The organism is Anabaena sp. FACHB-83 (assembly GCF_014697485.1).
Lineage (GTDB): Bacteria > Cyanobacteriota > Cyanobacteriia > Cyanobacteriales > Nostocaceae > Nostoc_B.
Genome location: NZ_JACJRY010000010.1, coordinates 173,014 through 230,684, shown reverse-complemented (window position 1 = coordinate 230,684; position 57,671 = coordinate 173,014). Strand labels below are relative to the sequence as shown.

61 protein-coding genes (1 of these 61 running past the window's edge) are annotated in these 57,671 nt (G+C 40.5%); 28 read left to right on the top strand and 33 right to left on the bottom strand.

What is annotated here, in order from left to right; translation table 11 throughout:
• The 7 genes in view from H6G79_RS14990 to H6G79_RS14960 are tightly spaced (at most 55 nt apart) and all read left to right on the top strand, a layout consistent with a single transcriptional unit that may run on beyond the window.
• Positions 1–191, top strand: the final stretch of a protein-coding gene (locus H6G79_RS14990) for a BMP family protein (RefSeq protein WP_190589526.1). Its footprint begins 865 nt before the window's first position; the window shows 191 of its 1,056 coding nt (coding positions 866–1,056); its start codon lies off the left edge, out of view; the stop codon is at positions 189–191.
• Between the two features lie 4 nt (positions 192–195).
• Positions 196–1,659 (top strand): ABC transporter ATP-binding protein, encoded by a 1,464-nt coding sequence (locus H6G79_RS14985; protein WP_190589527.1) that lies wholly within the window; start codon positions 196–198, stop codon positions 1,657–1,659.
• Between the two features lie 6 nt (positions 1,660–1,665).
• Complete coding sequence (locus H6G79_RS14980) at positions 1,666–2,241, top strand: zeta toxin family protein (protein ID WP_190589528.1); 576 nt, start codon at positions 1,666–1,668, stop codon at positions 2,239–2,241.
• Positions 2,234–2,425, top strand: coding sequence for a hypothetical protein (locus H6G79_RS14975; RefSeq protein ID WP_190589529.1), 192 nt, complete (start codon positions 2,234–2,236; stop codon positions 2,423–2,425). The genes H6G79_RS14980 and H6G79_RS14975 overlap by 8 nt, the downstream gene beginning before the upstream one ends.
• Positions 2,426–2,480: 55 nt before the next feature.
• Positions 2,481–2,702 carry a hypothetical protein gene (locus tag H6G79_RS14970; RefSeq protein WP_190589530.1) on the top strand — a complete coding sequence of 74 codons (222 nt, stop codon included), beginning with the start codon at positions 2,481–2,483 and terminating at the stop codon, positions 2,700–2,702.
• Positions 2,699–2,983: a type II toxin-antitoxin system mRNA interferase toxin, RelE/StbE family gene (locus tag H6G79_RS14965; RefSeq protein WP_190589531.1), complete on the top strand. Its 285-nt coding sequence runs from the start codon at positions 2,699–2,701 to the stop codon at positions 2,981–2,983. Before H6G79_RS14970 ends, H6G79_RS14965 begins: the two co-directional genes overlap by 4 nt.
• An 11-nt stretch (positions 2,984–2,994) precedes the next feature.
• The gene (locus H6G79_RS14960) at positions 2,995–3,666 is read left to right on the top strand and encodes a DUF1877 family protein (protein ID WP_190589532.1); all 672 of its coding nucleotides are present in this window, start codon (positions 2,995–2,997) and stop codon (positions 3,664–3,666) included.
• A 9-nt stretch (positions 3,667–3,675) separates the two neighbouring features.
• Here H6G79_RS14960 and H6G79_RS14955 read toward each other — a convergent pair whose 3' ends face one another.
• Positions 3,676–4,251: a Uma2 family endonuclease gene (locus H6G79_RS14955; protein WP_190589701.1), complete on the bottom strand. Its 576-nt coding sequence runs from the start codon at positions 4,249–4,251 to the stop codon at positions 3,676–3,678.
• Between the two features lie 6 nt (positions 4,252–4,257).
• Between H6G79_RS14955 and H6G79_RS14950 the strand changes: the two genes are divergently transcribed.
• The 3 genes from H6G79_RS14950 to H6G79_RS14940 all read left to right on the top strand — a co-directional run bounded on the left by H6G79_RS14950 (position 4,258) and on the right by H6G79_RS14940 (position 6,998).
• Positions 4,258–5,298, top strand: coding sequence for an ABC transporter permease (locus tag H6G79_RS14950; protein ID WP_190589533.1), 1,041 nt, complete (start codon positions 4,258–4,260; stop codon positions 5,296–5,298).
• Between the two features lie 40 nt (positions 5,299–5,338).
• Positions 5,339–6,271 (top strand): ABC transporter permease, encoded by a 933-nt coding sequence (locus H6G79_RS14945; RefSeq protein ID WP_190589534.1) that lies wholly within the window; start codon positions 5,339–5,341, stop codon positions 6,269–6,271.
• A gap of 331 nt (positions 6,272–6,602) precedes the next feature.
• The gene (locus H6G79_RS14940; protein WP_190589535.1) at positions 6,603–6,998 is read left to right on the top strand and encodes a PleD family two-component system response regulator; all 396 of its coding nucleotides are present in this window, start codon (positions 6,603–6,605) and stop codon (positions 6,996–6,998) included.
• Here H6G79_RS14940 and H6G79_RS14935 read toward each other — a convergent pair.
• The 4 genes from H6G79_RS14935 to H6G79_RS14920 all read right to left on the bottom strand — a co-directional run bounded on the left by H6G79_RS14935 (position 6,967) and on the right by H6G79_RS14920 (position 11,491).
• Positions 6,967–7,371, bottom strand: coding sequence for a DUF2294 domain-containing protein (locus tag H6G79_RS14935; protein ID WP_190589536.1), 405 nt, complete (start codon positions 7,369–7,371; stop codon positions 6,967–6,969). The genes H6G79_RS14940 and H6G79_RS14935 overlap by 32 nt on opposite strands.
• Before the next feature lie 770 nt (positions 7,372–8,141).
• Positions 8,142–8,777, bottom strand: coding sequence for a uracil phosphoribosyltransferase (gene upp / locus H6G79_RS14930; RefSeq protein WP_190589537.1), 636 nt, complete (start codon positions 8,775–8,777; stop codon positions 8,142–8,144).
• Between the two features lie 80 nt (positions 8,778–8,857).
• Positions 8,858–10,060 carry a URC4/urg3 family protein gene (locus tag H6G79_RS14925; RefSeq protein ID WP_190589538.1) on the bottom strand — a complete coding sequence of 401 codons (1,203 nt, stop codon included), beginning with the start codon at positions 10,058–10,060 and terminating at the stop codon, positions 8,858–8,860.
• Positions 10,061–10,231: 171 nt separating this feature from the next.
• Positions 10,232–11,491: a GTP cyclohydrolase II gene (locus H6G79_RS14920; protein ID WP_190589539.1), complete on the bottom strand. Its 1,260-nt coding sequence runs from the start codon at positions 11,489–11,491 to the stop codon at positions 10,232–10,234.
• A 435-nt stretch (positions 11,492–11,926) separates the two neighbouring features.
• Between H6G79_RS14920 and H6G79_RS14915 the strand changes: the two genes are divergently transcribed.
• From H6G79_RS14915 to H6G79_RS14895, 5 genes are all read left to right on the top strand, one after another.
• Positions 11,927–12,397, top strand: a complete 471-nt coding sequence (locus H6G79_RS14915) for a tetratricopeptide repeat protein (protein ID WP_190589540.1) — start codon at positions 11,927–11,929, stop codon at positions 12,395–12,397.
• 30 nt (positions 12,398–12,427) lie between these two features.
• Positions 12,428–13,492: an ABC transporter substrate-binding protein gene (locus H6G79_RS14910; RefSeq protein ID WP_190589541.1), complete on the top strand. Its 1,065-nt coding sequence runs from the start codon at positions 12,428–12,430 to the stop codon at positions 13,490–13,492.
• A gap of 60 nt (positions 13,493–13,552) precedes the next feature.
• The gene (locus H6G79_RS14905; RefSeq protein ID WP_242048365.1) at positions 13,553–14,398 is read left to right on the top strand and encodes an ABC transporter ATP-binding protein; all 846 of its coding nucleotides are present in this window, start codon (positions 13,553–13,555) and stop codon (positions 14,396–14,398) included.
• Between the two features lie 26 nt (positions 14,399–14,424).
• Positions 14,425–15,240: an ABC transporter permease gene (locus tag H6G79_RS14900; RefSeq protein ID WP_190589542.1), complete on the top strand. Its 816-nt coding sequence runs from the start codon at positions 14,425–14,427 to the stop codon at positions 15,238–15,240.
• A 227-nt stretch (positions 15,241–15,467) separates the two neighbouring features.
• Positions 15,468–15,815, top strand: coding sequence for a hypothetical protein (locus H6G79_RS14895; protein WP_190589543.1), 348 nt, complete (start codon positions 15,468–15,470; stop codon positions 15,813–15,815).
• A gap of 16 nt (positions 15,816–15,831) precedes the next feature.
• Here the strand turns inward: H6G79_RS14895 and H6G79_RS14890 are convergent, their stop codons facing one another.
• Together H6G79_RS14890 and H6G79_RS14885 are read right to left on the bottom strand one after the other, a co-directional pair.
• Entirely contained in the window at positions 15,832–16,098 is a 267-nt protein-coding gene (locus tag H6G79_RS14890; protein WP_190589544.1) for a type II toxin-antitoxin system RelE/ParE family toxin, read from the bottom strand.
• A complete protein-coding gene (locus H6G79_RS14885) occupies positions 16,095–16,334 on the bottom strand; it encodes a hypothetical protein (protein ID WP_190589545.1) in 240 nt (79 codons plus the stop codon). The genes H6G79_RS14890 and H6G79_RS14885 overlap by 4 nt, the downstream gene beginning before the upstream one ends.
• Before the next feature lie 170 nt (positions 16,335–16,504).
• On the opposite strand from H6G79_RS14885, the gene H6G79_RS14880 reads away from it, so the two are divergent.
• The 6 genes from H6G79_RS14880 (at position 16,505) to H6G79_RS14855 (ending at position 23,293) form a co-directional block, all read left to right on the top strand.
• Positions 16,505–17,848 (top strand): FAD-binding oxidoreductase, encoded by a 1,344-nt coding sequence (locus H6G79_RS14880; protein WP_190589546.1) that lies wholly within the window; start codon positions 16,505–16,507, stop codon positions 17,846–17,848.
• Positions 17,849–18,104: 256 nt separating this feature from the next.
• Positions 18,105–19,385 carry an FAD-binding oxidoreductase gene (locus tag H6G79_RS14875; RefSeq protein ID WP_190589547.1) on the top strand — a complete coding sequence of 427 codons (1,281 nt, stop codon included), beginning with the start codon at positions 18,105–18,107 and terminating at the stop codon, positions 19,383–19,385.
• A 172-nt stretch (positions 19,386–19,557) separates the two neighbouring features.
• Positions 19,558–20,913, top strand: a complete 1,356-nt coding sequence (locus H6G79_RS14870; RefSeq protein ID WP_190589548.1) for a (Fe-S)-binding protein — start codon at positions 19,558–19,560, stop codon at positions 20,911–20,913.
• A gap of 579 nt (positions 20,914–21,492) precedes the next feature.
• Positions 21,493–21,966: a hypothetical protein gene (locus H6G79_RS14865; protein ID WP_190589550.1), complete on the top strand. Its 474-nt coding sequence runs from the start codon at positions 21,493–21,495 to the stop codon at positions 21,964–21,966.
• A gap of 73 nt (positions 21,967–22,039) precedes the next feature.
• Positions 22,040–22,474, top strand: coding sequence for a DUF29 family protein (locus H6G79_RS14860; protein ID WP_190589551.1), 435 nt, complete (start codon positions 22,040–22,042; stop codon positions 22,472–22,474).
• Entirely contained in the window at positions 22,475–23,293 is an 819-nt protein-coding gene (locus tag H6G79_RS14855; RefSeq protein WP_190589552.1) for a TlyA family RNA methyltransferase, read from the top strand. It begins immediately after the preceding gene.
• Here H6G79_RS14855 and H6G79_RS14850 read toward each other — a convergent pair.
• Both H6G79_RS14850 and H6G79_RS14845 read right to left on the bottom strand, forming a co-directional pair.
• Positions 23,290–23,568 (bottom strand): Calvin cycle protein CP12, encoded by a 279-nt coding sequence (locus tag H6G79_RS14850; RefSeq protein ID WP_190589553.1) that lies wholly within the window; start codon positions 23,566–23,568, stop codon positions 23,290–23,292. The genes H6G79_RS14855 and H6G79_RS14850 overlap by 4 nt on opposite strands.
• Before the next feature lie 333 nt (positions 23,569–23,901).
• Positions 23,902–25,254, bottom strand: a complete 1,353-nt coding sequence (locus H6G79_RS14845) for a GTP-binding protein (RefSeq protein WP_190589554.1) — start codon at positions 25,252–25,254, stop codon at positions 23,902–23,904.
• Between the two features lie 420 nt (positions 25,255–25,674).
• On the opposite strand from H6G79_RS14845, the gene H6G79_RS14840 reads away from it, so the two are divergent.
• Positions 25,675–27,432 carry a sensor histidine kinase gene (locus tag H6G79_RS14840; protein WP_190589555.1) on the top strand — a complete coding sequence of 586 codons (1,758 nt, stop codon included), beginning with the start codon at positions 25,675–25,677 and terminating at the stop codon, positions 27,430–27,432.
• A gap of 130 nt (positions 27,433–27,562) precedes the next feature.
• Here H6G79_RS14840 and H6G79_RS14835 read toward each other — a convergent pair whose 3' ends face one another.
• Positions 27,563–28,012, bottom strand: a complete 450-nt coding sequence (locus tag H6G79_RS14835) for a molybdopterin-binding protein (protein ID WP_190589556.1) — start codon at positions 28,010–28,012, stop codon at positions 27,563–27,565.
• 100 nt (positions 28,013–28,112) lie between these two features.
• Between H6G79_RS14835 and modA the strand changes: the two genes are divergently transcribed.
• Positions 28,113–28,907 (top strand): molybdate ABC transporter substrate-binding protein, encoded by a 795-nt coding sequence (gene modA, locus H6G79_RS14830; RefSeq protein WP_190589557.1) that lies wholly within the window; start codon positions 28,113–28,115, stop codon positions 28,905–28,907.
• A 223-nt stretch (positions 28,908–29,130) separates the two neighbouring features.
• Here the strand turns inward: modA and H6G79_RS14825 are convergent, their stop codons facing one another.
• Complete coding sequence (locus H6G79_RS14825; RefSeq protein ID WP_190589558.1) at positions 29,131–29,403, bottom strand: peptidase; 273 nt, start codon at positions 29,401–29,403, stop codon at positions 29,131–29,133.
• Between the two features lie 230 nt (positions 29,404–29,633).
• Here H6G79_RS14825 and H6G79_RS14820 point away from each other — a divergent pair, with 230 nt between their 5' ends.
• Positions 29,634–30,842, top strand: a complete 1,209-nt coding sequence (locus tag H6G79_RS14820) for a NupC/NupG family nucleoside CNT transporter (protein ID WP_190589559.1) — start codon at positions 29,634–29,636, stop codon at positions 30,840–30,842.
• A 68-nt stretch (positions 30,843–30,910) separates the two neighbouring features.
• On the opposite strand, the gene H6G79_RS14815 is transcribed toward H6G79_RS14820, so the two are convergent.
• A complete protein-coding gene (locus tag H6G79_RS14815) occupies positions 30,911–31,339 on the bottom strand; it encodes a hypothetical protein (protein WP_190589560.1) in 429 nt (142 codons plus the stop codon).
• A gap of 160 nt (positions 31,340–31,499) precedes the next feature.
• Between H6G79_RS14815 and H6G79_RS14810 the strand changes: the two genes are divergently transcribed.
• Positions 31,500–31,796, top strand: a complete 297-nt coding sequence (locus H6G79_RS14810; protein ID WP_396019801.1) for a helix-turn-helix domain-containing protein — start codon at positions 31,500–31,502, stop codon at positions 31,794–31,796.
• The gene (locus H6G79_RS14805) at positions 31,789–31,980 is read left to right on the top strand and encodes a hypothetical protein (protein WP_190589561.1); all 192 of its coding nucleotides are present in this window, start codon (positions 31,789–31,791) and stop codon (positions 31,978–31,980) included. The genes H6G79_RS14810 and H6G79_RS14805 overlap by 8 nt, the downstream gene beginning before the upstream one ends.
• 80 nt (positions 31,981–32,060) lie before the next feature.
• Here the strand turns inward: H6G79_RS14805 and H6G79_RS14800 are convergent, their stop codons facing one another.
• The gene (locus H6G79_RS14800; RefSeq protein ID WP_190589562.1) at positions 32,061–33,434 is read right to left on the bottom strand and encodes a DUF2252 domain-containing protein; all 1,374 of its coding nucleotides are present in this window, start codon (positions 33,432–33,434) and stop codon (positions 32,061–32,063) included.
• Positions 33,435–33,670: 236 nt separating this feature from the next.
• Between H6G79_RS14800 and H6G79_RS14795 the strand changes: the two genes are divergently transcribed.
• Positions 33,671–34,114, top strand: coding sequence for a hypothetical protein (locus H6G79_RS14795; RefSeq protein ID WP_190589563.1), 444 nt, complete (start codon positions 33,671–33,673; stop codon positions 34,112–34,114).
• 484 nt (positions 34,115–34,598) lie between these two features.
• On the opposite strand, the gene H6G79_RS14790 is transcribed toward H6G79_RS14795, so the two are convergent.
• The gene (locus tag H6G79_RS14790) at positions 34,599–37,787 is read right to left on the bottom strand and encodes a TIGR03032 family protein (RefSeq protein ID WP_190589564.1); all 3,189 of its coding nucleotides are present in this window, start codon (positions 37,785–37,787) and stop codon (positions 34,599–34,601) included.
• Positions 37,788–38,313: 526 nt separating this feature from the next.
• On the opposite strand from H6G79_RS14790, the gene H6G79_RS14785 reads away from it, so the two are divergent.
• Positions 38,314–40,257 carry an FG-GAP-like repeat-containing protein gene (locus H6G79_RS14785; protein WP_190589565.1) on the top strand — a complete coding sequence of 648 codons (1,944 nt, stop codon included), beginning with the start codon at positions 38,314–38,316 and terminating at the stop codon, positions 40,255–40,257.
• 92 nt (positions 40,258–40,349) lie between these two features.
• On the opposite strand, the gene H6G79_RS14780 is transcribed toward H6G79_RS14785, so the two are convergent.
• The 19 genes from H6G79_RS14780 to H6G79_RS14695 all read right to left on the bottom strand — a co-directional run bounded on the left by H6G79_RS14780 (position 40,350) and on the right by H6G79_RS14695 (position 57,498).
• Entirely contained in the window at positions 40,350–40,625 is a 276-nt protein-coding gene (locus H6G79_RS14780; RefSeq protein ID WP_190589566.1) for a hypothetical protein, read from the bottom strand.
• Positions 40,626–40,902: 277 nt separating this feature from the next.
• On the bottom strand, positions 40,903–41,046 hold the full coding sequence (locus H6G79_RS36770) for a hypothetical protein (RefSeq protein ID WP_242048363.1): 144 nt from the start codon (positions 41,044–41,046) through the stop codon (positions 40,903–40,905).
• A 14-nt stretch (positions 41,047–41,060) separates the two neighbouring features.
• Entirely contained in the window at positions 41,061–41,513 is a 453-nt protein-coding gene (locus H6G79_RS14775; protein ID WP_313933916.1) for an aminotransferase class I/II-fold pyridoxal phosphate-dependent enzyme, read from the bottom strand.
• Positions 41,514–41,550: 37 nt separating this feature from the next.
• Entirely contained in the window at positions 41,551–42,435 is an 885-nt protein-coding gene (locus H6G79_RS14770; RefSeq protein ID WP_190589567.1) for an ABC transporter permease, read from the bottom strand.
• A 9-nt stretch (positions 42,436–42,444) separates the two neighbouring features.
• On the bottom strand, positions 42,445–43,239 hold the full coding sequence (locus tag H6G79_RS14765; RefSeq protein WP_190589568.1) for an ABC transporter ATP-binding protein: 795 nt from the start codon (positions 43,237–43,239) through the stop codon (positions 42,445–42,447).
• A gap of 96 nt (positions 43,240–43,335) precedes the next feature.
• Complete coding sequence (locus tag H6G79_RS14760; protein WP_190589569.1) at positions 43,336–44,361, bottom strand: ABC transporter substrate-binding protein; 1,026 nt, start codon at positions 44,359–44,361, stop codon at positions 43,336–43,338.
• Positions 44,362–44,465: 104 nt separating this feature from the next.
• On the bottom strand, positions 44,466–45,404 hold the full coding sequence (locus H6G79_RS14755) for an ABC transporter substrate-binding protein (RefSeq protein WP_190589570.1): 939 nt from the start codon (positions 45,402–45,404) through the stop codon (positions 44,466–44,468).
• A gap of 369 nt (positions 45,405–45,773) precedes the next feature.
• Positions 45,774–46,121: an inorganic pyrophosphatase gene (locus H6G79_RS14750; RefSeq protein ID WP_190589571.1), complete on the bottom strand. Its 348-nt coding sequence runs from the start codon at positions 46,119–46,121 to the stop codon at positions 45,774–45,776.
• A gap of 20 nt (positions 46,122–46,141) precedes the next feature.
• Positions 46,142–46,786 carry an HAD family phosphatase gene (locus tag H6G79_RS14745; protein ID WP_190589572.1) on the bottom strand — a complete coding sequence of 215 codons (645 nt, stop codon included), beginning with the start codon at positions 46,784–46,786 and terminating at the stop codon, positions 46,142–46,144.
• A 273-nt stretch (positions 46,787–47,059) separates the two neighbouring features.
• On the bottom strand, positions 47,060–48,028 hold the full coding sequence (locus tag H6G79_RS14740; protein ID WP_190589573.1) for a TauD/TfdA family dioxygenase: 969 nt from the start codon (positions 48,026–48,028) through the stop codon (positions 47,060–47,062).
• A 64-nt stretch (positions 48,029–48,092) separates the two neighbouring features.
• On the bottom strand, positions 48,093–48,959 hold the full coding sequence (locus H6G79_RS14735) for a CmcJ/NvfI family oxidoreductase (protein ID WP_190589574.1): 867 nt from the start codon (positions 48,957–48,959) through the stop codon (positions 48,093–48,095).
• A 39-nt stretch (positions 48,960–48,998) separates the two neighbouring features.
• Entirely contained in the window at positions 48,999–50,441 is a 1,443-nt protein-coding gene (locus H6G79_RS14730; protein ID WP_190589575.1) for an NAD(P)-binding domain-containing protein, read from the bottom strand.
• A 380-nt stretch (positions 50,442–50,821) separates the two neighbouring features.
• The gene (locus H6G79_RS14725) at positions 50,822–51,043 is read right to left on the bottom strand and encodes a hypothetical protein (RefSeq protein ID WP_190589576.1); all 222 of its coding nucleotides are present in this window, start codon (positions 51,041–51,043) and stop codon (positions 50,822–50,824) included.
• Positions 51,044–51,198: 155 nt separating this feature from the next.
• Complete coding sequence (locus H6G79_RS14720) at positions 51,199–52,431, bottom strand: acyl-CoA dehydrogenase family protein (RefSeq protein WP_190589577.1); 1,233 nt, start codon at positions 52,429–52,431, stop codon at positions 51,199–51,201.
• A gap of 107 nt (positions 52,432–52,538) precedes the next feature.
• Complete coding sequence (locus H6G79_RS14715) at positions 52,539–53,654, bottom strand: ABC transporter substrate-binding protein (RefSeq protein ID WP_242048361.1); 1,116 nt, start codon at positions 53,652–53,654, stop codon at positions 52,539–52,541.
• A gap of 138 nt (positions 53,655–53,792) precedes the next feature.
• Positions 53,793–54,566 carry a class II aldolase/adducin family protein gene (locus H6G79_RS14710; protein WP_277877250.1) on the bottom strand — a complete coding sequence of 258 codons (774 nt, stop codon included), beginning with the start codon at positions 54,564–54,566 and terminating at the stop codon, positions 53,793–53,795.
• A gap of 32 nt (positions 54,567–54,598) precedes the next feature.
• Positions 54,599–55,243 (bottom strand): hypothetical protein, encoded by a 645-nt coding sequence (locus tag H6G79_RS14705; protein WP_190589579.1) that lies wholly within the window; start codon positions 55,241–55,243, stop codon positions 54,599–54,601.
• Positions 55,244–55,256: 13 nt separating this feature from the next.
• Positions 55,257–56,342, bottom strand: coding sequence for an LLM class flavin-dependent oxidoreductase (locus H6G79_RS14700; RefSeq protein WP_190589580.1), 1,086 nt, complete (start codon positions 56,340–56,342; stop codon positions 55,257–55,259).
• A 76-nt stretch (positions 56,343–56,418) separates the two neighbouring features.
• A complete protein-coding gene (locus H6G79_RS14695; RefSeq protein WP_313933915.1) occupies positions 56,419–57,498 on the bottom strand; it encodes an aliphatic sulfonate ABC transporter substrate-binding protein in 1,080 nt (359 codons plus the stop codon).
• Positions 57,499–57,671 lie beyond the last annotated feature (173 nt).

Below are 57,671 nucleotides of genomic sequence, written 5' to 3'. Positions count from 1 at the left end.
GACAGATATATTCTATCGGGTTAGAAAGACCTGATATTTTGAACTTAGGCAACTTTACCGCTAGTATTCCTGAGCAAGTTAAAAATAATGTCCTGAAAGTCAGACAAGAAATTATTGATAAAAAAATCACCTTTGAGAATTGCCAAGCAGATGGTAAAAATACTCGTTGTGTGAAAAAAGTATCAGCATAAATAAATGACATATTTACGCTTAGAAAATATCACTAAACGTTTTGGCTCATTTGTTGCTAACGATAACATTAGCTTGAGTGTAAATTCTGGTCAGATTCATGCAATTTTAGGTGAAAATGGTGCAGGTAAGACCACTTTAATGAAGATGATCAGTGGTTTATCTCAGCCTGATACTGGGCAGATATATATACAAGATAAACCAGTAAAAATTACCTCGCCTAATACTGCTACAAAACTTGGTATTGGCATGATTTACCAACATTTCATGCTTGTACCTCAGTTGACTGTTACCGAAAATATTATCTTGGGATTGAAAAATAGCTGGCGTTTAAATTTGCAACAAAAATATCAGGAAATTGCGGCTTTATCTCAAGCTTATGGGTTAGAAATTGACCCCTGTGCCAAGGTAGAAGATTTACCAGTGGGAATACAACAGCGTGTCGAAATTCTCAAAGTTCTTTACCGCCAAGCCAAACTTTTAATTCTCGATGAACCAACCGCAGTCTTAACACCACCAGAAGTTGATTCATTGATTGGAATTTTACGGCAATTAGCTGCTGCTGGTAACACAATTATTTTTATCAGTCACAAATTAGAGGAAGTAATTAAACTCTGTGATACCGTCACAGTATTACGCCGAGGAAAGGTAGTCGCCACAACCACTACTGAGGCTGTCACACCGCAAAATTTAGCAGAATTAATGGTAGGTTATGAGGTTGATTTACAAATTAATAAATCACCTGCTTTACCTGGAAAAGTAGTATTGACGGTGGAGAATTTACAAGTTGCAGATGATAGAAATATTCATGCTGTGGGTGATGTGTCATTTGAACTACGTGCCGGAGAAATATTAGGAATTGCGGGTGTTGATGGCAATGGACAAAGAGAATTAGCAGATGCAATTACAGGGTTACGTAAAATTAAGCAAGGAAAGATTGATTTAAAACCATCTTCTACAATGGCTTATATCCCTGAAGATAGACAAAAGATAGGTTTGATATTGCAATTTAGCATTGCCCAAAACTTAATTTTAAAAGCTTTTAAAAAATTCCCATTTTGTCGTAATTATCTCTTACAACCAGCAGCCATCAAAAATCATGCCCAAGCTGCAATGCAAACATTCGATATCCGCGCGACAGGAGAAGATATTCAAGTTAGTCAACTATCGGGAGGAAACCAACAAAAAGTAGTATTGGCGCGAGAACTGGCGGGGGAACCTGATTTAATTGTCGCTATGCAACCCACCAGGGGGTTAGATGTGGGGGCGATGACGGCGGTACATTTGCAGTTGTTAGCAGAACGCGATCGCGGTGCGGCGATATTGTATATTTCTACTGAGTTAGAAGAAATCATGGCGATGAGCGATCGCATTGCCGTAATCTACAGAGGTAAGTTCGTTGCTATTTTAGACGCACAGACAGCAACAGTGGAAGAAATTGGTCTATTAATGGCTGGGGGAAAACTATAAAATAAAATGCCAAATCTTTACATAATTGGTGGTGCAAATGGTTCAGGAAAAACAACTGTTGCAATGAGTTTATTGCCGAATTTTTTAGACTGCTTTGAGTACGTAAATGCAGATTCTATTGCTGCTGGGCTATCTCCATTAAATCCTGATTCAATGGCTATAGAAGCAGGAAAATTAATGATTACCAGACTACAAACTCTGTCTAATTCTGGCAGTGATTTTGCCTTTGAAACCACCTTAAGTGCGAGAACTTTTGTACCTTTTATAAATGAATGTAAGAACAAAGGCTATACAGTTAACTTAATATACTTTTGGTTACGAAGTGTAGATTTAGCTATAGAAAGGGTAGCACAAAGAGTTACCAGTGGCGGACATTCAATTCCAGAAGAGGTGATACGTAGAAGGTATGAAAGGGGTAAGAAAAATCTCATTTCTTTATATTTACCGTTATGCGATCGCTGGATTATCTATGATAACTCTAGTAATGAGACTAAGCTAGTAGCTGAGTATCGTTATGGTGAAGAAGTTATGATTTATGAAAATGCAATTTTAACTCAAATCAGAGGGGATAAAAATGGTTAAACCAGAATTAGAACTTTTATCTAGCAAAATTGATGCCGGCGTAAAAGCTGCAATTGCGTCCGCTATTGAACGACATCGTAAGCTTGGGCAATCAATTAGTATTATGCGAGATGGAAAAGTTATAACTTTAACTGCTGATCAAATCCCAGCAGTTCAGCATCAACAAAATAATTTAAATCAATAGGTAAATGTTATATAATAAGTAGGAGTAAGCTTTTTTAACTATATAAGAACTTTCAATGATTAACCCTATATCTTTTCAGACAGTCATTGAATATGTAGAATCTCTTTCAACGGAAGAGCAAGATTTACTACTAGAATTGATTGCTAAAAGACGCATTGAACAACGGCGTAAAGAAATTGCGTCGAATGCTATACAAACCCTAGAAGCAATTAGAACAGGCGTAGCCAAGCATGGTAATCTTGATGATCTGCGGGCTGATTTGCTGAGTGAAGAATGAGAGTTCTTGTTTGGGATAGTAGCTTCAAGCGTGCTTTTAAACGAGTGATTCGTAAAAATCCGCGCTTAGAAGAGAAAATATTTGAGGTTTTGGAATTACTTGTAGTTGATCCATTTACACATAGTTTAAAATCACATAAATTAAAAGGTGATTTAGAGGGATTGTGGGCTTGTTGGGTGGAGTATGATTGCCGTATTATTTACACATTTCAGCCTAATCCTGATAATGACGAAGACATGATTGTGCTAATCGATATTGGCACTCATGATGAAGTTTATTGAGTCAGAAACTAATGGGAACTACATTACAAATCAAACAAATATCTCCCTATATATTGGAGAAAATAAAAAATTATTCTGAGTTGGCAGGTATATTTTTAGACGCACAATACTTGGACGATTCACCATTTTGGAAAGAATTTACAATAGACCCAAATGATATTGATGATATGGAGTGGTTTAATGAGGCAACTAATTATGTACAAGAAGGATTAGATAAATTAGTCACGCACAAACCAGAAAAATTTGAAAAGATGAAGGATGATATTCCTTTAATTATTAATGAAGGCAAAAGTAAGTATTTAGATTTAGATAAAACTTGGCAAGCAATCAATTTCTTACTTACTGGATATGACTTTTATGATGAAGAATTTAATTTATCTAAATTAGTTGTAAGTAAAAATCCAGCCGATAATCTTCCTTTAATTAGGGCTGTCAGCCCCAGTCAAGGAATTGAATATGATGATGGTGACTATCCATTGTATTATTTTAGCGTTGATGAAGTTCAACAGATAGCCAAGGCTTTATCAGATTTTTCTATGGATGAAATCAAACAGAGATTAAAATTTAGAGGATTACCGGAAGATAGCTACAATCATTTATTTGATTACACATATCATCCCTTGGTGAAATATTACCAAGATGCTGCGGATAAAGGAAACGCAATGTTTCTTGATTTTGGTTAGTGGTTAAATCTATTTCTCGATGTCAAAACTCACACCTTCATAAATTGAATCAATTCCACAGCTAAAATCAACACTTTCGATAATGATATCTTCACCAATAGTATAGGGAGAATAGAGCCACATTCTACCCTCTCCGCGACGATAAAATTCTACGCTGATTTTTTCAGATTCCACTAAGATATATTCTTGTAAACTTGGCATATTACGATAAAAAGCAAACTTTTCGCCTCTATCTTTTGCTTCTGTACCAGGAGAAAGAACTTCTACAATTATCTTTGGATATTGGATAAATTTGCGAGCATTTGAATCTCGTGGATCACAACTGACTACGACATCAGGATAGTAGTATGGACTGTTAAGATTTACCTGTACCTTGACATCGGCAACGTTGATGCGACAACCTCTAGCACGTAAATGAGGATACAATGCTCGGTAGATGTTCAAGGCAATATCATTGTGAGGAATTGTACCGCCAGTCATGGCAAAAACTTTGCCATTAACGTATTCATAGCGGTATTCTTGTAGAGGTTCCCAATCGAGATATTGCTCGATACTCATTTTTTGAGGTTGAGGGTTGGCAATCATCACATCATGACCAAAATAAATCGCATTCAATCCCTGCTACCAATCTTATCACCGCTAATAGCAATTACCTCTGCCCTGATGGTTGGTGCTATTCTCATCATCTTTGCAGGCGCAAACCCTATCACCGCATACACAGCCTTATTTCAAGAGTCACTTGCCAATTACTTTGGTTTTGGTAACACCCTCACCAAAATGACACCGCTATTATTCACCAGTTTAGGAGTGTTAGTTGCATTAAAGGCTGGTCAATTTAATATCGGTGGCGAAGGACAAATTTATCTGGGTGCCTTGGGAAGTGCTTTAATTGGTCTATATGTGCAAGGATTACCCGCAATTATTCACATTCCCTTGGCTTTGTGCGCCGGATTTGTTTTTGGTGCGGTTTGGGGATGGATACCTGGTTATTTGAAAGCTGTGCGGGGAGTGAATGAAGTTATTACAACCTTGCTGCTGAATTATATTGCGGTGAATTTGGTTAGCTATTTGGTACAAAATCCTTTAAAAGCACCAGCCGCACCTAGTCCTTATTCACCTTTAATTGCTAAGTCTGCCCAGTTACCGATTATTTTACCGGGGAGTCTTGCCCATGCGGGAATTATCTTGGCGTTAATAGCAGCAATTATATTATGGGTTTTGTTAGGGCGATCGCCTCTAGGATACCAAATCACCGCCGTCGGATTAAACCCGATTGCTGCCCGTTATGCTGGTATGTCGGTGGAACGTACCATTATGTTAGTCATGGCGTTAGCTGGTGGTTTGGCTGGTTTAGCAGGTGCAACTGAGGTGATGGGGTTGAAATATCGCTTATTTGAACAAGTTTCGCCTGGTTATGGTTTTGATGCCATTGCGATCGCGTTTCTAAGTCGCGGTAATATTGGCGGTGTAGTGTTAACTTCCTTATTTTTCGCCGCCTTGCGTAGTGGTGCGAATGTAATGCAACGTAGCGCCGGGGTTCCAGTTACCGTAGTTTATGCTATTCAAGGTTTGACTGTGTTATTTGTTGCTATTAGTCTCGCGGTAGAAACCCAAAGGAAAGCTGAGGCTTAACGCTAAGAAAACTCTGCGATACTCCGCGTTAAAAAATCCAATGAATAACCTTAACTTCTTCTCTGATTACCTAGTCGCCAGTTTACACCTCGCTGTCCCCTTGAGTTTTGCATCTTTGGGCGGATTATATTCTGAACGTTCGGGAGTGTTGAATATTGCCTTAGAAGGAATGTTACTCACAGGTGCTTTTACTAGTGCGGTGGCGACTTTTTACACTGGCAATGTCTGGCTTGGTGTGCTTGCGGCTGTCATGGCTGGGGGTGTGGTGGGTTTACTCCACGCTTTTTTATGTGTAACTTTAAAAGTTGATCAGTTAGTGTCGGGGTTAGCAATTAATTTAGTGGCTGGTGGGTTAACTGCGTTTTTCGCGCGGTTGGTGTTTCACGGTGCTAACACCCAAAGATTACCAGGAATTACACCTCTCCTCATTCCAGGGTTGGCAAATATCCCAGTCTTGGGAATGCTATTGTTTCAGCAAGATATTCTTGTCTATTTACTGCTATTTTTAATTGCTGTTAGTGTATATGTTTTATTTCATACCAGCTTTGGCTTAACTTTGCGAGCGGTGGGGGAATATCCCCAGGCGGCGGTGACATCTGGGATATCAGTTGCAATGGTGCGTTACTGTGCGGTGGTGCTGGGTGGCTGTTTGGCGAGTTTAGGCGGTGCGTATCTCGCCTTAGTGCAGATTCGATTTTTCAGTGAAGGGATGAGTGCAGGTAGAGGTTTTATTGCGATCGCTGCTTTAATTTTTGGTAGATGGCATCCTATAGGTAGTGCTTTGGCTTGTTTATTGTTTGGCGCGACGGAAGCTTTACAATTACGTATCCAAGCTTTGGGTGTTAATATTCCTTACCAGTTTCTAGTTATGTTACCTTATGCGATCGCTTTATTTGCATTGTTGGGATTAGCTGGTAAAGCTTCACCACCAAAGGCTTTAGGAGTTAATTATTTTCCCGAAAATCATCAATGACAATAAATCCTATAACAGTGGTTAGAAAATTTGATACCTGCTACAGTTGCATATCACTCTAGAAGGAATGTACACTTTTAGTCATGATGTTTGCTTGATATTGCCACTGGCTTGTCGTTGTCTACCCTTAACTTCAGCATAGACAATCAACCTAGTGGGTCATACACGAGCTAGTTCATTTCGAGCCGCATACAGCCTTGTAAAGATAACCTCGTCAACCATCAAATATTTACTAGAAAATACGACTTCGCTGTTAGTGGAGTCACTTTGAGAATGTAAAAATTCATAATTTTGCTTAGGTAATCTTTAATTTAAAGGTGACTTGTTGTTTATGAACGGACAGCCACTAATCTTAGTTGTCGAAGAAAATATATACAATTTAGAACTCCTAAATTATCACATCAAGGCATTACATTATGCTTGTATTTGCGCCAAACAAGGAATCAAAGCTTTAATACTATCGCAAACACATCAACCTGATTTAATCATCTTAGATATGATGATTTCTGATATTACTGGCGGTCAAGTTATTGATTTCCTCAAACAAGATAAAAAAACTGCCAAAATTCCCATTATTGCAGTTATTCCTTGGTATTTGGAAGAAAACTCCGAACGTCTCTTTTTAACAGGTACAGATACTTATCTAACAAAACCATATAATTTGCATAAACTAGATACCGTTTTGACTGGTCGTTTCACTCAGCTAAATTCTTCAAGTTTGCTTTAGGGATAGACTCTGGATTCCGCACTTCTGGCAACTGTTGTAAAATCACAATTATTCCAGTTCTTCCGGTAGCTAAATTTGTATTAGTCATCAAATCAACTATTGGCTTACCAATGATTTCTTCTAGTAAATTTTGTAGTTGACGTTTAATGATTTTGTCTAAAAATAAGCGGACTTGTTCAGCTAAGTTATCATACCCGCCAGAGATTAATGTTAACTCTACTAATGAAGCTGATTTTTCTAGAGAAATCACCAATTCCGTATCAAAAAAATGACATACAACTTGGCTAGGACGTTGCCCTATTTGTTCATAATACAAAGCACTAATTCGTTGTGCAATTTCTCTTTCAAGTTGTCCAATAGTGGGGTATGACATTATTTTCGTTGGTGTTTACACTCTAGTGCTTGGGTTAGTTGAGTCTGGCTTAAATAAAATTAAGATTAATAACTAACATAATATCTATACATATTATATATACCATTCTATATAAACAATCAAGGTGAGGTTAAATCATATTTTTTTCACTATTTAATTTGGCTAAAAGAACTCCTCATGATAAACAATAAAAATTTATATAGCGATTATAGCCTTAGCTATTATCACTTAAAAATGAGCCATGTCAAGCACAGTATTAATTGTGAACAGCAAAAAATAATCAGGAGCAGATTTTATGCTAAACAAGTTAATTTTGTCGGCAAAAACTGTACTTTTTTTGATAGAATAAAGCAGCCCATCAAAGTTTTTTTGGTTAAAAAACACAGTTTTGAGAAATCTTTGAAAAAACTTGCTACTTTGAGTAATATTCTTTGTGCAGAATTACTAACTGATTATAGCGATCGCATTTGATAACTCATTTCGGAACATATATACAGGTGAGATATTCACCATATATCAAGTTGTAAATTTCAGATGATATAAATAACTTAGTATTTATTTAGGATTATTAATATTTATTTACACACAGCACATAATCAAGACTGGGTATAAGGCTGTAGGGGTTTACCTACTCTGAATTTTGAAGACTGAATTCCTACAACAATAATCAATAAACTGATTGGTTGCTCTCTGTCGGAAGATATATTTAGAGAGCATCAAAAAATGGGACGATAACTCTGCCAGTAAGCCAAAATCTATAAGTGCTTCATTTATTTTGTACCGAATAAGCGATCGCCTGCATCACCCAAGCCTGGAATAATATAACCATGTTCATCTAAATACTCATCAATAGCAGCAGTATAAACTTGTACATCAGGATGAACAGTGCAGAAATGTTGTAACCCTTCTGGGGCTGCTAATAAGCAAACAAACTTCATTGATAACGGGTTAGTAGATTTCAACCTGTCTACAGCCGCAACAGCAGAATTTCCCGTGGCTAACATTGGGTCAACAATAATCATGTCCCGTTGTTCAACATCGTGGGGAACTTTGAAATAATATTCAATGGGAATTAAGGTTTTGGGGTCACGGTATAAACCAATATGACCAACTCTGGCTGATGGCATTAGCTCCAACATACCATCTAAAATACCTTGTCCTGCCCGCATGATAGAAACTAACACCAGCTTTTTATCTGGTGCAAGCACGGGTGCATTCATTGGGGCGAGGGGTGTTTTAATCTCTTCGTATTTTAAAGGTAAATTTCGCGTTACCTCATAACCTAACAACAGACTAATTTCTTTGAGGAGGTTACGAAATTTCGTCGTGCTAGTTTCCGCTTTCCGCATCAAAGTTAGTTTATGTTGAATTAAAGGATGGTCAATAACAGTGACTTGATTTTGCATTTTAGTTATTAGTTATTAGTTATTGGTCATTGGTCATTGGTCATTAGTTATTTCCATAAAGGACAAAGGACGAATGACAATTAAAATACTGTCCCATCGCTGTTGATTTGTATAGGGGGTTGACCGCCTTTTCTCAGTTCTGCGGCTATTTTGCGTCCGGCTGTCCAGGTTCCACCTTGGAGAATTTTTACTAAAGGGAGTTCTGTAACACTCATTCCTAACTTTTCGCGGATAGTAGCTGCAATTTCATCTAATAAAATTACAGTTAAAGCCCGCCATTCAATGATTAATTCGGAATCAACAGAATGAGATGAATGCAAAATATTTTGGTCTTTTAGATTAATTAATCCTAAATCGAGACATAAACCACCATTGCGATATTCTGGTAATCCCGTTAGTTCATCTAAATCAGTAATAGTTAAACCTAGTTCTTGTAATGGTTCTAATAAAGAATATGTCAACCATTGGGAAAGTTTGTGAAATGGTACTAACCCATCATCACTAACAGCAGAATGTTGCCAAACATCACCAAGATTAACACCAGCAATGGTTAATCTTCCCGGCCAAATATCACTCAATCCTTCTAAAACTGCACTGAATACTGTTGTTGCTGCTAACTGCCCATTTTGGGATTTACCAACAAGATAATTCACTAAATTTCCTGGGCGCGGGTTTTCTTCGCCAAACAAATGAGGGAAAGCAATTACGACTCGCCCCAATCTCTGTAATAATTGCGATCGCCCACTCATTCCCACCAATGGATTTTCAGTACTAACCTGAAACCCTGTTGCTAATTCCGCCTCAGTTAACCTGAGTAATTTTAAAGCATCCACTTGGGGCAAACCTGAAAGCGAAAACGCCCCTTGACAAAACATCTCCAAGCTGGCGATAGCCAACCCTTCAGAACGTCCCAAACTCAAACCCGTTGACTGTTCACGATAACGCCAACTCTCCCCCGCCCCCGCATCTAATAACACACTCACAATTGCCAAATCAAATTTAGCAATGGCTTGTTGCAAAGGCGTTAGTCCTGCTAACAAATTATTTAACTTTGCCAAACGCGGTATATTCTGCGCCTCAAAATGTCGCCACCGACTGTGAAAGGGAATATTGAAATCGGGATACTCACCCCGCATCACCTCAATTACATAATCTGCCACTTTTCCCAACTGCGACAAATCACAAGTAAAGTAAGGCGACTTCCCCTCATTCACCAGCGCCAAAATTTGCCCACACCTTTCTCTTATCGCCCTGGGCGAACGAAGATACTCAATTTTTTCCACCCTTCACCCCTGTAATGCCATAAATTCTGAGGGGTTACGAGATCCCCGACTTCTTTTGAGAAGTCGGGGATCTGAACACTCTCACATCTTAAAATTAACGGACGGGCTAGAAGCCCATCCCACAAGAAAGTGATAATGCAACGCCACTTTTTAGACTTCAGACTTCACACTTCATACTTCCAAAGAACGTCCCTTCACCTCCGCCAAACCATCCGTATCTAACACATCCCCCGTAGTGTAATAACCCGCAGCCTTCTTGGCTTCAATTTCCACCCGCGCGTCTTGGGGAATCAAATCTTCCGGTATCGCAATGCGTTCAACAATTTCAATACCAGACTGAGTAATGGCATTGAATTTCATATTACTCATCGACACCATCCGGTCAATGCGGGTAATGCCCAGCCAATGTAACACATCGGGCATGAGTTCCTGAAAGCGCATATCTTGGACACCCGCGACGCATTCTGTCCGGGCAAAATAGGCATCAGCGCGATCGCCTCCTTCCTGACGCTTCCGGGCGTTGTATACTAAGAACTTCGTCACCTCGCCCAAAGCCCGCCCTTCTTTGCGACAGTAGACAATAATTCCCACACCGCCTTCCTGAGCAGTTTGGACACATACCTCAATCCCGTGGACTAAATAAGGGCGACAGGTACAAATATCTGAACCAAAGACATCAGAACCATTACACTCATCATGTACCCGCACAGCCACAGGTCTACTAGGGTCGGTAATTGCGGTGATATCCCCCACAATATATACAGTTAAACCCCCAATGGGCGGTAAGAATACTTCTAAATCAGAACGTGTTACTAGTTCGGGGAACATCCCCCCAGTTTGTTCAAATAAGGCGCGGCGTAAATCGCCTTCCGTAATACCAAAGCGTTTCGCCACTCCAGGTAAATACCACACTGGTTCAATGGCTGCTTTCGTCACCACCAAATCACCACCAGGTTTCATAATTTGTCCATCCACCTGCAAGCGCCCTTTCGCCACCGCCTCTTGCAGTTCCGGCATATTAATATGTGCCTTGGTGATGGCAATTGTCGGGCGGATATCGTAACCCTGCTGTAAATAGGCAGAAAAAACTTCTGGGGCGATCGCTCCCAAGGGATCAAGTGAGACAATTTTATCAGGGTCAGCCCAGCTAGGATGGGGGCCGATTTGCTCAATTGGGGAAGTATTCGTTAAATCAGCGCGGTGGTCTGTTTGTAAAGCGCCACTCGCCACCGCTAAAGCCCGATAAATCGCATATCCGCCCGAATGAGTCCCAATTACATTGCGATGGCCTTGGTTCGTCAACGTTGCAATTACCGGGCCACGTTCCATCGGTTCACTTCCGCCCCAGTTGATGGGTATTGGCTTGGGGCCGAAACGACTTGGATGTGATGTTAAAACAATATGCCGGGAAACACTATTTGGCTTTGGCATAGTCATAAAATTTTAGATTTTAGATTGGAGATTTTGGATTTGCCCCACAGTTAAATTAGGGCTGGAGAATGCTAAAGTTGGGATTTTTGCTTGATGTCAGAGAAAAATCCATATCGTATCCGATTCAGGAACTATTATTCATGAATTTATGTAATGTTTTTATGACTTATTAGTAACTCAGTAGTTGTCAAGTATCTTGAGTAAGTTTTCTGTTTTTTGATGTGCGGTTTCTGAATGACTAATTATTTACAACTCTATTATGTAGAGTTTCGTATTTGTCAGTATTGGTTAATACAATTACTAACATAAAATTTGCTGTTTATTCATAGTAATGTAGAAGAAATTTAAAGATGGCATTAAATGTCACTGAGGAGATAATTTTGTGCGAAAGTTATTAATAAGGTAAAAACACTAATCTCCTAATCTCTCAAATTCATGGATTCTTTATCTATTAATTCTTTACTTGAAGATTTGAAGAACCCTAATGCTTCTGTCCGGGAAAAAGCAACCAAGAAACTGTGGCGGATCTGGTTTCAGCAAAAGGGAATTCACGGTCTGGAAAAAATCGACAAAAGCCAAAAACTGCTGGATGCAGGTAAAACCACGGAAGCGGAATCACTGTTGACTAGACTCATCCAAGAACAGCCTGATTTTGCCGAAGCTTGGAATCGCCGCGCTTTTCTGTACTACAGTCTCGGTAAATATAAAGAATCTCTGGCAGACTGTCAGATGGTGATTCAAATCAACCCAGTGCATTTTGGCGCACTGCATGGTATGGGCTTATGCTATGCAGCTATTGGTCAGTATGTGGATGCAATAAAAGCCTTTAAACGTGCTTTAGCAATTCAACCTTATTCTTTAGTCAATCAAAAACTGATTTTAGAATGTACACTCAGACTCAGTTAAAACATCAGTCTGATTACATTCTTTGGTCTTATGAATCCGTTACCACCCACAACAACAGTGATTCATCGCTTTAGTCGCCGCCAGTTTATTCAGTATGGTTCCATCTGTATGGGTAGCGGCTTGCTTGCTGCTTGCACCAACAGTAACCAACCAGCTAATTCAAGTTCACAGTTAGATAAAGTCAGCTTTGGGACAAACTGGTATGCACAAGCAGAACATGGCGGATTTTACCAAGCGATCGCTACTGGTATTTACCAAAAGCATGGTCTAGATGTCACCATTAAAATGGGTGGCCCACAAGTACCAAGCGGCACTCAGTTGTTAGTCGGGGGTGCAGTTGACTTTTTTATGGGGTATGGCATTGATGCCATTAACGCCATTGCCCAAGGAATCCCCAAAATTACCGTCGCGGCCATCTTCCAAAAAGACCCGCAATGTCTGATCTCCCATCCCAACCCAGCAATTAAAACCCTTGCCGACCTCAAAGGCAAACCAATTTATATCTCAGCAGCAGCAAACGTCACATATTGGCCAGTTCTCAAAGTCAAGTATGGTTTTACCGACGACCAAAAACGCCCCTACAACTTTAATCCCGCCCCCTTCCTGGCAGATAAAACCTCAGCACAGCAAGCTTACATCACCTCAGAACCCTACGCCATTGAAAAACAAGGCGGGTTTAAACCCACAGTCTTTTTACTAGCAGATTATGGTTACACTACCTACGCCACAACTATAGAAACCAAAAAAGAACTAGTAGAAAAAAATCCCGATTTAGTCCAGCGATTTGTTGACGCTTCTATTAAAGGTTGGTACAGCTACCTGGAAAATCCCCAACCCGGAAATCAACTCATCAAACAAGATAACCCCGAAATGACCGATGACCAACTAGCTTACGGCATTCAAAAACTCAAAGAATATGGGATTATTACTTCTGGTACTGCCGAAAAGCAAGGTATTGGGTCAATGAGTGAGGAACGCTGGCAAGGACTCTACGATAGTCTGGTAACGGCTGGGGTTTACAAACCCAATGTTAACTACAAAGATGCCTTCACCTTGCAATTCGTCAATAAAGGCATAGAGTATTACAGCAGGTGATAGGTGACAGGTGACAGGTTACAGGTGATAGGATTGCGAGACAAGTCTAGATTAAGACTTATGCAAGAACTCTCTCAAACTCTTATAACTTCGCGTCCTTTGCGTCCTTTGCGGTACCCTACGGGAAGCCGCTTCGCGTCTACGTTCACAAGAATGAATAATCATCCGACGATTACACTAAGTCACATCAGTAAGGTCTACGCTAACGGCACTGTTGCCTTACAAGACCTAAACTTAACAATTCCCGAAGCGCAATTTATCAGCTTAGTAGGTGCTTCGGGATGCGGTAAAAGTACAGTATTGCGATTAATAGCCGGATTAGGTAAAGTTAGTTCCGGTAACATCAATTGGGGCATACCTCAAGCAGCGCGAAAATTAGCCTTTGTCTTTCAAGATGCCGCCCTCATGCCCTGGGCAACAGTGAGAGAAAACATCCGCCTACCGCTAAAATTGGCGAGAACACCCAAGCAAGAAGCTCAAAATTTAGTCCAGCAAGCCTTAACATTAGTCGGACTGACAAATTGTGCTGATAGCTATCCCCGGCAATTATCTGGGGGGATGAAAATGCGCGTTTCCATTGCTAGGGCGTTAGTTACTCAACCCAACATTCTGTTAATGGATGAACCCTTTGGGGCTTTAGATGAAATTACCCGCAGCAAACTCAACAGCGATTTATTAGATTTGTGGCAGAAATATCACTGGACTGTGGTGTTTGTCACTCATAATATTTACGAGGCGGTGTATTTATCGAATCGCGTCTTAGTTATGGGTACAAATCCTGGGCGGGTGGTGGCGGATATCGCAATTGATGTGCCTTATCCCCGTGATGAAGAATTTCGGACATCATTGCTATATAACGAATATTGCCGCAAGATTTCCCGTTGTTTAGCGGAAACTATAAATTAACCGCAGATGGACGCGGATGAACGCTGATGAAAATTTTTGATAGGAAGATACAAAGTAAGTTGATTGACGCTGAGACTTTAGCACCTGTTGTAGTTGGGGTGTTAGTGTTACTGCTGTGGGATATTTTGGTACGAGTCACTAATTTACCACCTTATATTTTGCCTGGGCCGTTATTAGTATTGCAAACACTAATTGCTGATTGGAACGAGTTATTTCCTTCGTTATTAATTACGTTACAAATTACGGTGGTGGCTTTTATTGCGGCTGTGGTTTCTGGCTTATTAATGGCGATTTTATTTACCCAAAGTAAGTGGATAGAAAAAAGTTTATTTCCCTATACCGTCATTTTACAGACAACGCCGATAGTAGCGATCGCACCCCTGATCATCCTCTGGTTCAAAAACAACACCTTCGCCGCCCTTGTAGTCTGTGCTTGGATAGTTGCATTTTTCCCCATCGTCTCTAACACCACCCTCGGACTCAACAGCGTTGACCGCAACTTACTCAACCTCTTTCAACTCTACAAAGCTTCACGCTGGCAAACCCTCTGGTATCTGCGTTTACCCAGTGCTATGCCTTATTTCTTAGGCGGCTTAAAAATTAGCGGTGGTTTAGCCTTAATAGGTGCTGTCGTCGCAGAATTTGTCGCCGGGACTGGTGGGGCAAAATCCGGCATTGCCTACCGTATCCTGATTTCTAGCTATAACCTGCAAATTCCGCGAATGTTTGCCGCCTTATTTCTCACCACTGGCTTGGGTGTATTAATATTTGTCAGCCTCAGTTATCTATCAGATTTTATATTAAGTAAATGGCACGAAAGCGCCGTGAAATATGAAAATTAGTATATACAGTAGTCTTACTTTAAAGACAAGGGAGACAAGGGAGAGAGATATTTATAAGCCTTGAGAATTGCGATCGCTTTTACTAGTCTGCTAATGTACAAACTCATCTGCGTTAATCCGCGTCCATCGGCGGTTAATTACTCTTGACTTTTACCTCACTGATTCTCTTGTTTTAGCTAACATTAGAGCAGAGTTAAATCATAAATATCGTACTTAATAGTAGAGCTATGACAGCAAGCAACCTTAGACAGCAAATTTTAGAACATCTTGAAACATTACCTGGAGAACAGGTAAAGACTCTCCTATTAACATGGCTGACTAGTTCATCAGGAGATTTAGCAGATTTTGAGCAGTTACTGGTAAATCAAGCTACTCAAACGACACCAGAATCATTTGAAGTTGGTGAAATAGACACAGCATTAAATTTTCAACCTCTTACTGAAGCCCAAATGCTTCAACAAAGTCTATCTGCCCTCGAAACTTACCGCCGCACAGGTTCAGGAGTAGCGCATAGCCGTGTGCGCTACTGGGCAGACAGTTTAGGAACTGAGGAAGAACGTCAATGTCCGAGATAGTTTGGACAGAAAGTAATTAACTTTCATCCTTGTATATATTACTACGATGTCCTACTTCTACCACACTTACCAATAAAACATCATCAAAAATCTCATAGATAACACGGTAATCACCGACTCTAATTCGATATAAGTTTTCTTCACCTTTTAACTTTTTTACTCCGTTAGGACGAGGTTCTATTACCAATTCATCTATCTTGATTTGGATACGTTCTTGTACTTCTGGAGATAGTTTTTTAAAGCTTTTCCTCGCACTCTTTGTAAATTTAACTTCGTAAGTCACGCAACATCCTTGTTTTTTTCATTAGCGATTTCTTGTTTAATTTCCTCCCAAGCAATCAGAGTATTATTTTCAACATCACTCTTTGCAGCATAATAGGCTTGTAAATCATTTTCTTCTGCTTCATCTTCGATTTTTTGCAATAGAGCGTAAATCTCATCTAGAGTACTATCATAAGCTTGATGCAAAAGTACATTGATTGCTTTGATTAATTGTTCACGTTCTTGTTCAGTTTTCATTTTCATATTTAGTTGCTCACAACAATGATGCTAACTTAATTTTGTTATTAGAGACCTATCAGACCTTATATTAAAGAAATGACATTACAACTCAATTATTACAGCGTCTAGAGGAGCAGAGAGATCAATTCTCCGCCTACCTCCGCGCTACTCTGCGTTAATAAAAGACTATGGCAACTACCGATTTAGAAACACTCACTGCTGCTTTTACAGATATCGAAACTATCACTGACCCCAACCAAGTAGCCAAATTATCCCAGGATTACCACACATTTAGCCCTGTGCTTGTACCCAAATTAGCAGGCAAAGTCGGGGATATTGTTGTCCGTCCTGCTAACGAAGAAGAAGTCATAAAAGCAGCCTCGATATGTGCCGAATTACGCATACCAGTAACTGTGCGCGGTGCGGGAACTGGGAACTATGGGCAATGCGTACCGATGTACGGTGGCGTAATTTTAGACATGACCAAAATGCAAGAAATTCTCTGGGTAAAGCCAGGGGTAGGGCGGGTACAAGCTGGGGTGAAATTGACAGCCTTAGATAAAAAAGCACGAGAAATTGGCTGGGAAATGCGGATGGCACCCTCAACCTACCGCACAGCAACTATTGGGGGCTTTATCGCTGGAGGGAGTGGTGGTATTGGTTCGATACAGTATGGGTTACTTGGCGATCGCGGCAATCTTTTGGCTTTGCGCGTGGTAACTTTAGAAAAAGAACCCCGTATCATCGAACTGCGTGGTGACGATGTGCAGAAAGTCAACCATGCTTGGGGAATTAACGGCATTATCACCGAAGTTGAAATTCCTTTAGGCACTGCTTATCCTTGGGCGGAAGTTATTGTCACCTTTAACGACTTTATGACAGCCGCTAAATTTGGTCAGGCATTAGGTAACGCCGATGGGATGATCAAAAAATTAATCTCTATCTTCGCTTCACCCATCCCAGAATACTTTAGCGCCTTACATCAATATATTCCTGTTGATACTCATGCAGCCTTATTAATGATTGCAGAACCAAGTTTAGAACTATTACCGGGTTTGGTACAGCAATACAACGGTCAAATTACCTATCAAAAGCCAGCCCAAGAAGCAGGTAAAGGAATCAATTTAGCTGAGTTTACCTGGAACCACACCACCTTACACGCCCGCAGCGTTGATACTTCCATCACCTACTTGCAATCTATCTTCCCTGCCGACAAAGGTTTAGAACTAGTAGAAGAGCTTTATCATTATTTCGGTGATGAAGTGATGATGCACTTAGAATTTATTCGCGTCAACGGACAAGCTATACCTGCGGCTTTACAACTTGTACGTTACACAACCGAAGCACGCCTGAATGAAATTATCGAGTATCACGAAGCTAAAGGTGTGTTTATTGCCAACCCTCATACCTATATTATTGAAGACGGTGGCAGAAAAGTAATTGACCCTGAACAGTTGAAATTTAAAGAAATGGTTGACCCTTATGGGTTAATGAATCCTGGTAAGAGTAAAGTGCTGAGTGTTGAGTGCTGAGTGCTGTACACTGAGCGGAGTCGAAGTGTGAGTGCTGAGTAAAAACTCTTCCCCTGCCTCCTGCCCTAACTGCATAGCGGTAAGTCAAAAGGCAAAAGTAAAAAGTAAGCCATTGCGGTGGACGGGTTTCCCGGCATAAAGCAAATGGCGCACCCGAAGGGCAAAAATTAAGAATACTTTTGACTTTTGGTTTTTTACTTTTGACTTTTCCAGCCTTGCCATAACGATAATTTTTAACACTGAACTACTTAAACTAATGAAAGGTATTGCAACCGATATTGCATCTATTGTTGGCGAAGAAAATATTGTTCTTTGGGAAAATCTCGCAGCCAGTCAACGAAAATCTATTCAACAGGCGACATCTGCCGTAAATTCACCTTGTATTGTCTATCCCCACACTCAAACACAACTATCTCAAGTCATGGCCACCGCCCATCAAAATCAGTGGCGAGTCCTGCCTTGTGGGAGTGGTAGTAAACTGAACTGGGGTGGTTTAGCCAAAGGTATTGATATTGTCGTCAGTACAGAACGAATTAACCAACTCATCGAACATGCGGTGGGAGATTTGACTATTACAGTCGAAGCCGGGATGAAATTCGCCCAACTCCAAAGAATTTTGGCAAAATCACGCCAATTTCTTGCCCTTGACCCCACAGACCCAGAAACAGCAACTATTGGTGGTATTGTAGCTACTGGTGATACAGGTTCTCTGCGACAACGTTATGGAAGTGTCCGCGACCAGTTACTTGGTATTACCTTTGTACGTGCGGATGGACAAATTGCCAAAGCTGGTGGACGAGTTGTTAAAAACGTTGCTGGCTATGACTTGATGAAGTTGTTTACTGGGTCTTACGGCACATTAGGAATTATTAGTCAAGTCACTTTTCGCGTGTATCCGATGCAAGAAGTAGCGGGTACTGTGGTGTTAACTGGAACAGCAGAGGCCATATCTCAAGCTGCTTCTATATTGCGAGGTTCAGCGTTAACACCAACCCAAGCTGATTTACTATCTGCACAACTTGTATCTAATTTAGGTTTGGGTACAGGATTAGGATTAATTGCCCGTTTTCAAAGTATTAGTGAAAGTGTCAAAGAACAATCAAACCGCCTTTTGGAAGTCGGTACAAAGTTGGGTTTAAATGGGGCAGTATACGCCGATGCAGATGATACCAATCTATGGCAGAGATTACAAAACCAAATCAAATCTCCTGACACAGATTCGGCAATTACTTGCAAAATAGGAGTGTTACCAAGCGCGGCTGTGGAGATTTTAAATCAAGTGAACATTGGTTTAGTTCATATTAGTAGCGGTTTGGGTTGGCTACAATTAGAGGAGAAAAGTCAAGTTTTAAAATTGCGCGATCGCACTCAAAATCATCAAGGCTTTTTATCTATTTTAACCGCACCTGCAACAGTCAAGCAAAATATTGATGTTTGGGGCAACCTCGGTAACGCTTTGCCCTTGATGCGCCGCATTAAAGCACAGTTTGATAGCCAAAATATTTTAAGTCCGGGTCGATTTGTCGGTGGAATTTAACTAACTACCGCCAAGAAAGTCCCGATAAAACTTATTTCATAGTCCAGTATACAAGAGTGACTATTATGTTTACTCAGTATTCAGCAATTTATATGAAAGAGGGACTCTTCACTCCTGGCTAAGTACTAAGATTTTTATTCAGCACTCAGCACTTTCAACTCAGAGGATAAATATGCAAGTTTCAGAAAATTCTGTTAACAATACAGCTAGTATCAAAAATTTACAAGGCTTTGATAATAATCATCCACCTGACCCAAAATTAATTGATACTTGTGTACATTGTGGATTTTGTCTTTCAACCTGTCCTAGTTATCGCGTCATTGGGAAAGAGATGGACTCCCCTAGAGGACGTATATATCTGATGGATGCAATTAATGAAGGTGAAATTGCCCTCAATACAGCCACAGTCGAACATTTTGATAGTTGTTTAGGTTGTCTTGCTTGTGTGTCAACTTGTCCTTCAGGCGTACAATATGACAAACTAATTTCCGCCACCCGTCATCAAGTTGAACGTAATTATCCCCGCAGTTTACCAGATAAACTTATACGTCAATTGATATTTGCTTTATTTCCCAATCCAGATATTTTACGCATTTTACTTGTACCATTATTTGTTTATCAAAAGTTGGGATTTTCTAAATTATTACAAGCAACTGGTATTCTCAAAAATATCTCGCCACGTTTGGCAGCAATGGAATCAATTCTGCCACAAATTACTGCCAAATCTTTTCAAGATAACTTACCAGATATTATTCCCGCTAAAGGTACAAAACGCTATCGAGTCGGCGTGATTTTGGGATGTGTGCAACGACTGTTTTTCTCCCCTGTGAATGAAGCGACAGTGCGAGTATTAACAGCAAATGGTTGTGAAGTTGTGATTCCTAAATCTCAAGGTTGTTGTGCTGCGCTTCCTGAACACCAAGGACAAACAGAACAAGCCAAAGCTTTAGCCAGACAAATGATTGATAGTTTCGCTGATACTGATGTAGATTTTGTTATTATCAACGCTGCCGGTTGTGGACATACATTAAAAGAATACGGTCACATTTTAGCTGATGATCCAGAATATCGAGAAAAGGCGGAGAATTTTGCAGCTAAAGTCAAAGATGCACAAGAATTTTTAGCAACTGTTGGCTTGACAGCTAAACTATCACCACTTACAGATAAACCTTTAACTTTGGTTTATCAAGATGCTTGTCATTTATTACATGGACAAAAAATTAGTTTGCAACCGCGTCAATTATTACGCCGAATTCCCGGCGTGACTTTACGAGAACCTTTAGACGCAGCTTTATGTTGTGGTAGTGCTGGGGTTTATAACCTATTACAACCAGAAGTCGCAGAGGAATTAGGTAAGCAAAAGGTACAAAATTTATTAAATACTGGTGCTAATTTAATTGCTTCTCCGAATCCTGGTTGTGCTTTACAAATTACCAAGCATTTAGAATTGCAAGGTAAAAAGATTGCGGTGATGCACCCAATGGAGTTGTTAGATTATGCAATTCAGGGTTTGCAGTTGAGATTGTGATTTCACCGCCTTGGCGACTAGTACAACAAGGCAAAAGTAAAAAGGCAAAAGTAAAAAGAAATAATAACGATACCACAAGCCTTGTAGCAATTTCTGATGGTCTGTTTATTTACGCCGACCTGTACTAGAGTAGTAGGCTGGGTGTAGCGATAGCGTAACCCAACAAAGTATGCGTGAATGTTGGGTTCCGTTCCTCCACCCAACCTACACCAGTCTAAGTTGTTACCTGTTGTCCTAGCCAGTTAACTCTGATTAATTCACGTTCATGAAAAAGACACCATTTTTCCGCCGATTTTTAGTGCTGACAGCCATAAATACTTTAATAATTAACTTACATCATAACAAACGCGATCGCCTAACGTCACTAACGGTAAATAGATTATCATTACTTTTGTTTATGTCTTTTAAATTTACATTTTTGGTTATAAATTCTTAGCTAAAATCCCCAAAAGCTTATATCTTATTAGTTATCCCAATTATTGAAAATTCAGCGCCCAAGACAAAACTTAAAACAACTGATTTGCATAAACAACATCCAGCAAGCAAGACTTAATTTCTCCAAACTAAGGACTTTATCACATGATGTTAAATTCTCGTTCTGCTGGAATTTTTTGGCAAGCAGGTTTATTTTTCACAGGATTAATTAGCTGCTTAACCGGTATATCTAACCCCGCATCAGCACAAACCCAAATAGAAAGCCCCATCGCAGATTTTTCCTCTGGTGATCCCGGTTCCTTTGCTGGTGCAGTAGTATATGTTACTCCTGGTGCCTATTTATCTACTGCTGCTGCTCAAATAAATCCACCCGTAGGGACATTTTTTAGAGGAATTAATGGTAGTTTCACAGTTACAGGTGTGTCATATATAGATCCAATCACTCATATTTCCACACCAAGCGTCACACTCCACACAGGAGGATTATTTGCCCTACCTTATACAACACCAGAAGGTTCGATTCGAGGAGCGATAGTCGAAAGGCTCAGAAGCAATATCACACTAGATGAATTTGCCGCACTTGTCAGGGCGGCTGTAGGTAATGATGGTTTAGATTAGTAAATTCAAATTTTGATGTAATAATTTAGATGTAAAGACGTTGCAATGCAACGTCTTTTTTGAGGTACTAATTATGGAAGAATTATTAAATCTCAAAGAATTGTTGCTTAAAGGTAATATTCCAGAAGCATTAATTGTTGTCGAAGAATTAGAGGAAATGAGCCGCAATGATATTATCAAAACAATTCGGAGTTATGCAGTGATTTTGCTGCTACATCTGATTAAACAACAAGCTGAAAATCGCTCAACTCGTTCTTGGGATGTTTCTATTCGGAATTCAATTCGAGAAATTCAACGAGAAAATAAACGCCGGAAAGCAGGAGGATATTACCTCACCCCAGAAGAATTAAGAGAAACGTTAACCGAAGCTTATTTAAATGCTATTGATCAAGCTTCTTTAGAAGTAGAAGAAGGACGTTATGAACCCGAAGAATTAGAAAAGCTAATTAACAGTGAAGAAATTATTAATTATGGTTTAGATTTAATTTTACCAGGAGAAGCAGATTAATTGGTTAAACAAAGGCTGGATACATTATTAGTAGAGTTAAATTTATGCGCTTCTCGTGCTTTAGCACAAAGACTCATTCAAGCGGGGGAAGTGACTGTTAATCAGCAGATAATTGATAAACCAGGGACAGAAGTAGATATAGCGGCGCAAATCAAAGTCAAAGAACGATCGCGCTTTGTGTCTCGTGGTGGCGATAAACTAGCAAAAGCCTTGGAATTATTTGCGATTCCTACCGATGGAAGAATTTGTTTAGATGGGGGAATTTCTACAGGCGGCTTTACTGACTGTCTGCTGCAAGCTGGAGCCAGCTTAGTTTATGGTATTGATGTTGGTTATGGCCAAGTTGATTGGCGCTTACGAAATGATGCGCGGGTGATTTTGCGAGAACGGACAAATCTACGCCAATTACAGCCCCAACAATTATACGCTGGAGGCGATCGCATTCCCGATTTGGCGGTGGTAGATGTATCGTTTATTTCCTTAACCAAGATTTTGCCTGCACTGTGGCAATTAACTCAAGCTCCCCGTGAAGCGGTTTTATTAGTCAAGCCACAATTTGAGGTGGGAAAATCCCGTGTTGGCAAAAAAGGTGTAGTACGCGATTCTGACGACCAAGCTGATGCGATTTTTCAGGTATTACAAGCCGCAGATCATTTAGGCTGGAAATACAAAGGCTTAACTTGGTCGCCCATTACAGGCCCGGCTGGGAATGTGGAATATCTTTTATGGTTAGGGATGGAAAGTGAAACACCACCGCCAAATTTAGAGCTAATTAAACAACTGACGAAATCAGCAATAACTGATTTACGGGATCATTAAACATCGTAAATGAGACATTCTAAAGCGTCTGGGTGGGTGTCGCAGAAGCTTTCTAGAGAGGTTTTCCGGTGTTTTGCTTGTTGTTGATGCGCTTTTTCCGCTTGTAATTCTTCAACGATATCCCAAGCTACAGCACAGTTAGGAGAGCCATCGCCATTGGTTTCACAAGTTGAACGAGCTTCGGAGATGGCTTCTAAAATTGCTTGCTCGATGGTTGTAGAGCCATTTTGCTCAGATTGCTGTACGGTATCGAATCTGTCGTAGGTTGCTGTCATGATAAATCTACCTTTGTTTACTGGGATAGAGTGTAGGAGCCAATACTTTCAGTTTAGATAAACTCAAAAAAAATTGCTGTGGGGAACACCCTCTGTTAATAAACTAAATTGATTGGGTTTTCCCTCTTGTCATTTTTGATGCAAAAAGGTAAAAAGCCTGAATTATGGTTAATAAAACATTCTGACTTCTGAATTCTGGATTCTGAATTCTTCCCTTCACCCTTTTATGGTGCATTGTAAATTAGGAATCTAGCGCAATTATCAGCAGAATTTGATACAAGTTGATGAAGGCTGATGAACAGCAACAATTAGGGAAATAATTCTTAGAAATTCTCAATACTTTAAACCTAATTCTTGTTGCAACCGATACAGAATTGTATTTTGGTCAACTTGCGAAAGAATTTCTTGAATTACGGTACTCGCGCCTAATTGTCCCCAAGTGCAGCCTTTTTCGAGATAAACTTGGGCGGCTTTACCAACAGCATAAGCACCATAACCAGCAATTCCCGCTTGAGCGATCGCACTGCCAGCAAAACTAGTAATATTGACTGGATTATCACCACTAGCGATCGCCGCAGTACTTTTACCTAATCCTAATACAAAACTACTGCCTAATTCTCCTAGCAACAAACCGCCAGAACTCATTAAAATCGTTTTGAGAATTTTCCCCGCTTCATAGCTAGTCATCGGTAAACCATACAATCTGGCCAAAGCCCGAATTAAAGCTAAATCAGCCACGGTTCCGCCGAGAATATCTAAAACTGCGATCGGATTTAATGCTACTGCTAACGCTTTATATTTAGTAAACTGCCAGATAATTTCTTCTGCTTCTTTTTCACGTAAATCTAGAGTTTTTTGCGCGATTTTTGCTTCCGCTTCCCTGGCTTGAACAAGTGCATTCAACGCTAGAAGTGACCTACCTTCACGATTGAGAATCTTGAGTAATGTTTGCTGGAGTTCGGTAATTTCTGGTGGTAGAGTTTCCCATTCATAACTCACACTTCCATCGGGCCATTCTACCCGTACTTCCATTGGTGCAGGTTCCGCCGCCACCATGACAATTTCATCAGGTAACAAAGGCGGCGCTTGGGGATTTCCTGCACCCAGTTGTTGTAAATTGCGATAAATTGCGCCTCTGTCTGTATCTGGGTAAAGGTCAATTTTGTTAAACACCAAAATCAACGGTTTTTGCGCCTGACGTAAATCTAGTAACGCTTGATATTCTGTCCGCGTAATATCACCAGAAACTACAAATAAAATTAAATCTGCCTGACGCGCCACTTCCCGCGCCATTTTCGCCCGTGCTTCCCCTGCAATTTCATCTAATCCTGGTGTATCAATTAATTCGACAATAATTTTACCGCCTGGTGGTTGCCATCGCACAGACCTCGGCCATTGAGTCACCCCGTTTAAAGGGCCAGTTTGCAGAATCTTCTCTCCCAGTAAAGCATTTAAGACTGCGGATTTTCCCCGACTCACCAAACCAAACACCGCAATTTTAATTAAATTCGCGTCTAGTTTACTGAGTGTGGCATTTAAAGCGTCTAATTCTGGCTTGACCAAACCTGCCAATTCTGGGTTAGATGATAACTGCCCTGACTTGCGAAGATATCCATACCAAGATAATGCTTGTCGGAGACTAGCACGGGCGCGGTTTAAATGAGTTTCTTCCAGGTTATTACGCACAGCGTTTGCTTGACTTAAGGGTGAAAATAATATGTTTACAGATCAAGGCAGAAGGCAAAAGGGTTGCGAAAATAATTCTTTCCAATACTAAAAAGGTCTCAGGATTGATGAATAACTAATGTATATTTCGAGACGCACAGTGGAAGAAATACAGTGTCATTACTAAGTCCCGTGAATTTAAGTAAGTCTGTATGAAAACATGAACTTAAGTTGGGCAAGGTAAACAATGCTACAATCCGTTTCCTTACTGCCTCCTGCCTCGTTAACAAGAATTCATTATTTCCGGGTTCTTTCATAGATATACCTTAGCGTATAAATTTTCAGTAAAAATTGCATAAAGACCAAAATTTACAGCTAGAAATTGGGGAAATATAAACTCCACGCAAATTGTAAATGTAGTTTTGGTAGAAAGGTTTTGTCATGTACGACCTCAATCAATTCACACTCAGAAATATGTCTGAATGTGGTTTAGCATTACGCCAGCTAGGGCAGAATGTGACAACGATGGAAGAAGCTGGTAGAGCCATTATTAATTATTTATATGAAAGCTTAGTTGATGACAAAACCCAAAATCAATCTTGCGCTTTGATTAGATTATTCAAAACCCATTCTTATAGTGATTTGACTCCAAAACTACAAGCATCGGCTCGTGAATTGTTGGGTGATGGTGAGATTTTACCTGATTTGAAGTGTTTAACTTTGTTGGCAACGGTTGGTGAGCAGCCAGAATGGAATTCTCGTTATGAATCCCGTGGACACCAAGCAATTCCCTTGGCGAATGAAAATGCGATCGCAAATATTCCAATGGTTTCACAGCTAATTCACCAACTAGGACTTGATCCAGGTACAGTCATCAAGCCTGATCCATCTTTGATGGTTGATCTAGAACAGCAGATGTACAACGTCTTTCACATTCCTGATGCGCTCGCTAGTCCCCATATCCCCGCACAACATGAATTTGTGATTCCCTTCAACATTAAATCAGTGGCGGGCTTTGGTGGAATTTTGCCTTCAGGAAATATGTTTGTGGTGATGATGTTTTTAAAAGTGGCAATTTCCCATACAACTGTAGATTTGCTACGTCCCTTAGCATTAAGTGTGAAAACTGCACTACTACCCTTTGATGATGGTAAAACCTTTGTAGATTCTTTACCAGTGACTTCTGTGGGCGATCGCAAAATTGCACAGTTAAATTCTCAAATTGCCACACTCACACAGTTATTAGATGTTTCTGAGCAAGTTACATTCATCCAGTCAGACCGCCTCGAACAAGCAATTACCGACTTACAACAAGCCCTCACTCAACTACAAACAACCCAAACTCAAATAGTTCAAAGCGAAAAAATGTCAGCATTGGGGCAGATGGTAGCCGGAATTGCCCATGAAATCAACAACCCAGTCAACTTTATTCATGGTAATCTCAGCCACCTTGATAGCTACATCCAAGATTTGGTGAGTTTGTTCCAAGACTATCAAACAGAATATCCCGACCCACCAGCCACCCTGCAAGCCAAACTCCAAGCAGCCGATTTACCTTTCCTCATCCAAGATTTAACCAGTATTCTCCAATCAATGCAGGTGGGAACTGAACGAATTCGCCAGATTGTGCTGTCTCTACGCAATTTTTCTCGTTTGGATGAAGCAGAAATCAAAGAAGTAGATATTCACGAAGGTCTTGATAGCACTTTGGTACTGTTAAGCCATCGTCTTAAAGCCCAAGGCAAACACCCAGAAATTCAGGTAATTAAGGACTATGGTATTGTGCCTTTAGTTGAGTGCCACGCTGGACAACTGAATCAAGTGTTTATGAATATTTTGGCAAACGCTATTGATGCCCTAGAAGAATCTAATAGAGGGCGATGTTTGTCAGAAATTCAGCAAAACCCGAACCAAATTACCATTCGCACTTCTATGATTGATGCTAACTGGGTGCAAGTTGCGATCGCTGATAATGGAGTTGGGATTGCTGAATGTATTCGCACTAAACTCTTCGACCCTTTTTTTACTACCAAACCTGTCGGTAAAGGCACAGGATTAGGTTTATCAATTAGCTATCAAATTATCACCGAAAAACTCGGCGGCAAAATTGTATGTCATTCCACCGTCGAACAAGGAACCGAATTTATCATCCAAATTCCTGTACAAACAGAGGAGTCAGAAGTCAGAAGTCGGGTGTAGGAATGATTGTACGATTGTTTCTCAAATCCTCAATGATTAATCAATATCTCCCCCTTGTCTCCCTTGTCTCCCTTGTCTCCCTTGTCTCCCTTATCCCCCTTGTTCATATATCAAATAAATCTCATCATTTTTATTCTCTAGCAATCACAATATCGTTAGATTTAATCACTGCATAGGCTTCCTCTCCCGCAACAATACCCAACTCTTCAGCAGATGTTCTCGTAATCATTGAGGTTAGCTCTACTCTGTGAACAATTTCTAGTGTCACCTCACAATTAACAGCTCCAATGACAACTTTTTTCACCACACCCTTGAGAATATTACGGGAGCTAACTTTTAAAGCCTTTTTAGAACTACCAATTTCTCCAGTAGGCATTTCCAGATTTACCTGATTTACCTGTGTAGTTGGTGGGGGAGTTGGTATTGAGGCTTGTGATACTTGGTGCTTATTCAGACCACGCACAAGTTCCCGCAGAATCTCGGTTTTCGTGCGTTGAGAGTCCTGGCAAAACTCTTCGAGAATTTTCCGTTCCTCTTCTGATGTTTGAAATGTGATCCATCCTTGTTCTTTTCTTGGCATAATGTTACCAATTCAGTTGGTAAAGACTGGAATGACGCTCGGTATGATCCTACCAAGCGCCATTAAATTGCAGAAGAATCTATTGCTACACCATTTTTCTATGAAAAGAAGACAAGTTCTTTCCTTTTTTGGCACAGCACTCGCTAGTTTGTTACTTGCTGTTTGTTCAACATTCATTGTACCTTCTGTTGTCACAGCACAGTCAAACGTTACTTTACTTGTTTCTGCTGCTGCTAGTTTAAAAGATGCACTGGAAGAAATTAAACCGATTTATCAACAAAGTCAGCCCAATGTCAATATAAATTATAACTTTGGGGCTTCTGGGGCATTGCAACAACAAATTGAGCAAGGCGCACCAGCAGATATTTTTATTTCCGCCGGAAAAAGGCAAGTAGATGCTTTAGAACAAAAAGGGTTGTTGCTTCCTGGGACACGCTCGGTTTTGGCAAAAAACCGCCTTGTACTAGTTGTACCCAAAAATGTTACAGGCATCACCAGCCTTTATAATCTGAAAGAACCGAAAATCAAGCGCATCGCTATTGGTGAACCCAGAAGCGTTCCGGCTGGCCAATACGCACAGCAAGTTTTACAAAAGTTAAATATTTGGTGGCAAGTAAGCTCTAAACTGGTTTATGCCAACAACGTGCGTCAAGTCTTGGCGGCTGTCGAAAGTGGCAATGCTGATGCCGGGTTAGTATATGCCACCGATGCGAAAATTTCGGACAAAGTAAAAGTAGTTGTGGCGGCTGATGAGAAATACCACTCCGCAATAGTTTATCCAATGGCGGTGGTGAAACGCACTAAGAATGCCAGTGCAGCCAAGGAATTTAGCCAATTTTTATCCAGCAGTCAAGCTAAGGGGATACTCAAAAAATACGGCTTCATCCTGCCTTAAAAAAGGAAGTCGGGAGTAAAATTCGGGTGCGTTATACTTCCGCCATAACGCACCGCCAAATTATGATGGTACGTTAGGCGATGTATTTTGTGATAAAGTAGGTCGGAATCTGCGTTTAACGTACCCTAAAATCCAAAGTTTACTTGATAAACCATCTCTAAACCCTAATAAATACACTGCAAGTACAGTTAGCGAAGAGAAGTTAATCTCCAAAACCACAAAATCATTCTTGTGAAGCTCGTTTGCGGAATAAACCCGTCATAGTTACGCCAGTAATCAACAAGCCAACTAACCCTAAGCCGTTCAAAAGTGGGTAAATTTTTTCTAAATGAATGATTTCTAAGGTATGCAAGCCTAAAAGGAATTCACCTATCTCGTCTTGGTGTAACAATTCATGGGCTATGGTATAACCCATACCCGTTAATACAGTTAAAAATAAAGGCAAGCACAGAATAATGGCTATCTGACGATGATAGCGGCGAAACATGCGATTCATAAACTGTTTTTGAACAAGGTAAGTTTTAAGGTATCAGTTTTGCCATTGTTTAATACCGAAGTTTTATTAAAAATTTTTAACTTTGCACTTTTATAGAGTTTAACTCTCAATTAACGAGCGATCGCATTTTCCTTTGATCCCAAGACAGTCAAATACAAAAGTTAAAAAAGTTAGATTTTTATGTATGCTGGATAGCCGAGTATGATAGCTATACATTTTTGGCAATTATTATGGAACGCGCTATCTCCATACTGGGAATATTAGTCTTTATTGGCATCTCTTATGCTTTATCTGTAGAACGTCAAGCAGTTCGTTGGCGCACAGTAGCTTGGGGTTTGGGATTAGAGTTTATTTTTGCGTTGCTAATTTTAAAAACACCTTGGGGTTTAAATATATTTAAATCTTTGGGAGATATTATCAGTAATTTTCTAGCTTTTTCTGATGTTGGCGCAAAATTTGTCTTTGGTGAAAATTTTAAAGACCATTTATTTGCTTTTCAAGTACTGCCAACTATTATCTTTTTCTCTGCTTTTATTAGTGTTTTGTATTACTACGGAATTTTACAGCGAGTCGTCAATATACTTGCCTGGATAATGATTAAAACGATGAAAACATCAGGTTCAGAATCGTTATCTTGTGCAGGTAATATTTTTTTAGGGCCGACAGAAGCTGCACTGATGGTTAAACCATATATAGGCAGTATGACTTTATCCGAACTCCATGCTGTGATGACAGGTGGTTTTGCCACAATTGCTGGTGGAGTTTTAGGCGCGTATCTTTCCTTTGGTATTCCCGCAGAACATTTAATAGCAGCTTTTTTTATGACTGCGCCTACATCATTAGTTGTATCGAAATTAATGTACCCGGAAACCGAAGTTTCTCAAACAGCAGGACAAGCCAAAATTGATGTCGAAACTAACTATGTTAACGTCATTGATGCAGCTACAACAGGCGCTATTGATGGCGTAAAATTAGCTGTGAATGTAGGGGTAATGATTATTGCTTTTTTAGGATTACTTGCGGCTTTAAATGCTTTACTGGGTTGGTTTGGTTCGCTTGTCAATTTGCCGCAATTATCCTTACAGTTGATATTATCTTTTGTGATGGCTCCTATTGCATGGTTGATGGGTGTACCGTGGAAGGATTGTCAACAAGTCGGGGCGCTATTAGGAACAAAAACAATTTTAAATGAATTTATTGCTTTCTTAGATTTAAAACAGCTAATTCAAGACGGAAAAATTTCTCAACGTGCCGTAATTATTGCGACTTACGCATTATGCAACTTTGCCAATATTGGCTCAATAGGCATTACAATTGGTGGACTTACAGGTATGGCTCCTCACCGCCAACATGACTTAGCTCGCTTGGGCGTGAGGACAATGATTGGAGGATTATTAGCAGGTTTTATTACTGCTTGTATTGCGGGAGTATTAGTTTGAAAAATGACTGACATAAGGCAAAAGTAAAAAGTAAAAAGACAAAAAATAAGTTATAAATCTATGCTTATTTATATCAATTTTGTATTACTATGGTGATAAACATTATCTCTATTTTTATTAACTTTTTTGCTCTCGAAATAACCTAGTTTCCAATTGTTTGGCTGTTTTAAATCGTTAATATGTCCCTGCAAAATCAACCAAAGCGCAATACGAGTATTTAAATATCCTCTAAGAACGCGCTCTTTGGGTTTTGGGTAAATTCCAGGAATGACAAAACCACTCACATTTAACAGTTGTCCGCAGTAAGTTTTATCTCCTGGTAATGTGAGAGTAAAAAAACCATCATTTTTATAACCATTGGGAATAATAAATGTCCCATAAACATTATGTTGTCCATACCAAGGTGTGACTACCAAATCTACAGGATGGGCGTAATATTTCTCTGGTGGGGCATTATAAGAATATTTCCACTTATCGCAACTAACCAACGGTGACATATCAGTGAATAAACAAAAGCTAACAATAGCAGCTAAGGTAAGAAAAAATATTAAATAAAAGAATTGATATCTTCGCACTGTTGGGATACTTAGACTATTTGTTGCTGTTCTATTTTAGCAATTGGGGCAAAGGTAGCGATCGCACACATCACAGTCTGTAATGCTTCTTACTACCCAATTAGTACTTAAAGTCCGTGGACTTAAAAGCATCATTTCATTTTTAATGATGACTATGACAGCATCTAACGAAAAAGATATTAGAAAACAATTTGGTGAACGTCTCCGTTACCTACGAAGTATTCGTAAACTTTCCCAAGAAGACTTGGCACACTTATGTGGCTTAGATAGAAGCTATATCGGAGGTGTTGAGCGTGGGGAAAGGAACGTTAGCCTTCTAAATATTAAGAAAATTGCGGATGCTTTGTGTATTTCACCGAGAGAGTTTTTTGATGAATAGCATTCCACAGAATATACGCCTTAAGGAATTAGTAATAGTTGCTAACTTAAACAAACCTTTTTTTGATGATTTTATCAGTTTCTTGCAAATGCAAGGGTATACAGCACTCTATGAATTTGTGCTTGAGAAAGATGCAAGCAAGGCCAAAAAGATTATCGAGAAATATTTAGACCGCAAAGTTTAAGTTATAAAAATCACCCTCCTGTAATTTGGGAGGGTGATATCTTGTAGTTTTGCAAATTGAGAGAAACTAAAACAAAATGCTTAGTAAAGTGTTACTCCTTGGTTTAAAGCATTTAAAAAACTTGCATAGTCATATTCAACTTGAGTTGCATAGTCTACAGCAAAGTTGACAATTTCGTTTTTAAATGCAGCTTTGTTACCAATGACAATATCAGTTACTTCTTTATCCACGCTATGGGGAACGATCGCATCATTATAATCCTTATCAGAAATAGCATGGTTTTTAGCTACAATTTTCCCTGCATATCCCATCGCATCCATGAATTTTGTTTTGGTGGTAAGCAAGGTATAGTCAAAGTCTACCTGGTAAGGCGACTTTTCATGCAGCATAAAGAAGAGATTGTTTACAGTAGTATAGCCCACTAAAGGATCAGTGTTAGCCAACATTGCTTTTGCGGCAATTGTTACCCTTGCGCCTTCATGACTACTATATACAGAACTTGGTAATAAACCTGGAACCGCAATTGCTACTGCACTGCTGGTTTCTTGCTTCATTTCTAAAATGCGATCGTCATCCGTTTCAGAACTAGGGCCTTCAATTAACAAGTAATATCTATATCTACCAAGACTACCAGTTCCTGAGCCTAATTTTAACCGAATATCTTTGAGATTGTAATAACTATTGCTGTATCGCTTACTGCTAGGAATAGAAGCTACATAACTACTCATCGCAGCACTAATACTAGAATAGGTGCTGCTAGATAAAGTTTGCAGTTCAGATGTTGTCTGAAAAACGCGATTACCACTGCTATTTATCAGCGTATACTTGTTTAATAAACTAGAGCGACTTTTACTCGCAGCCTGTTGAATTAAATCTTTCACAACGCCGTTTGTATTACCAGAGTCTAAACGGTAAGATAATTCATCATTAGTTCCCTTAAAGTCGCTCATTTTGTTGAGATAATTATCTAGAAAATTCCGTACAACATCCTGATAATCAGCAGAACTAAGGCCATTTTCTTTAGCTGCTAAAAGAATCGAAACCGCCATACGTCGTAAGTCCCAAACGTAGGGGCCAAGATAGCCTTCATCAAAATCGGTAGTATCAAAAACATTGTTATCATTGCTATCTCTCATTCCCCCAAGATTCTGCATGTGCATATCACCTTCTAACCAAATAGCTGAGGTGGAAGAATTAACAAATGCTGAACTAGGTAATGTCTGCATATCACGATAAAAGATATGAGCAGTTCCGCGATAAAAGGCGAAAGGACTAGCCGACATTTTCTGCATTTTTGTGGCTAATTCTTGAGGTAGTTGAGTTGCAAATTGATGGTTGTATTGGTAGATTTCAGTTTCTAACCAACTTTGACGAGGATTTGCCGCATTAGCCGTAGATGCAAACCCTAAAGTTACAATTACCAAAACGACAATTGTCTGTATTACTTTAAACATAAACTTGCCTGAGACTTGTAAATCAATTTATATTAGCTAGATTACCTTAAAGTCTTACTATTATCCAATAATCAGTTCTTAACCTATTGTTTGAAATGCAAGTATTACTTATGAAAGTACATCCTGATTTATACTTGTATATTCATTCTTTTTAGAACTTGTGAGTTCTATCACAGCAGTAACCTGATTACTGAAATAAAATTAGTAATTTTATAGAAAAACATACAAAGTAATCTATGGATTTACTACAACTAAGTTTAGTGTTAGGTCAAACAATGGGAATTGTAGACACACAGAAAATTCAAGTAAAAGATAACCCAAGCCAGGAAATAAATAGAGTGGTGAATCAATCGCAAATATCTACATTCCGAGGAAAATTGGTTTACGAAGAAATTCCGCCGGTCATGTCGGTTCGCGCTTATTTAGGCGAGGAATTTTTTCTGATTACCAATACATCAAACCATACTAAATTAGTCTTGCGTCCATCAGAGCAAGTATCTCACAACACATTGCAATCATTACATAATCAACAAGTAGAAATTACAGCCAAATATGTTCTAGGGACTCGCCCAAAAGTTACTGAAGCTGCTTGTCCTTTAGATGCTGATGGTGAATGTCTACCTCAAGGTGAAGGTTATCAAGTATTATCGATAGTGTTGTTAAAACCACATACTAAATAAGTATTTATCTTGCTCTGTGCTTCAGTGTCTCTGCGTGATCACCTGAGTAAGTTTACTTGATATTTAATTCTTCATAGTTGCCAGTGTATACACTCACTATTGCTATACTGATTTATTTAGTTGCTCATTCTCAATAAAAACAAATTTATTGCTTTGATAACCATCACCAATTGATTAATCTAATATCATTAGGACTTACGCATCAAAACAAAAAATCAAGGGTTTTGGCGAGGGTGGGGGTTCAGGGGTATAGGGGTGTACTGATTCAAAATCCATACACCCCAAACCCTTTCACCCTGACACCCAATCTCCACAGATAATCTTTGTGCGTAAGTCCTAATCATATCCGGTAAATCAGTTATGATTCAACACATCTGTGCAGAAAGACAAAACTCTTTCTCCTCCTGCCCCCTGCGGTTGTTATGATAAGTCTTTTACCGGACACGATATTACCCCTAACGAACTTCGATTCAGCCAGGGCTAATTACCTATTAATTGTTATCGCTTTTGCTGGTTGACCAGATGCGTAAATCTCCCACATTCTCAGGTAAGCTTGCTCTAAATTGCGAGTATAAAGCGGAGTATCAAACAGTGGATATGTGGTAAGATTTTGGGCTAATTTCTGGTTAATTTGTTGTAATTTTTCAGGAGATTTAGCTAAATTAATTGCTAACTGTTCATAAGTCTCTAAACTGTTAGTTATCAACTCAGGTAAACCAATTGCCATTAACAAACTAGCGCCTACACGCGAAGGAAAAGTTTCCCCAGGACAGGTAATTACTGGCAATCCAGCCCATAAAGCATCACTCGCAGTTGTGTGAGCATTGCAGTATAAAGTATCTAAAAATAAATCTGCTAATTTATGCCTAGCTAAGTGTTTAGCCTTGGCTTCGGGTGGGGCAAAAATTAAGCGATCGCCATTTATTCCTCTGGATTCGGCTTCTCGGCGCAAATTAGCTTCATTAACAGCAGAGCGAGCAATTAACCACAAAACACTTCCTGGTATAGCCGCTAAAATTCTCATCCAAACATCGAAGATTGTTGGTTCAATTTTGTAGTGATTATTAAAGCAGCAAAAAACAAAACCTGATTCTGGTAAACCGTATTGCGAACGGGTGACAGGATGATCCGATATTACCTGTTGGTAATCGTTGACTTGGTAACTGTGTGGTAAAGTAACAATTTTCTCACTAAATGTATTAGCAAATTCTGGTGGAGTAACTACTGCATCGCCAATAATATAGTCTACAAAATCACTACCCATTGTTCCAGGAAAAGCCAAATAGTTGACTTGAATGGGTGCTGGACGCAAAGCAAGAATTTGGCTGCGGGAACCAAATGTATAAGCATTAATATCAACTAAAATATGAATTCCATCATTAAAAATAAGTTCGGCACTTTCTTCAATAGATAAATCTGCAATATCTTGAAAGTGTTCGCTATAATTTGCAATATACTGACGATATTTACTATTATCATCTTCACCACAAGAGTAAGTGAAAATTTCAAAATCTGCTTTATTGTGTAAACGGAATAAATTCTTCATTAAGTGGCTAGTAGCATGGGCGCGAAAATCATTGGATAAATAGCCAATGCGTAATCTACCTTTCAAAGAGCGTGAATGTTGAAAATTTAAACTTTGCCGTAATTGTTCCCATTTTTGAGATATGGAACTGCCATAAGTCTTAGCTACTTGCAAAAATAACTTTCTATCCCAAGGCTTGTTTAATGAATTGAATGGATTAAGGGTTGTTTGCTTACCAGTTGCTAATTCTTGAATAGTTTGTTCCCAAAGCTTAGTTAAATCTGTCTGACGCGATCGCCAGTCGCAAGTCATCTCTTTGAGATAAAATAAATTAGTAAACGCCTCAGCCGAACCGGGCTGCATTTCTAAAATTCGCTCAAATATCCGCTTAGGTTCGTTAACCTCGCCTTTGCCGAACATAGCTAACATTGTTAGCATTATCCCAAGACGGTTGAGAGCTTTAATATAATTTGGTTTAGATTGAATTGCGGAACGAAAACAAGCAATCGCACCTTCTAAATTATTTTGTGATTCTAAGACAATCCCTAGATTTAAATAAGCCTCAGCATATTCGGGATTTATCTGCAAAGCTTCCCGAAACTTCGTTGCTGCTTGGGGTAATTTACTTTGCATTTGCAAAACCAGACCCAAATTATTATGAGCAAAAGCATAATCTGGTTTACTTTGAATAGCAGCAGTCAAACATTTAATTGCCTCATCTAAATCTTGGGCATCTACTCGCAAAATACCTAAATTATTATATGCTTGAGCATGATGAGGATTAATTTCTATAGCTTTTTGATAAGCTAAAATAGCTGCCTCAGTTTGTCTCTGACTTTCTCTAATTACTCCTAGTTGATACCAAGCCGGAGCATAGCGAGGATGTTGAGCAATGAGTTTTTCGTATTGCGCGATCGCTTCGAGAATTTTCCCTTGTTTTTGTAATGTTAATGCTTCTGCGTACAAATGTTCTGCCGTCGGCCAAATTAATTCAGGTTGCGATGTATCTAAGAATTGGTGAGTGGGAAATTGGGAATTGGGAATAGGGATGATGGATTTATCTTCAGTTAATTTGATTGCAGGTGATGGCAGATTTTGTTTAACTAAAGGCGAAAGAGGATCTAGATTAATTAACTGATGAATTTCATCACAGAGAAATCCCATAACTTGAGGGCAGTTAACCTTTGATAATATCTGCACGTCAAAAATTTCAGTGACTTCCCCTTCTAACCGCAACCAGTGAACCATTGCACCAGTTTTTAGGTCAATTACCATCAAACCGCATTCAGTTTCAGCGTTGTTATTGACTAGCTTGACACTATGATGACTAGTTTTAGATAACCCAACGATCGCATAATCTCCAACAAACGCCAACCCCCGCAACCAACCAAAACCCAAAGTCACCGCTTGAAATTTTCCACTATATATATCGATATAGCCAAATTCTCTGGTACCAGCATTCAACAACCACAACTTATCTTGATAAAATCGTGGCGAATGCGGCATAGATAAACCTGTCGCCACAACTTCGTCAGACTGAATATCTACCACACAACCGTTATTTTGCCATGTCTGCTGCCAACCATTCGCCACATCAGATTGGCTATAAGCTGTCACGTAGCGGGGTTTACCGTTCACTATCGCTAAACCATTCAACTGACAGCGATTTTCATTCACCAAATGAGAGATAAAACGAGGCTTCCATAAGGGAATGCAACTATAGCGATCGCTCACTGTTGCTACACAGTTTAACAAACTACTGACAAATACAATGCGGTTATTTTCTGTTTCTACCGCTAAATCCTGAATTCCTAAATCCCCAGTAGTATAGCCAACTCGCGGGATATATAACTTGTCATAGCCATCATAAATTTGCCCCGGTACTAAAGAATTATCTAACTGCCAAATTTGCCCTTTAGTACCCAGATAAATCCTGTCATCAGTTATGTATAACCCCGCAGCTTGCTCAAACACCCGTTCAAATCCCGAAATTTGCCCTTGGTGATTCACACCCAACAATATTAACCGCGAACTTTGAGGTGTAGTGATCGCAAGGCTAATCTGTTGAGATTGTAACCAATTCACGAAATTAGGGGAAGCAGAAATTTGTAGAGCGATTTGGCGTTTAAGTGCGGGTGTGACAATCATATTTTTCAGTTTAGGAAGGTAGATGGAAATCCCTCACCTACATCCACCCCCATAATAAGAGGGTTGTTGTAAGTTATTAATTCCCTTTAAAAAGGAAGTTATGGTGGAGCGTCAAAATATTCAATCAGGAAAAGTGTATGTCTATAGATAGGCATTCAACAGCTTTACACCTACCTGAATAACTAACCGCAGATTTTACCTTCCAGTCACAGAGAAATAACATCAGTATGATTACTGTCTAACAACAATCAATTTAAGGTTGCTACGTAAATATACGTAGTCAAATATCATTGAGCTTCATCTCTGTCGAAATCTTCCCAGCAGAGGAAAATTCATTCTTTTATATTAGGAATTATTTTGACATCTATCCCAAGTAAGAGTTATTAAAGATACAGCTAACTGAAGGTTAAGCAAACCACATTGTTCTGAAACACTCAACAGAAATACCTCACGCACCCATTCGCAACTCTGGAATGTACCAAGATTTTAGCTAGTTACTCAGTAAACATCTACACACAAACAAACAATGACAACATCAGTAACCTTTGCCCCAGTCATTAACTACGACAACCGTAGTTTCTTTACTTATTCAACAGTAGTTGGAGATTTCAACAAAGATAACATCCTAGATTTGGCGTACATAATCCCCGACACCGAAAACGAGGGTTTTCCTACATTATTCGTCGCATCAGGTAATAGCTCAGGGAGCTTTAACTTTGCTAGTGCCCAAAGCTACAGCGTTGGGTTTGGATATAATTCAGCCTATTATCCCATTGACGTAGCAGTAGGAGACTTCAACGGTGACGGCTACCTAGATTTAGCAACCGCCAACCCAGGCAGTAGCACAATTTCGGTGCTACTCAACAATAAATCTGGTGGCTTTAGCTCTGCCATTACCTCCAGCGTTGGAAATTATGCTTATTCGATAAAAATAGGAGACTTCAATAACGATGGCAAAGATGACATTGCCGCAGCAGGCTCTAGTGGCGGCCTATCAACGCTGTTAGGTAATGGCTCTGGTAGCTTCGGCTCTCTGAGAACCTTCTCCTACTCCGAAATAGGTTATGGCAACCCAGCATTAGGAGACTTCAACCGTGACGGCTATCTAGATGTAGCAAGTCCAGATAGGAACAGAATTTTAGTACAACTTGGCAATAGCTCAGGAAGCTTCGGTACTGCAAGTGACTACAGCGTTGGAGGTGCTGTCAGTGATGTAGCAGTAGGAGACTTCAACGACGATGGTATCCTAGATTTAGTCAGCACCCAACCAAATAACAATACTGTATCTGTGCTGTTAGGTGATGGTAGTGGTAGCTTTGGCACTGTGACTAATTTAGCTGTTGGGGATTATCCATACCGTTTAAAAGTAGGAGACTTTAACAACGATGGCAAGGATGATATTTTCACACAAAACGATAATGGTACGATATCAGTACTGTTAAACAACACCATCATCCAAGGCAACTTCACCAACCCCAACGACGACATCTTTGAAATCGGTGGTAGCGAACTTACAAAAGTCAAAATCAAAATCCAAATCAAAGGACGCAGTACCGCCTTACTCAACGAACTTGGTGTCTTCAACGTTGATGACGACGAAGGCAAAATCGAAGGTATCTTACCAGGCGCAGCAGGTTATCAAGAAAAAGCCCTAGCACGCGCCAAAACCATCTTCTCAGTTTTAAACAATAACCCCACAGGCTTTGCACCCGAAAACCTCAGCCGCATCCTAGAATTTGAAGGTGGTACACAACTACGCTTTTACTTAAAATCCCAAGGTAGCATCATCTTCTCCAGCACCACCACCCAACAAATCACCTCGTCAAGTGAAGGTGGCTTCTCCATCGGTTGGAAAGATGGTTCCCGTGGTAACTCAGTATTTGATGACTTGCAAATCACTATCCAAGAAACCGATGAAGATTTACCCATCGGCATTGGTTTACAAGGAAAATCAGAAGGTGAAGCGATTGATTTGCGTGAATATAGCGGTGATAGCTTAATTGCTGGCACTTTTAGCGTTTACCGCGAAGCATCATACAACAACTATGTCGGCTTTTATAAAGTTGTTGATGAAAGCGGTGGTATTGATACCAATGGTGATGGTACAGCCGATGTTCTTGTTGGAGACGCTGGTTATCTGCAAGCCGCAATTAACCAACGGGTGACAGGTATTGGTTTATCAGTCGGTAATCAAAGTACTGGTAATAGTGAGTCTAATTTTACTGGTGGTGGCATTTATGTACCATTCTTGGTGATTAATGGTGGTATTGATGCTTTGTTAGATAGCAATACCAGCAATGACCCAACGGTATTCTTTACGTTTTTAGGTGCCAACTCTGACAAAACTCAGCATGTGCGGATATTAGGTGATAATACCTTCGGCTTTGAGGATTTGGTTGGTGGTGGTGACAATGATTTCAACGATGTCATTGTCAAAATTAATTTAACTGCTCCGACGCAAAATTTATAATGTGTCATAGCTACCCAACTTTTTCAAAAAAGTCGGGGAGCTAAACACCCACAACCTGTCAAAATAATTTTGGCAAACTACTAGTAAGACTTTTAGCCTCTACCTGCTGACTCCTGCCTTTTGTCTCCTGTTATGCAAGGTATCCTCAAATGAGCATAAGCATCGCTCAGTTGGACAGCCTCTGCTGGTAAGTGCAGAAGTATACAGCATTTGTAGACAGCAGCTTGGTATTCTCGCCATTGCCTACGGATAACTGCACTTGTAGCATTGTTACCTAAATCTGTAAATTTTAGACCAGCCCTAGCCAGCCAAACTTCGACATCGGTGGTTTCACCAACCGGATCAGATATAGAAGTAGCGTTATTCATATTTTCAGTATATTTGCTGGATCAAAAGTTAAATAAGCCTTCAAAAATGGGATTGCGAAAAATAACTAAATATTATTGAGCCGAAAGCAAAATCATTAGTCGGTTTTGAGATATTTTACCTCTACCGCAGAGCAGATATTTGCTAGGGTACGTCAAAAGATATACAGTATCCTCAGTGTTGTAGATTCAGTATATGCAGAGAATTGAAAATCAGCAATTTGGTTTAATTGTCTAATTCATAAAATTAATTTATTGGAATAATATTTGATTGTAGCAATCAGAGGTTAATTTTAGCTGTCAATTTCACTAATCTTTCTCCGGCTGATTGCAAGGTATCGGTTTTTTTACTAAAACAAAAGCGGATGAATGAATTGCCTTTTTCTGGTTGACTGAAAAAGCTAGAACCAGGAACAACAGCCACCCCAATTTCTTTAATTAAATAATTAGTAAATTCAATATCTGTTTTGTAACCAAATTTGGCAATTTCAGCAAATATATAGTAAGCGCCTTGCGGTACAAAATAAGGAATATTACTTCATCACCTGGATCAATAGTTGCTAACATCACAGCTGCCATTGCTTCTGTAGAACCACAGGTGACAGTGATTTGTGTTTCTGGATTAATTTCTAGACCTAAATACCACCTAACTTTACTCGCGATCGCGTCTCGAAATGCTTTGTCTCCCCAAGTAATTGCATATTGATTAACATCAGCTTCAATTGCTTGATAAGCTGCTTGTTTCAACTCTAACGGACAGGAAAAATCAGGAAATCCCTGCGCTAAATTCACTGCACCATATTGGACAGCTAATCGAGTCATTTCTCGAATTACAGATTCTGTAAATTGTTGCGCTTTCGCAGAGATTTTTTGACGCTGAATTTCTCTCACCTAACTTCTCCTATGACTGGGGAATTAATCAATACTTTTACAGTTCTTGGGGATTGGGTCGCCAGCGTAAAACATAAGCTTCTAAAACGCGCACACCCCAATCGAGTAAAACGCTAATAAATGCCAAAACTACCAATATTGCCCAGGCTTGATCAACGTTTAAAGTTCCCTGGGCTGACATTAACAAATAACCCAATCCCTGGGTTGAACCGATATACTCAGCCACTAAAGCACCAACCAATGCCATACCTAAACTAGTACGAATCCCCGCAATTACCCAACTCAGCACTGAAGGTAATACAACCATATACAACATTTGCCAGCGATTTGCCCCCATTACTTGAAATGCAGAAACTAACTCGCGTTCAATACTTTGGAGTCCTTGATATGTTGTAAAAAATATTGGAAAAAACGCGGCTAAAGCTGCCAATAATACTTTTGAGAGTAATCCAATGCCAAACCAAACAATAAAAAATGGCGCTAAAGCAATTCTTGGTAAAGAATTAAATATCTGAACGTAAGGAAGGGTGATTTTAGCTCCTGATGGTGAATATGCTAAAATTATTCCCAGACTTACACCGCCAGTCATGGCTAAAACTAGTCCAGTCATTGCCTCTTGAAACGTCACAAAAATATGTTGAAATATACTCCCGCTAGATAGTAGTTGCCATATCTGCTGCACAATCAAACTAGGTTTACCAACAAGTGCTGGTTCAATAAAGGGAGAAATATTAAATGCACCTGTGCCGATTTCCCACACCAGTAAAATGACAACCAATGGTGTGATTTGGATGGCTAGTTGTATGATGCGTTTTTCCCAACTAATTTGATTAGGAAGAGAACTGATATTTTTTGATTTATTGTTACTAAAAGCAAGAGCAGATTGTCCCAGGGTTAAGCTGCGATCGCGGGTGGTTTTCATATTATGCAATTAAGTTTTTAACAGGGAAATCCCTCGGTCTGGTTGTAATACTTGCGTGGTTAACTCTGACCACATCTCACGCTGGATTTGTTGAAATTTGGGGTCAGTCCGAATGGCGATCGCCGAGCGTTCTGGAGGTAAGTCAATCTGAAATTCCTTGACAATTTTGCCAGGACGCGCACTCAATAAAAATACACGCTGTGATAATGCGATCGCTTCATCTAGGTCATGTGTTACCAACACAAATGTACATCCCGTATCACGCCAAACTCGTAAGAATTCATCTTGTAAAAGAGCGCGTGTTTGGGCATCTAAACTACTCAAAGGCTCATCAAGTAATACGACATCAGGTTGATAAATTAATGTCCGAATCAGTAATACACGCTGCTGCATTCCTCCTGATAATTCCCTCGGAAAACTATTTTCAAAACCTGATAAGCCATATTTTTCCAGCATAGCCAAGGCTATTTTTCTTCTTTCATACCGGGGTACACTACGAATTTCTAAAGGCGCGGTCACATTATCTATAACTGTCCGCCAAGGTAACAAAGTTTGCTTTTGAAATAAATAACCAATTTCTTTGATGCCACTGATATTAAAACTACCATTTACTTCTGTACCACTATTAATTAATCCCGCAATCACATTTAATAATGTACTTTTGCCGCAACCACTAGGGCCAATTAAGCTGACAAATTCACCAGCATTGATAGTCAAGCTCACATTTTGCAATGCTTCAATTCGTTTATTCTTACTCCAGTAAGAAATGCTGAGATTGTGGGTGCTGATTGTCGGGACTGACATATTTTTGGTTATTCCTCATACTTGATCAAGCCAACTTTGCTGGAGGAAAAATTTTCTCCCTGGTCTGCCACTATGCAAAGTTTGTGTGACAAACTACTAAGCGCGACGACCTGCAAATTTATCAAATACTCCTTCAGTATAAGGAACCATTTTCTTAATAATTCCGGTGTCAAAGAATACTTTTTGATCAGCCAGATAAGCCTCTTGACTAATAGAAGCATCTTTAGGAACAGAGCGTTTAAGTTCTGTATTTAACCCTGTCAAAATAGCATCTAAATTTTTGCTATCAAACCGTTTACCCACCACTTGCAAAATTTGTTCTGGTGGGGTTTGGTGCATATATGTAAAAGTCCGATTGGCAACTTCAACTAATCTTTTCACCGCCTCAGATTTTTGGGAAGTTACACGTTCATGGCTCAACCAAGCACGAGTCATCGCCTCATTAGCACCAAAGTATTTTTTATGTACTTCTGGATCTAAAGCATTTAATAGTTGAAAAACTGCTCCTTCTTTGATGAGTTTGTGCAAGTCTGGCGCACCTGCGATCGCCGCATCTACTTGCCGAGATTTAATTAATGTATAAGTAGAAGCAGTGGTACTTTGAACATACTCCACATCTTTATCGCTCAAACCATTTTGACGCAGATATTTGACGAATACGGCCCAACTCCAAGTCCCAATTTCACCGGCAGAAACTTTTTTACCTTTGAGGTCAGCAACGCTTTTAATTTGAGATTGCAAATCAGAGCGCACAATTAAGGAAGTATCCACTAAATTACGACGATTGGCTACAACATTTAACGGCACACCCTTGAGGCGCGAAAGATAGACGTGTAAAGGTGCTTGGGCTGTAAAATCAATTTCCCCTGCAATCAGCGCATCGCGCATCTTTGCACTACTTTGAAAGGTAATGACTTCCGCATTTAAACCAGCCGCATTGAAATAACCTAAATCTTGTGGAATCCACACATCAATCGAGTTAATTCCGCTTACCGCCCCCAGTTTGACGCTGATAGTTCCTTGATTAGCACCAGGCTGGGTGATATTATTACAGGCTTGTGTCGCTAGAGCAGTTGTTACTCCTAAAGAAGCATATTTTAAAAAGTCTCTACGTGTAGGCATTGGCTTATTCAAGGTTTATTCAATCAGCACCACTTATTCAACAGAAAAACGTGGGGTTGCCAAATTTGGATCAGCCCACGTTTATCGGGCAGTTTCTTCAAAAATTAACCAACAGTCAAAACTCGGTTATCAACAATTTGCTGGAAGGTTGCATCAGGTTGAATCAGTCCCCATTTCACCATCCAGTTGTAAGTCCGATGAAAATCCGCCTCGCAGTATGGTGCTGGGTCTGCATAGCGCAAACGGTTGCGACGGAAGTCTGACGGTTCTAGATGAACAATCTCTTCAGATACGTCATCGATCAGATATTTCACATAGCGGGTGGGGTCTTCTTGTAAATCCTTCACCGCACGACGGATAGCTTTGTTAATGGCTTCAAAGCTGGCTTGATCTACTTCTGGACTAGCAATTTCTAGACCTACATAGTGAGCCTCGGCAATAATCTTGTAGCCGAGTTTTTCAGCGACTGTAATCCAAGGTTCCATCACCGCCACTGCATCAACTAGGCCATCACGCAAAGCGAGAAAGCGGTTGAATTGTTTGGGTTGACTACCGCCTTCAATGTGAACTACTTTAATCTCTTCTTGGGGAAGGAAGCCTTCAAGTGTTTGGATGGCGATGTAGTGGGAACCGTGGTGAAAATTCACACCCACCGGTACATTAGCGAGGTCTTGGGGGATGTTGTAGGGTGAGTCTGGACGGACAATAATGGCTTGACTGGCGATCGCCGCCCGTTTAGCAATTACCTGTCCACCACGAGAACTGTCGTATGTGCGGCGTACTTGTCCCCATTCACAGGCGCGGTAAAGGCTGCTTTGGCCTTGCTCAAACAAAGAGGGGCCACCAAAAGAACTAACTTGACGATGATCATCAATTAGGGTGATGTTGGCTGGGCGATCGCCATAATTGCGTTTGACAAACTCAATCTCCAGCCCTAATTCAGCAAAGTAACCTTGATCACGAGCCACATAGTAAGGTAGTGAGAACACTGTGCCACTAATCTCGGTGGTAATTTTCTTGAGTGCCAAATTTGCGTTACTCAAGGGTTTGTCTCCTGATTTTTATCGGTCAAGAATTATTCTCCGGTAAATACACGGATTTAGTCAAGATTAAAAATATTTATTTACAGTAGTGCAGATGATTCTAATGAAGCAGTCAAACTTCAGTTATCAAAAAACATACGTATATAAAACTATAGGAATACGGTTTGATTACTGAATCTAGTTGTGTGGTGCGCGTTCGCAAAGCGTCTCGCAGAGAAGCGCAGCGCAAGCGCGATACGCAGAGAGTAAGAAATAAGCCTGATCCGGGTGTACTGATTTTTTTCCCAAATCAAATATGAGTCCTATAGATTACAATTTCTATAGATGATTATTATTGGAAATTTTAGACTCACATCAAATTGGTAGAGACTAAGTTCTGACTAATAATATTGCTGATTGATTACCTATATTGTGAATATTCAAAATAACTTGATTTTCACTTGATGTACAGCCCAAAAGTATCTTGATTTCTGTATCACGCTTTTCCAAATCTACACTACAGATAACAGATGTTACTCTTTTATGAGATAAACTTCCGATCCAGACATCAATATTAGAGGCATCCCCAGCTTGAGTATCTGCCAAATATCCATAGTCCAAAGGGTAAATGAAGGAGGCATATTTGGGATGTGTGCTTCCTTTTGAACGCTCAATTTTGATATTACTAGTAGCGACTAACTGATCTAATTTCTTCCAGAATTCATTGCTTTGCGTCATAACGATGCTCATTAGATATCTTATTGACTTAACAGGTTTGGTAATAATCTCATATCATTAAATACAACAGATGCACCAACTTCTCGTAATGTTTCTGGATTCGTCAATTCTGCATAACCAAACACAGTCATCCCTGCATTAACTCCTGCTTTTACGCCAGTGGGTGTATCTTCAATCACCGCACATTCCTGGGGTAAGAAGCCCATTTTTTTAGCTGCATGTAAGAATACATCAGGATAAGGTTTACTGCGTTGAACATCTTCAGCACTAAATATTTTTCCTACAAAATATGATGATAATTTTGTGACATCTAGAGCTTTATAAATCCAATCATAGTTACTATTTGATGCTAGACAGTAAGGAATATTCAAATTGCTTAAAACATCATGTATTCCTGTTACTGGTAGCAAATCGCTGTCAAAAGCTTCTAAAACCCGTTGATGAAATTCATGGCTAAAATTATCCGGTGGAGCTTTACCAAGCATATTTGCAATTATCTCGATAGCTTGAGACATTGATTTGCCCACAAAAATCTTAAATATCTCGTCTAAAGTTAGCGTGAGTTCTATTTCTGTCAGCATTTCTAACAAAATTTGATTGGCAACTCGTTCACTGTCAATCAGCACACCATCACAATCAAAAATAATTAAATTGAATCTGTCCATGAATTAGTCAAAATTTTGATTTTTGTCCAATGACATAATACCAATTTAAGCTGAAACTGCTCTCCATAAATTATAGAGAGACGTTGTATATAACGTCTCTCTATAATTTACTGCTGAATTGCATTTAGTTTATAGGATTTACGCATCAAAACGAAAAATCAAGGGTGTAGGGGTTCATGGGTATAGGGTGTACTTATTCAAAATCCTTACACCCCAAACCTTTACACCCTTACACCCAATCTCCACAGATAATCTTTGTGCGTAAATCCTGGCTTAATTGAGTGCTGATTCTGCTAATACTTTCTCAGATTTTTGCTTTAGGACTGTTGGTAAATCACTAGTTAATGGCTCACCTTCAACTATTTGTGATTTAAAGCCATCAGGCCCGACGGGAATGTCACCTGTAATCGTAGTGCGATAGAGTACGCGCTCTACTTCTACATGATCTAAATCTTGGGGTGCTAAATGTGAGGTGGCGCGGTTATCCCAAAAGGCAATATCACCATTGTTCCACCGGAAGCGAGTGGTGTAAGCAGGTTTGGTGATTTGGTTGAAGAATAACTCAAGCAATAATTCACTTTCTTGTGGTAAGACATCAAGAATGTGTGAAGTAAAGCCAGGGTTCACAAACAAGGCTTTTTCACCAGTCTCAGGATGAACGCGCACTACTGGGTGAATTGAAACTTGGGGATTAGCGGCAATACGCTGGGCATATTTGCTGTTACTAGGTAAGCGTAAGCGTGCATTAAACCGATGTTCGGCTTTTAATCCGTCAGCTAACTTCCGTATAGGTTCTGATAGACCCTCATAAGCTGCCACTAGATTAGTCCACTGTGTGTCACCACCAAAACTAGGAACATTCACCGCCCGCAAAATTGAACCCGCAGGAGGATTTACAACCGCAGTCACATCGGTGTGCCAACGGCTTTCGTAGCTGGTACGGCGTAGACCATTGCGACGCTCAAAGCGACTACGGTCAATTGGTAGGATTTGGGAAAAGCCTTCTATTGGCTCGTCTTCGTGGGGGTGCGCGTAGGTCACTTCACCAAAACGAGCCGTGAAGGCAATTTGGGCAGCATGATCTATGTTTTGATTGCGAAAGAATACGACTTTCCACTTCAATAATGCTTTGCGAATTTCGGCAACTACCTCATCTTGCAAAGGACGTGAAAGATCCACTCCATTAATTTCAGCACCAGTGAATCCAGAAGTAGGTTTAACTTCAATATGTTTGTAACCCATGTTTATTCTCCAAAGTTTGTATAACAGAAGGTAGAAAACAACCCTGATGAAATCTGCTGCACCACTAATCGGGATAGAAAACGAATGTCCGCAACTCTATACTTTCTCTTGGTGGTGCATCTGAAGGACTGGTAGGATCTTCAAAAGCTGTATGAGCCGCAAATCTAGCGCGTCCGTCTTCCGCAGAATCGAAACATTTGATAAACAGTAGTTCGTCTCTTTGCATTTGCGGAAAGTAGAACCATTGGTGTTCTTGGTTATACGTAACTGCGTAGGTTTCACCAATGCGATCGCGGTATACTAAATCTCCGGCTACAAGGTCGCTTTGTGCAATACTTTGAGCATCACACACTGCCAACGGTGACTCTTGAATTGTTTGAGCAATCCCCCGCCAGACATTGATAATGGCAAACCTTTTTTGTAATAAACTACCAATGTCTTGTATCCCTCTTGCGCCCAACTCTTTATAAGCCCTGGTATAACCAGATTTGGCGGTGAAATCGTTGTGTACGCGCTTGGCAGGCTCTTTAATATTGTTTTCACCGGGCTTTGATTGTGCCGCATTCCGCAAAGTGTGATCAAAGATCACCACTTGAGTTGCACCCGTTAGTTCTTTGAGTATTTGCTCGGCTTCTGGATAATAGACTTGACGGATTTCGTCTTCATCATAAAAGTCGCGGACGCTGGTATTGTAGGCGTTAAAGGCAAAACCTTGCTGATCTAAAGAGATTTTTTCCGCGATGGCACGAGCATTATAAATAGGTAGTTGATAAGTCTGGAAAGTGCCGTTGGTACGGGGAACTCCTGGTGGTGGTTCATAAGTATAGTTGACAGGTTTTTCTGCCATCGGGATGAGATAGCTGAGATTAGCTTCTACCGATGGCAAACCATAAGCAAGCGGTTTATCTAGAACTTGATGATTGAAGCTCATAGGTTATACCTATTGGAAAATTATCAAAACTACGCAGATTTAGCCGACTCCCGCCTTAGCTGGCTGTTGCCACACGGCATTGGCATACAGTGATGGCTCAAAGTCTGGTGCAACATTGTCACTGGTAATTCGGGCTTCGTGTAGTGACCAGTCAGCAAAGAATAAGTCGTGGCTAATGCGTGAGACGATTGCTGGCACATCCCGCCGGATGCTGGGGACATCGCCGATGGGTAGACCAAAACTGACGAAGCCAGCCGGATTAAACACATGAATATCTTTGAGATAAGAAGCCGTACCAGGGACTTTTTCTAGATATTCATGAGCAGAACCAAGGTAAGGATAGGTGCTAAGTTGCTCGTTGCGTTGGTCGGCTGGCGGTTCGTAGCGATCGCGCCACAGGGCAATATGATGAGCAAAATCAGCTAGTTCTGGCCGTCTGGTGGGATCGACAAAGTAGCCAGTCCCCGCGATCGCAAAATCGAACTCAAACACATCATCATTCACTTGCGCCACAATGCGATCGTCTTGAGCATTCACTTCTTTCCACGGTGCAGATAAATGCAGATGGAAATTAGCAAAGGCTGTGACTCGCTCAATCGCATCCGGTGGTGGTGTTGAGCCAACTTGATTAAACCGCCAAGCTTGGAACCACCGCGCTGCATCAGGTAATTGCCAATAGTTATTGTAAGCTCCAGGATAACCCCGCACACGAATCACAGGCAAAGATGCAATTTGCGATCGGCGTGCAAATAAATGCACTTCCTTTGCACCTGATTCTAGTGCCACACCAGCCGCATCAAAAGCCGAAGCCGCCGCACCCAAAACAGCTACCTTCTTACCACGCAACGCCTCAAAGTCAATTTCTTCCGAGGTATGTGCATATAAATTGCGTGGCAGAGATGTTAATACAGAGGGGATGTTTGCCCCACCAGTACCAGCTACACCATTAGCAAAGATAATCTTACGTGTGGTTTCTACCTGTGTGACACCATTCACTTCCAGATGTAGGCGAAAGAAACCTGCGGCGGGTTCAACTCGCACCAACTTTGTCTGATACCGAACTGGAATGTCTAAGAAATGCCGATACCAACTAAGATACTCTGCCCATAATACTCTGGGAATGCGGTCAATAGCGGCGTATGCTTCAGATCCGTGTCGCGCCTCGTACCAAGCCTGAAACGACAGTTCGGGGATTCCCAGTTCTGGCCCTGGGAGATTTTTCGGTGTGCGTAGCTTTTTCATCCGCGCTCGTGTCAGCCATACGCCTGCATTAGCTTCGTTTTCAGCTGCATCGATAATTGTCACGCGGCCAATACCTGCACGTCGCAGCGCAAATGCAAAAGTGCTACCACTGCCACTACCACCTACTATGGTGACATTGTGGTCAATCTCTGGATGATCAGGTATCCAGTTTTCGGGATCGGGGCCGATGAGGCGCAACGCTTCGCGTGCGGCAAAATCAGCGTCAGTCGTTGTTGTCATATCGGTCTTTCAGGATGAAACGAGGTTTAAGCGAGATTCGTACTGGAAGAAAAATAATCGTTTGTCTGATGCCAAGATAATGTTTTATTACAACCAAAGTTAGTTGCAGACATTTATAGGACTTACGAGCAAACTTCGGGAGGTCATGGAGGAATGAGAGTTTAAGAGAGTTCTTGCGTAAGTCCTAATTTACTAATTACTGCGCCAAGAGTGAGATAAGTCCCAAGGATTTCGTGTTGTGAGTGATTGACCACAAATTTTTGTAGTAATTTACTCAGCAGATACAGCTTACATCTGTTGATACCAAAAATATGTACTGACGATCACAATCTTTGTGACCCTAATAATTAGTTTATCTAATATTAAGTTTTGCAAACAGCTTATGGTTCATGAAACCAAGTAAAAGAAAGGCCTTTTAGCTTACTAAAAAATCCCAATTTCTTGGGTTTTGGTGGAGGAAAACATTGAGCATCAGGAGATATTTGTGGTGGTAATTCCCAAATATCACGGCTTTTATATCCTTCCCGTTCTGCTAAAGGATAATGTTCGTTAATTGCTCCAAATTCACCGTCTAATAATTCTCTTTCTATTTCGTGAAACATATTTTCACCATGAATAAAATTTTGAGAATCTGTACTTTGCTAGATAAGATTCATATCCTATTTCTGCTTTCCTACTCCCCACTCCCCATTCCCTACTCCTTATTTATTTTGATTTCTGCTTTACTACTCCCAACTCCCCATTCCCTACTCCCTATTTATTTTGATTTCTGCTTTACTACTCCCAACTCCCCATTCCCTACTCCCACCTTTAAAGCTGACTTACCCAAAGAGGAACAAATTACATCATTTTGTGGCGTATGAATCCGACTACACAGCACATCTCGATAATGTCTTTCCAGGGGATTTTTTTTCGATAAACCCGGATTTCCGATTAGTTGTAAACCAGTTTCTACGGCTTTAATTGCATTATTGGTGACTAAATATTTAACTGTTTGTGCTTGTAAATTTACCTTCGGATCTGGTTCACCTTTATCAATATCTGTTGCTAGACCATAAATTAATCGCTGGTTAGCATAAAGTAAGGCTTCAATTTCACCAACAGCTACTTGAAAGCGGGGTAAAGTTGCGAGACTTGCGCCTAAATTAGTAGGCGATCGCTCATTCAAATATTCCACTAACCAATCTCTGGCGGCTGTTGCTACACCTTGATACAAAGCACTCAACAATAAACTGCCAGCAGCCAGCATTAAGGGGTCGGGTTGTGACCAAGCTTTTAAAGGACGCACATCCAAGGCATATTCTGAAGGAATGCCAACATCTTCTAAAATCAAATCGTGACTGCCCGTTGCCCTCATCCCCAAGTGATCCCAAGTTTCCACAATCTTGATCCCTGGAAGATGTCGCGGAACCAAAAAACTCCCTATTTGCGGTTCTTCATCTTCTGTTCGCGCCCACACTACGAAGTAACGCAAAATCGGACTGCCTGTAGTGTATTGTTTGTGACCAGTGATTAACCAACCATCAGATGTCCGTTTAGCGATGGTGGCTGGTAATCCGCCTCTGGCTGGTGTGCCTAATTCCGGTTCCACACGGGCAGCATTGAGTAACGCAATATCTTGCACAGACTCTCGACACAATCTTTCATAAACAACCGGATGCCAACGTCGGTGTCGGGCGGCGTTAGCGTGTTGTAAGTAGTGCATTGTTAGCACTAAAGCAGTAGAAGCATCTCCACTAGCTATCTTTTCAATCACCCGACAGGCTGTAGTGTATCCCACCGCTAACCCGCCAAACTCTACGGGTACAGTCAGACTTAATAATCTAGCTTTGTGCAGGGCATCAAAGTTTTCAAAGGGAAAAGAACTATCACTGTCATGGATAGCGGCACGAGTGGCAAAATCAGCAGCCAGAGAATCCACAAGTTCAAACAGATTGGGTAAGAATTTTGCTGTTGTGGTAGCTGCTTCTAAAACAGGTGGTTTGGACATTTAGCTAATCCTGAATTGGGGGTGTAAGGGGGTTAGGGTGTAGGGGCGTTAGGGTTCAAGGGTGCAATTTTTCCCCTATACCCCTATACGCCTACACCCCTACACCCTTAGTTTGATTTGCATTTATTAATATCTTCGTTAAAACTGTTATCCCACAGTTGTTTGACTTCAACCTTGGCAGGAATTACACCTGCTTTAAAAAAGGTATCTGCAACTTTTTGTTGAGAAGCTATGGCTTCGTCAGAAATAGGTAGGATTTCTTGACGGCGTTGTTTTTGACCTTGTTGGGCATCTTGATAAACTATGCCTTCGTCAACATTAATGGCGGTTGAATATGTCTTTGACCATTGCTTGAGGTTAGATTCCCGCCAGTTTTGGGATTTTTGTAAGCGACATAAGAAATCTGCGATCGCTCCTTTTTTTTGTGGATCTGCGATCGCATTTGGTGAAGCAATAATCACAAAGTTACCGCTTAAAATATCTTGTGCCGATTCCAACACCCGCGCCCCTTCTTTTTGGGCTTGGGGAATAGAGTAACCGTAAGTCGCCCAAGCATCTAGTTCGCCTTTACGAAAAGCCGAAAGTCCATCGGGTATCGACAACGGAATCGCATTGATATCCTTCATCGTCAGCCCGACTTTTTCCAACATTTTAATTAAGAAGTAGTGGGCAGTTGTGGCTTTAACGTAACCGACTTTTTTACCTTTGAGATCAGCAATGGTTTTGGCCGTTGAGTTCTTGGGTACAAGCACAACTTGACCAGTAGTCGGCCCTTTGAGAGTAGCGATAATTTTGACCGATGCTTTCGATTCAATCGCAAAAATCGGCGGAATTTCACTAGCCGAAGCCAAGTCAATTGCACCAGCGTTGATGGCTTGTACCATCAAATTGCCACCAGTAAATTCAGTAAACTGCGTTTTGTAGGGGAAATTATCTTGTCCAGCTAACTTTAAACTCAAATCCCAACCACCTTTGTACTTAGCCACACGTAATTGAGTTGTATCCGATGCTGCCACTTCAGAGGGGGTGGGATTTGCTGCGATCGTTGTTGGACTGGTAGACTTAACCTCTGAGCAAGCCGTTGTTGCTAAAGCCAGGAAACAACCCAGAGATAAAATAAAATTCTGCCGCAACCAATTAGTAGACACGTTAATTTTTAGGTATAAAAAGACAATTAAAGAAGGCAGTGGTTCGACTTCGCTCACCAACCAGGTAGGAGGCAATTTTTTCTAGTTATGGCAGTAAGCAAGTTGGTTAGGGCATCGATAAATAATAAAACTTAGACAGTACAAAGCTTTTAACCCTGTCACCCGCACCTATTACCTGTTCCCTACACTCCTTTTCTCTGCAATCATCACCGACTATTCCAACAAGTCTGGTTCTTCGCGCACAATCCGGTCATAGAGAGGCTGAAAACTAAACCAACCGCCCGTATGAGTTCCCACTTGACCATGAGTAAAACTTGCAGTTTCATGATCAATCGGCAGTGGTTTGCCAGCTGCTTCTGCCAACAATTGGGCTTGAGCCGATCGCTCAAAAGAGATGTACCAAAAAGCCGCCTCGTCTACTGTCTGACCCACAGTTAAAAAGCCATGATTCCGCAGGATGACAGCCTTTTTATCTCCCAAAGATTCAGCAATTCTTTTACCTTCGGAAGTATCTAAAACTACGCCTTTGTAGTCGTCAAATAGCGTATGGTCTTGATAAAAAGCACAAGCATCTTGAGTTAAAGGGTCAAGCAAACGACCCAAACTTGACCAAGCTTTGCCGTGTAGGGAATGAGCATGAGCGGCTGCAACTATATCCGGTCGCGCTTCATGCACCTGGGAATGAATCGCAAAGGCGGCGCGATTTACAGGCGCATTACCTTTGACCACTTCCCCTTCTTTATCAACTAACAACAAGTCAGAAACACGGATATGACCAAAGTATTTACCCAAGGGATTCACCCAAAAATGGTCGGTAAATTCAGGGTCACGGGCGGTAATGTGGCCTGCTATCCCTTCGCTAAAGCCAAAACGACCAAACAGACGAAAAGCTGCTGCTAGGCGTTGTTTGCGATAAAGACGTTCTTCTTCCACCCGTTCAAATACTGGTGGTTCGGGTCTAGTGAAATTTGGCATAATTTTTTCCAGTGCTGAACAGGTATGTGTGGGTTTTCCTTGTTTTATTTGAAAAGTACATTGGAATATCCAGAGCGAAAAGACCGCACACTATTTTGTTGGGGATGATAATGATGTCGCCAAATGCTACCAGTATCATTCCCCATAACATGAATTGAGATTGATGGCGCGAAGACGTTAGTAGCTTTGACAGAGTGAATATCGTTATCTGGAGGTAATAAATGATAAATATCCCCAGTTTTCACTTGATAAGTTCCTACCGTTTCTAAATAGGCGTATCCTTCTAATTCACCGTTATCTACGCGACGATATACTGTTTCTTCTTGTTTACCTTGATACAGTCCAACTAGTCCCCAAGATAAGTGATCGTGGACAGGTGTAATTTCATCGGGAGGAATCACCAAACTAAAAATAGTTAAGGAGCGATCCTGAGAACGATACAATAACCATTGTCCGATTCCCCCGCCTAAACCACTGTCAGGATTTGGCTGGGCAAAATTTGTTGGTAGCCAGTTCTCTTTTTTTAGCAGTGCTGCAAAGTACGGTTCTAGAGTATTGAGAGTTTCGGCGCGGTTATGAGTCGTGCTAGAGATAATGTCTTTAGCTGTTGCTACAAACTCACGCAAATCAGGGCTATCAACAAACCATTGGTCTGCTTGTAGAGGTTCAAGAACAGTTGTCTGAGGCATAGATTTAGCTGATTTAAGCTACGGTTGCTGTTTGTCTTTCTAGTCGTTGGACTTCTTGACGCACCAAAGGAATTACATCTCGACCATAGGCTAGAGCATCTTCCACAGGGTCAAAACCACGAATCAAGAGTGTTGTTACCCCAGCTTTGTAGTAATCAAATAATGATTCTGCTACTTGTTCTGGAGTTCCAACCAAGGCTGTAGTATTACCCCGCGCACCAGTCGCAGCTGCAATTGGTGTCCATAAACGCTTATCGTGGATTTCCCGTTCTTTGGCAAAATCCAACAACCGCAATGAACCCACAGCTTCGGGTACTGCCGGAGCCTGACCACGGATTTCATTAATCCGCGAGAGAATATAATGGGCTTTTTCCCAGGCTTTTGCTTCGGTTTCGCCCAAAATTGGACGCAAGGAAATACTGAAACGTAAATCTTTCCCTGGCGGTGCTGCGGCTTTCACTTCAGCAATGCGTTGTTTAATCGCGCCTATGGGTTCTCCCCAAAACGCATAAACATTACTGTGCTTTGCACCTACACCCACAGCCGCACCAGAAGCACCACCAAAATATATAGGAATATGTGGTTGCTGTAAGGGTTTAACGTCAGAAAATGCGCCTTTGAATTGGTAAAACTCGCCTTCATAATCGAAGGGTTCTTGACTTGTCCATACTCGTCGCACAACATCAAGATATTCATCAGTTCGACGATAGCGAGTATCATGGTCAAGCCAGTCACCATCACGCTGTTGTTCAGCATCACTACCACCAGTAATGATATGTACTGCAACACGACCATTGCTAAAGTGATCTAATGTAGCTAATTTGCGTGCGGCTAAAGAAGGAGACACAAAACCCGGTCTATGAGCCAGTAAAAACTTGAGTCGTTCTGTTGCAGCAGCCACATAACTAACAACGTTAAAACCATCTGGCCCTGTGGAACTATAACCAACTAGCACCCTGTCAAAGCCGCCATCTTCATGAACTTTGGCAAAGTTACGCACATAGTTTAAATCTATACTTCCCCCCGTAATTGATACGGTAGGACTATGTAACTCTGACGCATTTCGCGTACCAATCATGCCAATAAATTCAACAGGCATAAATATCTTTACTCCAAGTTATTAATCATGAGTCACAAATTCTTCTCCCTTCCCTTGTCTCTCTTCTCCCCCTACCTCACCTAGAAGCAGTAGTTCCCAAGGGACATACAGATGCAGCAATATCTACTTTTTGGGGAATAATTTTTTGTTCTAATAACCAATCAGCCGTTTTTTGGAGATTGGCAACATCTTCACTGTTGGGAAAGACGTAAGATTCAGGGCCGCGATTTTGAGTTACTTGTTTGGCTACTGCATCCGAAAGTTTTAATTCTTTAACTAAAAAATCTGATGCAGCATTAGTATTTTTATTTAGCCAATCACCATCTTCACTTAAAGCAGTCAGAGCAGCTTTAACTGCTACAGGATTTTCTTTGGCTGCATCACCGCGCACAACCATAATGCCGTAGGTCGGTGCAGGGTGTGTCGTGGTAATTCTTCTGGCTTTATGTTCTAATTCCGCAATCGAAATATAAGGTTCCCAAACTGCCCAACCATCAACAGAGCCTTGATATAACGCAGGTGCAGCGTCATTTGGTGATAGATAAACTCGCTGAACTTTTTCTTTAGGAATCTTTTCTTTTTCCAAAACTTTTAATAGTAAATATTCGCCTGCACCACCTTGATTGACTGCAACTTTTTTACCGACTAAATCAGCAGGTTTACGAATAGGAGAATCACCACGAACTACGATCGCACTGCCCAACGAATCGGGACTTGGACGCTGTACAGAACCAATACAAAGAGGCTGTCCCGCCGCAATTCCAGAGATGGTAGGAATATCACCACACCCGCCAATATCGGCTCGATTACCATTGAGAGAACTTAACAGCGTAGCACAACGGTCAAATGGGCCACTCCATTCAACTTTAATATTTTGTGCTGTTAACTGACGCTCTAACTCACCTCTTTGACGCGCTAGGGGAATAATGCCGCCTTTTTGGTAGCCCAAGCGAATGACATTGTTTTTCTCTGTTGTTTTGGTAGCAACAGTATTTGAATTTGAGGTTGTATCTGATTTAGCTGAGACATTTGTAGCTGTTTGTTGGCTGCAACTAGAAGCGATCAATCCTATCAAAGAAACTGCGATCGCTAATATCTTACCAGTAGAATATTTTTTTGTATCCGCAAAGCGGTGGTCTTGGTAATTATTCACCACAATTTACTCCTTGATGTCAATTTTTAGGAGTTTAAGCAGCCATTATTGATGATGATAGCAACTTAAATACATTAAATCGACCGATTTACCGTATTTAATAAAATCAGCATACCATCTTTCGATAGACTACCCAAACCAAATCAATATTTCTTTATCTCTGAACTAGAGAATAA

Excerpts from the sequence above, each read along its gene's own strand:
- H6G79_RS14985 (WP_190589527.1), top strand. The coding sequence starts at position 196 with ATGACATATTTACGCTTAGAAAATATCACTAAACGTTTTGGCTCATTT.
- H6G79_RS14980 (WP_190589528.1), top strand. The coding sequence starts at position 1,666 with ATGCCAAATCTTTACATAATTGGTGGTGCAAATGGTTCAGGAAAAACA.
- H6G79_RS14975 (WP_190589529.1), top strand. The coding sequence starts at position 2,234 with ATGGTTAAACCAGAATTAGAACTTTTATCTAGCAAAATTGATGCCGGC.
- H6G79_RS14970 (WP_190589530.1), top strand. The coding sequence starts at position 2,481 with ATGATTAACCCTATATCTTTTCAGACAGTCATTGAATATGTAGAATCT.
- H6G79_RS14965 (WP_190589531.1), top strand. The coding sequence starts at position 2,699 with ATGAGAGTTCTTGTTTGGGATAGTAGCTTCAAGCGTGCTTTTAAACGA.
- H6G79_RS14960 (WP_190589532.1), top strand. The coding sequence starts at position 2,995 with ATGGGAACTACATTACAAATCAAACAAATATCTCCCTATATATTGGAG.
- H6G79_RS14955 (WP_190589701.1), bottom strand. The coding sequence starts at position 4,251 with ATGATTGCCAACCCTCAACCTCAAAAAATGAGTATCGAGCAATATCTC.
- H6G79_RS14950 (WP_190589533.1), top strand. The coding sequence starts at position 4,258 with ATGACCAAAATAAATCGCATTCAATCCCTGCTACCAATCTTATCACCG.
- H6G79_RS14945 (WP_190589534.1), top strand. The coding sequence starts at position 5,339 with ATGAATAACCTTAACTTCTTCTCTGATTACCTAGTCGCCAGTTTACAC.
- H6G79_RS14940 (WP_190589535.1), top strand. The coding sequence starts at position 6,603 with ATGAACGGACAGCCACTAATCTTAGTTGTCGAAGAAAATATATACAAT.
- H6G79_RS14935 (WP_190589536.1), bottom strand. The coding sequence starts at position 7,371 with ATGTCATACCCCACTATTGGACAACTTGAAAGAGAAATTGCACAACGA.
- upp (WP_190589537.1), bottom strand. The coding sequence starts at position 8,777 with ATGCAAAATCAAGTCACTGTTATTGACCATCCTTTAATTCAACATAAA.
- H6G79_RS14920 (WP_190589539.1), bottom strand. The coding sequence starts at position 11,491 with ATGCCAAAGCCAAATAGTGTTTCCCGGCATATTGTTTTAACATCACAT.
- H6G79_RS14915 (WP_190589540.1), top strand. The coding sequence starts at position 11,927 with ATGGATTCTTTATCTATTAATTCTTTACTTGAAGATTTGAAGAACCCT.
- H6G79_RS14910 (WP_190589541.1), top strand. The coding sequence starts at position 12,428 with ATGAATCCGTTACCACCCACAACAACAGTGATTCATCGCTTTAGTCGC.
- H6G79_RS14905 (WP_242048365.1), top strand. The coding sequence starts at position 13,553 with ATGCAAGAACTCTCTCAAACTCTTATAACTTCGCGTCCTTTGCGTCCT.
- H6G79_RS14900 (WP_190589542.1), top strand. The coding sequence starts at position 14,425 with ATGAAAATTTTTGATAGGAAGATACAAAGTAAGTTGATTGACGCTGAG.
- H6G79_RS14895 (WP_190589543.1), top strand. The coding sequence starts at position 15,468 with ATGACAGCAAGCAACCTTAGACAGCAAATTTTAGAACATCTTGAAACA.
- H6G79_RS14885 (WP_190589545.1), bottom strand. The coding sequence starts at position 16,334 with ATGAAAACTGAACAAGAACGTGAACAATTAATCAAAGCAATCAATGTA.
- H6G79_RS14880 (WP_190589546.1), top strand. The coding sequence starts at position 16,505 with ATGGCAACTACCGATTTAGAAACACTCACTGCTGCTTTTACAGATATC.
- H6G79_RS14875 (WP_190589547.1), top strand. The coding sequence starts at position 18,105 with ATGAAAGGTATTGCAACCGATATTGCATCTATTGTTGGCGAAGAAAAT.
- H6G79_RS14870 (WP_190589548.1), top strand. The coding sequence starts at position 19,558 with ATGCAAGTTTCAGAAAATTCTGTTAACAATACAGCTAGTATCAAAAAT.
- H6G79_RS14865 (WP_190589550.1), top strand. The coding sequence starts at position 21,493 with ATGATGTTAAATTCTCGTTCTGCTGGAATTTTTTGGCAAGCAGGTTTA.
- H6G79_RS14860 (WP_190589551.1), top strand. The coding sequence starts at position 22,040 with ATGGAAGAATTATTAAATCTCAAAGAATTGTTGCTTAAAGGTAATATT.
- H6G79_RS14850 (WP_190589553.1), bottom strand. The coding sequence starts at position 23,568 with ATGACAGCAACCTACGACAGATTCGATACCGTACAGCAATCTGAGCAA.
- H6G79_RS14840 (WP_190589555.1), top strand. The coding sequence starts at position 25,675 with ATGTACGACCTCAATCAATTCACACTCAGAAATATGTCTGAATGTGGT.
- H6G79_RS14835 (WP_190589556.1), bottom strand. The coding sequence starts at position 28,012 with ATGCCAAGAAAAGAACAAGGATGGATCACATTTCAAACATCAGAAGAG.
- modA (WP_190589557.1), top strand. The coding sequence starts at position 28,113 with ATGAAAAGAAGACAAGTTCTTTCCTTTTTTGGCACAGCACTCGCTAGT.
- H6G79_RS14825 (WP_190589558.1), bottom strand. The coding sequence starts at position 29,403 with ATGAATCGCATGTTTCGCCGCTATCATCGTCAGATAGCCATTATTCTG.
- H6G79_RS14820 (WP_190589559.1), top strand. The coding sequence starts at position 29,634 with ATGGAACGCGCTATCTCCATACTGGGAATATTAGTCTTTATTGGCATC.
- H6G79_RS14815 (WP_190589560.1), bottom strand. The coding sequence starts at position 31,339 with ATGTCACCGTTGGTTAGTTGCGATAAGTGGAAATATTCTTATAATGCC.
- H6G79_RS14810 (WP_396019801.1), top strand. The coding sequence starts at position 31,500 with ATGCTTCTTACTACCCAATTAGTACTTAAAGTCCGTGGACTTAAAAGC.
- H6G79_RS14805 (WP_190589561.1), top strand. The coding sequence starts at position 31,789 with ATGAATAGCATTCCACAGAATATACGCCTTAAGGAATTAGTAATAGTT.
- H6G79_RS14800 (WP_190589562.1), bottom strand. The coding sequence starts at position 33,434 with ATGTTTAAAGTAATACAGACAATTGTCGTTTTGGTAATTGTAACTTTA.
- H6G79_RS14795 (WP_190589563.1), top strand. The coding sequence starts at position 33,671 with ATGGATTTACTACAACTAAGTTTAGTGTTAGGTCAAACAATGGGAATT.
- H6G79_RS14790 (WP_190589564.1), bottom strand. The coding sequence starts at position 37,787 with ATGATTGTCACACCCGCACTTAAACGCCAAATCGCTCTACAAATTTCT.
- H6G79_RS14785 (WP_190589565.1), top strand. The coding sequence starts at position 38,314 with ATGACAACATCAGTAACCTTTGCCCCAGTCATTAACTACGACAACCGT.
- H6G79_RS14780 (WP_190589566.1), bottom strand. The coding sequence starts at position 40,625 with ATGAATAACGCTACTTCTATATCTGATCCGGTTGGTGAAACCACCGAT.
- H6G79_RS14770 (WP_190589567.1), bottom strand. The coding sequence starts at position 42,435 with ATGAAAACCACCCGCGATCGCAGCTTAACCCTGGGACAATCTGCTCTT.
- H6G79_RS14765 (WP_190589568.1), bottom strand. The coding sequence starts at position 43,239 with ATGTCAGTCCCGACAATCAGCACCCACAATCTCAGCATTTCTTACTGG.
- H6G79_RS14760 (WP_190589569.1), bottom strand. The coding sequence starts at position 44,361 with ATGCCTACACGTAGAGACTTTTTAAAATATGCTTCTTTAGGAGTAACA.
- H6G79_RS14750 (WP_190589571.1), bottom strand. The coding sequence starts at position 46,121 with ATGACGCAAAGCAATGAATTCTGGAAGAAATTAGATCAGTTAGTCGCT.
- H6G79_RS14745 (WP_190589572.1), bottom strand. The coding sequence starts at position 46,786 with ATGGACAGATTCAATTTAATTATTTTTGATTGTGATGGTGTGCTGATT.
- H6G79_RS14740 (WP_190589573.1), bottom strand. The coding sequence starts at position 48,028 with ATGGGTTACAAACATATTGAAGTTAAACCTACTTCTGGATTCACTGGT.
- H6G79_RS14735 (WP_190589574.1), bottom strand. The coding sequence starts at position 48,959 with ATGAGCTTCAATCATCAAGTTCTAGATAAACCGCTTGCTTATGGTTTG.
- H6G79_RS14730 (WP_190589575.1), bottom strand. The coding sequence starts at position 50,441 with ATGACAACAACGACTGACGCTGATTTTGCCGCACGCGAAGCGTTGCGC.
- H6G79_RS14725 (WP_190589576.1), bottom strand. The coding sequence starts at position 51,043 with ATGTTTCACGAAATAGAAAGAGAATTATTAGACGGTGAATTTGGAGCA.
- H6G79_RS14720 (WP_190589577.1), bottom strand. The coding sequence starts at position 52,431 with ATGTCCAAACCACCTGTTTTAGAAGCAGCTACCACAACAGCAAAATTC.
- H6G79_RS14705 (WP_190589579.1), bottom strand. The coding sequence starts at position 55,243 with ATGCCTCAGACAACTGTTCTTGAACCTCTACAAGCAGACCAATGGTTT.
- H6G79_RS14700 (WP_190589580.1), bottom strand. The coding sequence starts at position 56,342 with ATGCCTGTTGAATTTATTGGCATGATTGGTACGCGAAATGCGTCAGAG.